This is a genomic window from Streptomyces aureus (genome assembly GCF_000725495.1).
Taxonomy (GTDB): Bacteria; Actinomycetota; Actinomycetes; order Streptomycetales; family Streptomycetaceae; genus Streptomyces; species Streptomyces aureus_B.
In genome coordinates, this window is record NZ_JNZD01000005.1 from 344,777 (window position 1) to 402,447 (window position 57,671).

Here is a 57,671-nt window from a genome sequence, read left to right on the forward strand (position 1 = left end):
AGGCCATGCGGCCCCAGACCGCCCCGCCCTCGGCGGGGGCGGGCCGTCCGCGCCTGAACAGGCGCCGCAGGTCGAGGGAGTTGACCCGCTCGCCCAGGAGCATCAGGGCCGCGGGCAGCAGGATCAGGGCGGCGGCCGCGGCGAGCAGCACGACGGCGATGCCAGCGTAGGCGAAGGAGCGCAGGAAGTACTGCGGGAAGACCAGCATCGCGGCCAGCGACACGGCGACCGTGAGCGAGGAGAAGAGGACGGTCCGGCCCGCGGTGCGCAGGGTGACGCCGATCGCCGCCCGGGGCGTGGCGCCGCCGGCCAGTTCCTCGCGGAACCTGCGGACGATGAACAGGGCGTAGTCGATGGCGAGACCGAGGCCGAGGGCCGTGGTCAGGTTCATCGCGAAGACCGAGACGTCCGTGACCTCGGTGAGCCCCCGCAGGACGGCGTTGGTGCCGAGGATCGCGACGATCCCGACGCCGAGCGGGAGCAGGGCCGCGACGGCGCTCCCGAAGACCATGACGAGCAGCAGGAGCGTCACCGGGAGGGCGATCATCTCGGCCCGGGTGAGGTCTTCCTTGATGGTCGTCTGCATCTCGTGCCGCACGGCGATCGGTCCGCCGACCTCGACCTCGACGGGACCGCTCTTCCCGCGGAAGGAGGGGGCGATGCGGTCCAGGGTGCGGGCCGCGGCAGTCTCGTCGCCGGTGATCCGGGCGGCGATCAGCGCTTCGTGGCCGTCGCTCGCCTTCAGCGCCGGTGCGCCCGTCTGCCAGTAGGAGCCGACGCCGGTGACGCCGTGCTCGGACGCCAGCTTCGCGGCGATCCGCCGGGCCTCGGCGGCGACGGCGGGGTCGTCGACCGAGGCCCTGCCCGCGTCGAGCAGGAGCAGCAGGTTGGGCTGCGAGGCGGGGAACTCCCGCTCCAGCGCCTTCGTGGCGTACGTGGACTGCGCGGTCGGGTCCTCCCAGCCGCCGCTGCCCAGCCGGTCCGCCACCCCGCTGCCCGCGACCACCGCGAGTGCGGTCAGCAGGAGGGCGACGAGCAGGGAGAGCCGCGGCCGCGCGGTCACGAACCGGGTCCATCCCCCGAGGCGGACCCCCTCGTCCGCGCCCCCGCCCGGGTCCGCGGCAACGCCCCGGACCTCGCTCTCGCCCCCGCGGGGCCTCGCCCCGGGCCCGTCGTCCGCGCCGTCGACTTCGGACATGATGCGGTGTCCCCTCACCGTGACCCGATGACCCGCGTCCGTGCAGGCATCATGGATCGCCCATTGCCATAGACTGGCAAACACGAGACGTCGCTCGCGTTTTTCAAGAATGCGAGTGACCGCTCGTGTTTGTCAATCGCGTCCCGAGAAGCTGGGGATCACCGTGCCCGAGAAGCAGCAGACGGAGGAGCCGTCGGAGCGAGCGCCGCAGACCGAGGAGAGACCGCGCCGCCGCCAGGCCCGCGGTGAACGCAGGGTCGCCCAGCTCCTGGAGGCGGCCGCCTCGGTGTTCTGCCGGACCGGCTACACCGCGGCGAGCACCAACGCCATCGCCCGCGAGGCCGGCGTCTCACCCGGCACGCTCTACCAGTTCTTCCCGAACAAGGAGGCCATCGCGGTCGGCCTCAGCGACCAGCTGCTCGACCACTGGGCCCAGTCGCACGGGCAGGCGCTCGCCCGCGAGAACGCGGACCTCCCGCTGGACCGGATGCTCGACGCGGTCCTCGACCCGCTGATCGAGTTCAACGTCGAGAACCCGTCCTTCGCCGTCCTGATGCACGGGGCCGACACCCCGGGCGTGATCGTCGAGGAGATCGGCACGCTGCACGGCACCATGCTCGCCCGCGTCGAGGAGATGATCGAGGCCCGCCTGCCCGGCCTTCCCGCGGACGAGCGCACCCGCACCGCGAACATGGCGGTCCACCTGTTCAAGGCCGGCCTCACCCTGGTCATGTCCCACGAGGGCGCCGAACGGGACGCGTACATCGCGGAGCTGAAGACGGTCATGCACCGCTACCTCGAGCCCCTGCTCGCCGGACGGGCCCACGCCGACCGCTGAGCCCCCGCGAACCCCGGGCCGCGCCACTCCGCTCCCCCGGGCACCAGCGCTCCGCACCCCGACATCGGGGACACATGCCATAAGGTTCGGACAAATCGATCGGCGATCCGCGGTATCGGTCCGTCCGCGCGCCCCGGTGCCGCACACCGGAGGCCGCCCCGGCGCACCCGTGACGCGGGTCCCCCGTCCGAGCCCGCGGGGCCGCCCCGAGGGACAGAGGGATGGCCGTGACGCAGAACCAGCCGCCCGGCCCGCCCCGGGCCCGTATCCCCGGACCGCAGCAGCCCCCGCCGCCGTACCCCCGGATCCCCGCCGGCCTCTGGCGGCGCTGCCTGGTCACGGGCCTCGCCCTCTGGACGACGGCCGCGGTCGCCACCTACGTCACGGGCGGAGTCGCCCCGCTCCCGGCCCTGATCCTGCTCGGCAGCTTCCTCGTCCCCGTCACCTTCCTTCTCTGGGCGTACGAACACCACGGCCGCGCCCTGGGCCCGCTGCCGCTCCTCGGCTGCTTCCTGGCCGGCGGCACCCTGGGCGCGCTCGGCACCTGGGTGACGGAGCACCAGCTGGCGCACCCGTCCCTGTGGACCTACCTCGGCACCGGGCCGGCCGAGGAGGCGGTGAAGCTCGGCGCACTGGTCCACGTACTGCGCCGGCAGCCCCGGATCCGCGGACCCCGGGCCGGTCTGCTGCTCGGCGCGGCGCTCGGCTTCGGCTTCGCGGCCCTGGAGGGCGCGGGCCATGCCTTCGACGCGGCCGTGGCGCTGCGGGAAGTCGACCTGCGCACACTCCTGGAGACGGAGGTCCTGCGCGGCGCGCTCACCCCGTTCGGACACGGGCTGTGGACGGCCGTCATCGGCGCGGCCCTGCTGGCGCGGCGCCGCCCCGACGGACGCTTCCGCCCTTCGGCCCGGCTGGCCGGCGCCTGCCTCGGCGCCTCGGTGCTGCACGCCCTGTGGGACTCCACGCACGGGATCGCGCTGTGGCTGGTGGCCCGGCTCACCCGCGCCGGAATCGACGGGACCCTGTTCACGCCGGGCCGGCTGCCGCGGCCCACCGGCGGCCAGGACCACCTCCTCACCCTGCTCTCGGTGAGCGGACTGGTCCTCGTGATCCTCGTGGGAGCGGTCTGGGCACGCTCGCTGGCCCACCGTGACCCCGCTTGGAGAAATACCCCCTAGGGGTATAACGTGGTGACCATCGGGGGGAACCCTGGACTCACAGGGATCCCTCCCGTACACGCACATCCCAGAACGCCTCGACGAGGAGTAACGCCATGACCGCCCAGACCGGCACCCCGGGTTCCGTGACCACCGTCTACCAGGTGAGCGGCATGAGCTGCGGACACTGCGAAGGCTCCGTCAGCGGCGAGATCTCCGCGATCCCGGGCGTCAGCTCGGTGAAGGCCGTCGCCTCGACCGGCGAGGTCACCGTCGTCTCCGTGTCCGCGCTCGACGAGAGCGCCGTGCGCGCGGCCGTGGACGAGGCGGGCTTCGAGCTCGTCGGCCAGGCCTGATCGGGACCCGGCAGCTCTCCTTCTTCGCCCGGGCCGTTCCGACCGGCTGATACCGGCTCCGCGCGGCCCGGCCCCTTCCTGGAGCCGCACCATGACCACCGCAGCACCCGAGACGCCGATAGGCACCACCTCGGAGATCGAGCTCTCCATCGGCGGGATGACCTGCGCCTCCTGCGCGGCCCGCGTCGAGAAGAAGCTCAACCGCATGGACGGCGTCACCGCCACCGTGAACTTCGCGACGGAGAAGGCGAAGGTCTCGTACCCCGCGGGGGTACAGGTCGCCGATCTGATCGCCACCGTGGTGAAGACGGGCTACACCGCCGAGGAGCCCCCGCCGCCCGCGCCGCCCGAGGAGGAGGCGCCCGCCGCCGAGGACGATCCCGAGACGGCCGCGCTGCGCGAGCGGCTGACCGTCTCCGCAGTGCTCGCCCTGCCCGTGGTCCTCCTGTCGATGATCCCGGCCCTCCAGTTCGACAACTGGCAGTGGCTCTCGCTGACGCTCGCCGCACCCGTCGTGGTCTGGGGCGGACTGCCCTTCCACCGGGCCGCCGCGACGAACGCGCGGCACGGCGCGGCCACCATGGACACCCTGGTCTCGGTCGGCACCCTCGCCGCGTTCGGCTGGTCGCTGTGGGCCCTCTTCTTCGGCGACGCGGGGATGCCGGGCATGCGGCACGGCTTCGAGTTCACCGTCTCCCGCACGGACGGGGCCTCCACGCTCTATCTGGAGGTCGCCGCCGGCGTCGTGGCCCTCATCCTGCTCGGCCGCTTCCTGGAGGCCCGTTCCAAGCGGCGCGCCGGAGCGGCGCTGCGGGCGCTGCTGGAGCTCGGCGCCAAGGACGTCGCCGTCCTGCGGGACGGCCGCGAGGTCCGTCTGCCCGTGGCCCGACTGGCGGTCGGCGACCGCTTCGTCGTCAGGCCCGGCGAGAAGATCGCCACGGACGGGACCGTCGTCGAGGGCACCTCGGCCGTGGACGCCTCCATGCTGACCGGCGAATCGGTGCCGGTGGACGTGACCGTCGGCGACTTCGTGACCGGTGCGACCGTGAACGCCGGGGGCCGGCTCGTCGTCGAGGCCACCCGGATCGGAGCGGACACCCAGCTCGCGCGGATGGGCCGGCTCGTGGAGGACGCACAGAACGGCAAGGCCGAGGTACAGCGGCTCGCCGACCGGATCTCCGGGGTCTTCGTGCCCGTCGTCCTGCTCCTCGCGCTCGGCACCTTCGCGGTGTGGATCACGGTCACCGGGGACACGGCCGCGGCCTTCACCGCCGCCGTCGCGGTACTGATCATCGCCTGCCCCTGCGCGCTCGGCCTCGCCACCCCGACCGCCCTGATGGTCGGCACCGGCCGCGGCGCCCAGCTGGGCATCCTGATCAAGGGGCCCGAGGTCCTGGAGTCCACCCGCCGCGTCGACACCGTCGTCCTGGACAAGACCGGCACGGTGACGACGGGCCGCATGAGCCTGCACGAGGTCTACGTCGCCGAGGGTGCGGCCCGTGAAGACGTCCTGCGGCTCGCAGGAGCCCTGGAACACGCCTCCGAGCATCCCGTTGCCCGAGCGATCGCGGCAGGCGCTCAGGAGCGCGCAGGGGGCCTTCCCGCGGTGGAGCACTTCGAGAACGTGCCCGGGCGGGGCGTCCGCGGGCGGGTGGAGGGCCGCGAGGTCACCGTCGGCCGGTTCCCGGGCGCGCTCCCCGCATCGCTTGCGGACGCGAAGAACGCGGCCGAGGCGGCGGGCCGTACGGCCGTCGTGGTGGCCCTGGACGGCACGGCGGCGGGCGTCCTGGCCGTCGCGGACACGGTCAAGGAGACGAGCGCCGAGGCCGTGCGGGAACTGCGGGCCCTCGGGCTCACCCCGATGCTGCTGACCGGGGACAACCGGGCGGTCGCCGAGGCCGTGGCGCGGGAGGTCGGCATCGGCGCCGAGCACGTGATCGCCGAGGTGCTGCCCGAGGACAAGGTCGCCGTGGTCGAACGGCTGCGGAGCGAGGGGCGGACCGTCGCGATGGTCGGCGACGGGGTGAACGACGCGGCGGCGCTCGCGACCGCCGATCTGGGCCTCGCGATGGGCACGGGAACCGACGCGGCGATCGAGGCGGGCGACCTGACGCTGGTGCGCGGCGATCTGCGGGTGGCCGCGGACGCGATCCGGCTGGCCCGCGCGACCCTGTCGACGATCAAGGGAAACCTGGTCTGGGCCTTCGGCTACAACGTGGCGGCGCTTCCACTGGCCGCCGCCGGGCTCCTGAATCCCATGATCGCGGGAGCCGCGATGGCTTTCTCGTCCGTCTTCGTGGTCACGAACAGCCTTCGACTGAGAGCATTCGCGTGACGACAGACCATGAGTCCCCCTAGAGTCCAACGAGAGCCTCACATAAGCTCTTCACAAGGCTCGCGCATCTTCCTTACGCTTGGTCCTCGATTCCCATATCGGGGCTCTTGCCTATCTTCAGGACATATGCAAGAGATCCAGATCACAGTGATGTGAACGTAACCACCGAAGGGGTTCGTCAGTCTAAGTTGGCGATGTCAGAAGCGTCTTGGGGGGCGCGACTGGCATCTGGGGATGTCTTGGGGGACGTTCCCGGAAATTGCGTCGCCGGGGCACGTACTGCGGGGAGCTTTGAGCGGCCCTCCCGATCCGTACGCGTCCCGGCAGATCGCACCGCACCACCGAGTACCGGGTGAGTCCGCTCGCCCGGTCCGCCGCCGGCCCGTGCCGGCACACAGCGATTCAGGCGCTGTCCACAGTCGCCCGGCCGGATCCCGTGGGGGGAATCCGTACCGGGACAAGGAAAGCGCCCTGACTACCGGCCCGTGGGGGGACCAGTAGCAGGGCGCTTTCCGTTTGTCCGCGTCCACCCGTCCAGGGGTGCACCGGATGCACCGGGCCCCGCGTGCGGAGCCCGGTGGTGGTGTGTGCGTGCCTCAGCGGGCCTCGACCGGCACGAAGTCGCGCTCGACGACACCCGTGTAGATCTGGCGCGGGCGGCCGATGCGGGAGCCGGGCTCCTTGATCATCTCGTGCCACTGGGCGATCCAGCCCGGCAGACGGCCGAGGGCGAACAGGACCGTGAACATCTCGGTCGGGAAGCCCATGGCGCGGTAGATCAGGCCGGTGTAGAAGTCGACGTTCGGGTAGAGGTTGCGCGCGACGAAGTACTCGTCGGAGAGCGCGTGCTCCTCCAGCTTGAGGGCGATGTCCAGCAGCTCGTCGGACTTGCCGAGGGCCGAGAGGACGTCGTGCGCGGCGGCCTTGATGATCTTCGCGCGCGGGTCGAAGGACTTGTACACCCGGTGGCCGAAGCCCATCAGGCGGACGCCGTCCTCCTTGTTCTTCACCTTGCGGATGAAGGAGTCGACGTCGCCGCCGTTGGCCTGGATGCCTTCCAGCATCTCCAGGACGGACTGGTTGGCGCCGCCGTGCAGCGGGCCCCACAGGGCGGAGATGCCGGCGGAGATCGAGGCGAACATGTTCGCCTGCGAGGAGCCGACCAGACGCACGGTGGAGGTCGAACAGTTCTGCTCGTGGTCCGCGTGCAGGATCAGGAGCTTGTCGAGCGCGGAGACGACGACCGGGTCGAGCTCGTAGTCCTGGGCGGGGACCGAGAAGGTCATGCGCAGGAAGTTCTCGACGTAGCTGAGGTCGTTGCGCGGGTAGACGAAGGGGTGGCCGACCGACTTCTTGTACGCGTAGGCCGCGATCGTCGGAAGCTTGGCGAGCAGCCGGATGGTGGAGAGGTTGCGCTGCTTCTCGTCGAACGGGTTGTGGCTGTCCTGGTAGAAGGTCGACAGCGCCGAGACGACCGAGGAGAGCATCGCCATCGGGTGGGCGTCGCGCGGGAAGCCGCGGTAGAAGTTCTTGACGTCCTCGTGCAGCAGGGTGTGCTGCGTGATCTCGTTCTTGAAGGTGGAGAGCTCGTCGACGTTCGGGAGCTCGCCGTTGATCAGCAGGTAGGCCACCTCCAGGAAGGTGGACCGCTCGGCCAGCTGCTCGATCGGGTAGCCGCGGTAGCGGAGGATGCCCTGCTCACCGTCGAGATAGGTGATCGCGGATTTATACGCGGCGGTGTTGCCGTACCCGCTGTCCAGCGTCACCAGACCGGTCTGGGCGCGGAGCTTGCCGATGTCGAAGCCCTTGTCGCCGACGGTGCTGTCGATCACCGGGTAGGTGTACTCGCCATCGCCGAACCGCAGTACTACAGAGTTGTCGCTCACGTCATCCCTCACCGACGTTGTGCCTCTTCTTCGAGGTGCCCTGACTGTCTCTACCATCCCCCATTTGGCCCTGGAGAGTGCACTCGGGGTCGGCCATTGGGCCCATTGGCGGCACTCAGTGCCGTCAATCTGCTCATCCTGCCCCGTTCGTCGCTGAACCGGAAGAGCTCTGTGACCTTCATGACTCGTTTGATCGATCATTTTTTGCGATGACCCTCGCCCGGCGCCCGAAAGGCCCCCTTCGGGCATCGGACGGGCCCCCGCGCCCCGGCGGGAGGCGGTCGTTCACGGGCCGGAGAGCCGGAAGTCCAGGGCCGTGCACCGGCGTCCCGCGGACACCGTACGCACCGCCTGTCCTATCGCCTTGCGCGAACCGACGAGAACCACCAGCTTCTTGGCCCGGGTGACCGCCGTGTAGAGCAGGTTGCGCTGGAGCATCATCCAGGCGCCCGTGGTCACCGGGATCACCACCGCCGGGTACTCGCTGCCCTGGGAACGGTGGATGGTCACGGCGTAGGCGTGGGCCAGCTCGTCCAGCTCGTCGAACTCGTACGGGACCTCCTCGTCCTCGTCGGTGCGCACCGTGAGCCGCTGCTCGACCGCGTCGAGGGAGGTGACGACGCCGACGGTGCCGTTGAAGACGCCGTTCTCGCCCTTGTCGTAGTTGTTGCGGATCTGGGTGACCTTGTCGCCGACCCGGAAGACCCGGCCACCGAACCGCTTCTCGGCGAGGTCCGGGCGGCCGGGGGTGATGGCCTGCTGGAGCAGTCCGTTCAGATGGCCCGCGCCGGCCGGGCCCCGGTGCATGGGCGCGAGGACCTGGATGTCCCGGCGCGGGTCCAGCCCGAATCTGGCCGGAATCCGACGGGCCGCCACGTCCACGGTGAGCCGCCCGGCCTCCTCCGTGTCGTCCTCGACGAAGAGGAAGAAGTCCTTCATGCCGTCGGTGACCGGGTGCTGCCCGGAGTTGATCCGGTGCGCGTTGGTCACCACCCCGGACTGCTGGGCCTGGCGGAAGACCTTGGTGAGGCGGACCGCCGGCACCGGGCCCCGGTCGGCGAGCAGGTCCCGCAGCACCTCGCCCGCGCCAACGCTCGGCAGCTGGTCGACGTCGCCGACGAAGAGCAGATGGGCCCCCGGGGGCACCGCCTTGGCCAGCTTGTTGGCGAGCAGGAGGTCGAGCATGGAGGCCTCGTCCACGACGACCAGGTCGGCGTCCAGCGGCCGGTCCTTGTCGTAGGCCGCGTCGCCGCCGGGCTTGAGCTCCAGGAGCCGGTGCACGGTGGAGGCCTCGGCTCCGGTCAGCTCCGCCAGCCGCTTGGCGGCGCGGCCGGTCGGCGCCGCGAGGACCACCTTGGCCTTCTTGGCGCGGGCCAGCTCCACGATCGAGCGGACCGTGAACGACTTGCCGCAGCCCGGGCCCCCGGTCAGCACGGCGACCTTCTCGGTGAGCGCCAGCCGGACCGCGGCCTCCTGCTCGGGGGCCAGGTCCGCGCCCGTCCGCCCCTTCAGCCAGGCCAGCGCCTTGTCCCAGGCCACGTCACGGAAGCCCGGCATCCGGTCCTTCTCGGTGCGCAGCAGACGCAGCAACTGGGAGGAGAGCGAGAGTTCGGCGCGGTGGAAGGGGACCAGATAGACCGCGGTCACCGGCTCGCCGCCGTCCGGGGCGGGGACCTTCTCCCGGACGACTCCGGGGTCCTCGCCCTCCTCCGCGGGGGCCGCCAGCTCGGACAGGCACTCGATGACCAGGCCGGTGTCCACCTGGAGCAGCTTCACCGCGTCCGCGATCAGCCGCTCCTCGGGCAGATAGCAGTGCCCCTGGTCGGTGGACTGGGACAGCGCGTACTGCAGGCCGGCCTTCACACGCTCCGGGCTGTCGTGCGGGATGCCGACGGACTGGGCGATCTTGTCGGCGGTGAGGAAGCCGATGCCCCAGACGTCGGCCGCCAGGCGGTAGGGCTGGTTCTTCACGACGGAGATCGACGCGTCGCCGTACTTCTTGTAGATGCGGACGGCGATCGAGGTGGAGACCTCGACGGTCTGGAGGAAGAGCATGACCTCTTTGATCGCCTTCTGCTCCTCCCAGGCGTCGGCGATCCTGCCCGTGCGCTTGGGGCCGAGGCCGGGGACCTCGATGAGCCGCTTCGGCTCCTCCTCGATGATCCGCAGGGTGTCCAGGCCGAAGTGCTCGGTGATGCGGTCGGCGAAGACGGGTCCGATGCCCTTGACCAGGCCCGAGCCGAGATAGCGGCGGATGCCCTGGACGGTGGCCGGGAGCACCGTCGTGTAGTTCTCCACGGTGAACTGCTTGCCGTACTGCGGGTGGGAGCCCCAGCGGCCCTCCATGCGCAGGGACTCGCCGACCTGGGCGCCGAGCAGGGAGCCGACCACGGTGAGCAGGTCGCCGGCGCCCCGGCCGGTGTCGACCCGGGCGACCGTGTAGCCGTTCTCCTCGTTGGCGTACGTGATGCGTTCGAGCACGCCTTCCAGCGTGGCCAGTCGCCGCTCGCCCGTCTGGGCGGCCCCCGCCTGATCGCTCATGGGCCGACGGTACCGCCCGCCACCGACAGCGTTCCGGGGCCCGCGGGGGACTCACCCCCGCGGGGACCGCACGCGCGGGTCCGCACATGTTTCGAGGGGCCCGGTCCGTCGACCGGGCCCCTCGGTTTCCCCACCCTCATCAGAACCCCCGCGATCCCCCCGGATCCCCCTCCAAAGGTCCTGATGCCACGTACGACCCGCGAGTGCCCGGAAGGGTTGCACGAACTTCCGAAGATTTTTTCCGGGGGCCGCGCGGGAGCGGATCACCGCTGGTCCGGGCCCTGTCGGGAATGGATCCGGCCTCGTTCCGACGGGTCCCGGGCCGCCTTCGCCGGGGATCCGGAACGCTAACCCGCGTACTTCAGGAACCGTTCCGCGGTCTCCGCCAGCACCTCGCGGCCGTCCCTGGCCCACAGCCCCTCGTTGAAGAGTTCGACCTCGACGGGTCCGGTGTACCCGGCCGCCTCGACCAGGCCGCGCCACAGACGGAGGTCGACCGAGCCGTCCCCGAGCTGGCCGCGGCCGACGAGGACGCCCTCCGGAAGAGGGGTGGTCCAGTCGGCGAGCTGGAAGCTGTGGATACGGCCCCCCGCCCCGGCGCGGGCGATCTGGTCGGGCGCCGTGTCGTCCCACCACAGGTGGTAGGTGTCGACGGTGACGCCGACCTGCTCGGCGGGGAAGCGTTCCGCGAGGTCGAGGGCCTGCGCGAGGGTGGAGACCACGCAGCGGTCGGCCGCGTACATGGGGTGGAGCGGTTCGACGGCGAGTCGCACCCCGCGGGAGGCGGCGTAGGGGCCGAGTTCGCCGAGCGCGTCGGCGACGCGCTCGCGGGCGCCGTGGAGGTCCTTCGAGCCCGGCGGCAGACCGCCGGAGACCAGGACGAGCGTGTCGGTGCCGAGGGCCGCGGCCTCGTCGACGGCGGCCCGGTTGTCGTCGAGCGCGCGCGCCCGCTCCGGCGGGTCCAGTGCGGTGAGGAAACCGCCCCGGCACAGGGTGGTGACCGCGAGACCCGCCTCCCGGACGAGTCGAGCGGTGGCGTCCAGGCCGTACTCCCGTACGGGTTCGCGCCACAGGCCGACTCCCGGGACACCCAGTTCGAGGCAGCCCTCGACCAGTTCGGGGATCGACAGCTGTTTGACCGTCATCTGGTTGACGGAGAGACGGGCGAGGCCGGTCATGAGGACACTCCGTGGAGGGCGAGCAGGGTCTTCATCCGGGTCTCGGCGCGTTCCGGATCGGGGAACAGGCCCAGCCCGTCGGCGAGTTCGTAGGCACGGGCGAGGTGCGGCAGGGAACGGGCCGACTGCAGGCCGCCCACCATCACGAAGTGCTCCTGGTGGCCCGCGAGCCAGGCCAGCAGGACGACCCCCGTCTTGTAGAAGCGCGTCGGCGGCCGGAAGAGGTGGCGGGCCAGTTCGACGGTGGGGTCGAGGAGTTCACGGAAACCCTTCGCGTCGCCGGTGTCCAGAACGCGTACGGCCCCGGCGGCGAGGGGGGCGAGCGGGTCGAAGACGCCGAGCAGTGCGTCGCTGGAGCCGTGCTCGTCGCCGGCGATCAGCTCGGGGTAGTGGAAGTCGTCCCCGGTGTAGCAGCGGACGCCGTCCGGGAGGCGGCGGCGCAGGGCGATCTCCCGCCCGGCGTCCAGCAGGGAGACCTTGACCCCGTCGACCTTGTCCGGGCGGGCGGCGATCACCTCGAGGAAAACCTCCGTCGCCGCGTCCAGATCTTCCGATCCCCAGTAGCCCTCCAGGGCCGGGTCGAACATCGGGCCCAGCCAGTGCAGGATCACCGGGCCGGCGGCCTGGCGCAGCAGATGGCCGTAGACGTCCAGGTAGTCCTCGGGTCCGGTGGCGGTCCGGGCGAGGGCGCGGGAGGCCATGAGGACCGGCCGCGCGCCCGACTCCTCGACGAGGGCGAGCTGTTCCTCGTAGGCGGCCCGCACATCGGCGAGCGCGGCGGGGCCGGTGAGCTGGTCCGTGCCGGCTCCGCAGGCGATCCGGCCGCCGACGGCCCTGGCCTCGGCGGCCGATCTGCGGATCAGTTCTGCGGCCCCGGCCCAGTCCAGGCCCATCCCCCGCTGGGAGGTGTCCATCGCCTCGGCGACCCCGAGGCCGTGCGCCCACAGATGGCGCCGGAAGGCGAGGGTGGCGCCCCAGTCGACGGCGGCGGGATCGTCGGGCGAGACGTCCGCGTACGGATCGGCGACGACATGGGCGGCGGCGAAGACCGTACGGGAGAGAAGAGGCCCGCCCGCAGGGTGCGGGGCGAGGGGTTTGGTACGCGGCTCGTAGGTCCGCAACCGCCCTTCCCCGTCAGGGAGTCGGATGCTCACAGCGCGATCTCCGGGACGTCGAGGCGGCGGCCCTCGGCCGAGGATCTCAGGCCCAGTTCGGCTAGCTGGACGCCGCGGGCGCCGGCGAGGAGGTCCCAGCGGTAGGGGGCGTCGGCGTAGACGTGCCGCAGGAACAGCTCCCACTGGGCCTTGAAGCCGTTGTCGAACTCGGTGTTGTCGGGAACCTCCTGCCACTGGTCGCGGAAGGAGTAGTCGGCCGGGACGTCCGGGTTCCAGACCGGCTTGGGGGTGGAACCGCGGTGCTGGACCCGGCAGTCGCGCAGTCCGGCGACGGCCGACCCCTCCGTGCCGTCAACCTGGAACTCCACGAGCTCGTCACGGTGGACGCGCACGGCCCAGGAGGAGTTGATCTGGGCGACCGCGCCGCCCTCCAGCTCGAAGATCCCGTAGGCGGCGTCGTCGGCCGTGGCGTCGTAGGGCTTGCCGCGCTCGTCCCAGCGCTGCGGGACGTGGGTGGCGGTGAGGGCCTGTACGGAGGTGACCCGGCCGAAGAGTTCGTGCAGGACGTACTCCCAGTGCGGGAACATGTCGACGACGATGCCGCCGCCGTCCTCGGCGCGGTAGTTCCAGGAGGGACGCTGGGCGCTCTGCCAGTCGCCCTCGAAGACCCAGTAGCCGAACTCGCCGCGCACGGACAGGATCCGGCCGAAGAAGCCGCCGTCGACCAGGCGCTTCAGCTTGAGCAGGCCGGGGAGGAAGAGCTTGTCCTGGACGACACCGTGCTTGACGCCGGCGGCGTGCGCGAGACGGGCCAGCGAGAGCGCCCCGTCGAACCCGGTGGCGGTCGGCTTCTCGGTGTAGACGTGCTTTCCCGCCGCGATCGCCTTCCCGAGGGCCTCCTCCCGGGCGGAGGTCACCTGGGCGTCGAAGTAGAGGTCGACGGACGGATCGGCGAGCACCGCGTCCAGGTCGGTCGACCAGTGCGCGAGACCGTGCCGCTCGGCGAGCGCCTTCAGGGCGTCCTCGCGACGGCCCACCAGGACGGGTTCGGGCCACAGCACGGTGCCGTCGCCGAGATCGAGGCCGCCCTGGTCGCGCAGGGCGAGTATCGAGCGGACGAGGTGCTGGCGGTGGCCCATGCGTCCCGTCACGCCGTTCATGGCGATCCGCACCGTCTTGCGTGTCACGTCTGTCCCTCCGTACGCCTCGGGCGCCGCGCACGCTTCCAGGTGAACGTGACAGCAAGCGCTTTCTATGCAAGAAGAAGCTAGCCTCTGTGCAGCGGTATGGACAAGACCACCGCGAAGACGAGTTGTTCGAGGGGGCGAACAACGGGGGCCGATGGCCGTATGGTCTGCACGAACCCTGCCCACAGGAAGCGGCGCACCCGGCCTTCTACTCCGTGTTCGACGCCGTACGACGAGACATCACCAGGCACGACGACGTACGCAGTGGTACGACAAGGCGCGACCGGAGGACGACGAGATGACGGTGACCCTGGCGGATGTGGCGGCCCGCGCGCAGGTCTCTCCCGCGACGGTGTCGCGCGTACTGAACGGGAACTACCCGGTGGCCTCCTCCACCCGCGAGCGGGTACTGCGCGCGGTGGACGAGCTGGACTACGTGCTGAACGGACCGGCGAGTTCGCTGGCCGCGGCCACCTCCGACCTCGTCGGCATCCTGGTCAACGACATCGCCGACCCGTTCTTCGGGATCATGGCGGCGGCCATCCAGTCGGAGATCGGCGGGCCCGGGGGGCGCGCGGGCGGGGAACGGCTCGGGGTCGTCTGCAACACCGGCGGCTCGCCGGAGCGCGAACTCACCTATCTCACACTGCTGCAGCGCCAGCGCGCCGCCGCGGTCGTGCTCACCGGCGGTGCCATCGAGGACACGGCGCACGCGGGCGCCGTCGCCGCCAAGCTGCGCAAGCTCCACGAGGCGGGCACCCGGGTCGTGCTGTGCGGCCGGCCGCCCGCGCCGGAGGCGCCCGACGCGATCGCGCTCACCTTCGACAACCGCGGCGGCGGCCGGCAGCTCACCGAGCATCTGATCGGGCTCGGGCACCGGCGGCTCGGGTACATCGCGGGTCCCGAGGAACGCACGACGACCCGCCACCGCCTGGAGGGCCACCGGGCGGCGCTCGACGCCCACGGCGTCGAGGACGACCCCCGGCGCACCGTGCACGGCCGCTACGACCGCCGGTCCGGTTACGAGGCGACACTCGAACTCCTGCGCCGCGACCCGTCGTTGACGGCCGTCGTGGCCGCGAACGACACCGTCGCGCTCGGCGCGTGTGCCGCTCTGCGGGATTCCGGGCTGCGGATCCCCGGGGACGTGTCCGTGGCCGGCTTCGACGATCTGCCGTTCAGCGTGGACGCGGTGCCGGCGCTGACCACCGTGCGGTTGCCTCTCTCCGAGGCGGGGGCGCGGGCCGGGCGGATCGCGATGGGGCGGGAGGAGCCGCCGCCTGGGGGGATCGCTACGGTGCGGGGGGAGTTGATGGTGCGGGGGTCGACCGGGGTTCCCCGGGGGTGACCTCTCCTTCCCGGCCCGCCGTTCTCCCGTCCCGGGGTGTTCAGGACACCCGGGGTCGGGCCCCTTGCTCGACTCACCCGGCGCCGGGGCCCCAGGTACCCCAACTCCGCGAAAGGACCCGGGGTTCATTACCCACCGCACAAGCTTCTTTCGCCCCCTCCGCCCCTACCCAACCCCTAACCAGGGGCTCCGCCCCCGGACCCCCGCTCCTCAAACGCCGGAGGGGCTGAAGTTCTCCCCTGACCAGGGAGCTGGAACAGGTCCCGCACCCGAAAGGTGAGCCGGGGAGAAGGCACCCCCTGGGGCTCCGCCCCGGACCCCGCTCCTCAAGCGCCGGAGGGGCTGATTTCCTCCCCCGCTCCCGAAAGGCGGGCTGCGTGCAGCTGGGACAGGTCCCGCACGTGAAAGGCGGGGCGAAGGACGATCACGTCTGGGGCCCGCGTCGGACCGCGTTCCTCGGACTCCCCAGCAGCCGGAAAGTGGCCAGTAGGGGTCAGAGTCGCGCGCGTGAGGGACTGAACCCGAGCCGTCACGCGCCCGCTCGCCGGGATTCGGCGGGAGGGGACGGGCCGGTTCATCGATGCCCGTCGCCACTAACGTCCACGTCTCCGTCCGACGGCGACGGGCTGATGTACCGGCGCGGCCCCGACCCACCCACCGGACCCGAACCGTAGGCGTGAGGGCCTCGCGGGTTCTATGCTCGAAGCGGTATCTCTGACTGAGTCAGACAGCCGACCTCAGGGGCCGACCATGACCGTCCAGGACATCCGCTCCTTCAACCGCTTCTACACGAACGTCATCGGCGCCCTCGACTACGGCCGCCACCTCTACGCCCCCTACACCCTCACCGAATCCCGCGTCCTCTACGAACTCGCGCACACCCCCGAAGCCGACGCCGCCGACCTCCGCACCGAACTCTCCCTGGACTCGGGCTACCTGAGCCGCATCCTGAACAAGTTCGAGCAGGACGGCCTGGTGGAGCGCACCACCTCCGACAGGGACCCCCGCCGCCGCCGGATCACCCTCACCACCCCCGGCCGCGAAGCCGCCGCCCTCCTCGACGAGCGGGCACGCCAGACGGTCGGCACGCTCCTCGCGACCGTGCCGCCCGCCGACCGGCCCCGCCTCGCCGAGGCGATGCACACGGTCCGCACCCTCCTGGGCGGCGCCCGCACCGGACCCCGCCCCGAGGACGTCCTCCTCCGCGAGCCGGGCCCCGGCGACCTCGGCTGGATCGTGCAGCGCAACGCGGCCCTGTACGCGGCCGAGTACGGCTGGAACGCCGACTACGAGGGCCTGGTCGCCCGGATCGTCGCCGACTTCGCCGAGGACCACGACCCCCACCTGGAGCGGGTGTGGATCGCCGAACTCGACGGCCGCCCCGCCGGCTGCGTGATGTGCGTACGCGACGACGCCCCCGGCACCGCCCGCCTGCGCCTGCTGCTCGTCGAGCCGGATACCCGCGGCCTGGGCATCGGCGACCGCCTCGTCGGGGCCGTGGTCGAGTTCGCCCGCGGCGTCGGGTACCACGACCTCGTCCTGTGGACGAACGACGTCCTGTCCGCCGCCCGGCGCATCTACCAGCGCCACGGCTTCGTCCTGGTCGCCGAGAAACCGCACCGGTCCTTCGGCGCCGACCTGACGGGCCAGGACTGGCGCCTGGACCTGCGCGCCACCCGTGACTGACACACCCACACCCCACCACGCCCCCACTGCCCTCACCACCCCCAGACCGCCACCCCCACCATCCGCACCACCCGCACCACCCACCCCACCCGCACCACCCACCCCACCCCGACACCGCTCAGAGCCCGAACAGACGTCCGCCTGTCCGGAGTCCGGACAATCCGTCCGCGCGCTGAACGAAGCCGCATCGCAGAGTTAACTCAAATACCAACCGGAGGGAACCGCTCACGCAACCTGAGTGCGGGACGTTACTCATCCAAGTAACCCGTTCCCAGGGGGAGTTGGCATATATGCAAGGCACCGTTGACGGCTTCGCGTACGGGGCGGTGACTCCGGCGGCCTCCTACCTCGCCGCCGGTGTGAGCAGCGCCCTGGGGCTGCGCTGCGTCGTCCGATCTCTGCACAACCGCCAGTCGTGGAAGCCCGGTTGGCTGGCACTGGGCGCGGCGACCATCGGCTGCGGCATCTGGACCATGCACTTCGTCGCGATGGTCGGCTTCCGGATCCAGGGGATCCCGATCGACTACGACCTCCGTCTGACCTCATTGAGCCTCGCGATGGCGATCGTGACGGCGGGCGTCGGCGACTTCGCCGTGGGATACCGCGGAGCCACCCCGGTCACGCTGACCGCGGCGGGCGTCCTCACCGGGCTCGCCGTGGTGGGCACGCACTACACCGGAATGGCCGCGCTGGAGCTGAACGGGACCCTGAAGTACGACTCGCTGATGGTCGTGGCCTCCGTGGTGCTGGCCGTCACCGCCGCGACCGCGGCACTGTGGACGGCCGCCTCCTACCGGGGTTTCCCGGCCGCCCTCGGCGCCAGTCTCCTCATGGGCGTCGCCCTGACCGGAACCCACTACACGGGCATGGCCGCCCTGTCCGTGCATCTGCGCGGAGCGACCGACGCCTCGTACATGAGCGGGTTGTACGGCAACAGCTCACCGGCCTCGATCCTGCTGCCGCTGCTCATCGGACCGGTGGTCTTCCTGATCCTGTCCGGGGTCGTGGTGATGTTCGACCCGCAGCTCGTGCTGGGCGACGGGGACTGGAGCCGGGCCACCCCGCGCCGGCGCCGGAACACGGCGGGTGTGCCGGAGCGGCCCGCGCAGCCCCCGCAGACCGCCTCGCTCTTCGAGCCCCGGGACCAGCCGGTGGGCCGGCACGCGGGTCCGCGCGGACACTGAGCCGCGCCGCGCCGTCCTCACGCCGGCCGAGGACGGCGCGCCCCCACACCCTCACCCCAAAACGGCCCCCACCGCCCCAGCTCCCGCCTCATCCCCAGCTCCAGCTCCAGCTCCAGCTCCAGCTGCCGCCCCCTTCCCAGCTTCGGCCCCCCGGGCCATAGCCCCCGCCACCCGCGCGGCCAGCCGCTCCCTGCACTCGGGCCACTCCCCCGCCGTCACCGAGAAGATCGCGGAGTCGCGCAGCAGGCCCTCCTCGCCCGGGGCCCAGGAGCGCGACCAGTTGCGCAGCACGCCCTCCAGACGGGCACCGGTGGCAGCGATCGCCGCGCGGGAGCGGGCGTTGCGGGCGTCGGTCTTCAGATCCACGCGTGCCACGCCCCACTCCTCGAAGGCGTGCCCGAAGAGCAGGAGCTTGGACTCGGCGTTCAGTCCGGTGCCCTGGGCCGAGGACGCGAGCCAGGTGAAGCCGACCTCGACGGCGTCGAGCCGGTCGTCCGACCGCCAGCTCCGCGGCTCCCAGTACGAGGTGGCGCCGACCGCCCGCCCGGAGGCGAGGGAGATCTGCGCGTAGGGCGCGAGCATGCCCGTCGCGGCACGGGCGAGCTGCGCGTCGACGTAGTCCGCGACCTCGTGCGCCCGGGGCACCCAGGTGAACGCGTACGAGTCCCGGTGCTCCTCCGCCGCCTCGGCCAGGTCGGCCGCGTGCCGGTGGCCGAGCGGCTCCAGCCGTACCAGCGCGCCTTCGAGGACCGGCCCCTCCAACTGGAATCCCAACGCCCCGCGTCCTTTCGCCGATCCGGTCGTGTCCGCTGCGATTCCTACGCGGCCCGGGCGGCGGGTGTCCAGCGGTTATACGTCCTCGACGGTGCCGGCGAGCCGGGCGCGTTCGGCGGCCAGGACGGTGAGATGGCTGGCGAGGGACTCCCGGGGACCGGACTTCACGAGGCCGGCGTTGCCGGTGGCGACGGCGCCGACGAAGGCGTCCATCAGGCCGGCGTCGCCCCCGCCGTGGCCGCCCGCCGCGTCCATGGCGCCCACGGTGTCCAGGTCGACGGCCTCCTCGGTCCGGGTCAGGAAGTCGTAGACGCTCAGGCTCTCTCCGTCGCCGCGCAGTTCGCCGCGGGTCCCGAAGATCCGGGTACGGCGGTCGGCCTGTTCGGTGAAGGCGGTCATGGTGAAGGTGGCGGTGGCCCCGGAGGCGAACTCCATCGACACCACCTGGTGGTCGACCACGTCGTTGTCGCAGGCGTACACGCAGCGCCCGTAGGGGCCTTCGCGCAGGGCGGTCTCCAGGGCCTCGGGGGTGAAGTCGTCGACGACCACGCTCAGCGGCCAGCGGTGGTCGCCGCGGGCGAGCCGGTCGCCGTACTCGCGCCGGGCGGAGTAGGGGCAGGTGTGCTCCACGGCGCAGTCGAGACAGCGGTCGGCGGCGCCCTCGGGCCTGTTCTCGGGCCGGAAGTGCGAAAGGCGTCCGAAACTGGAGACGCGGACGGGGGGTTGGCCGAGGACGTACTGCAACCAGTCGATGTCGTGGCAGGACTTGGCCATCAGCATGGTCGTGGCCCGTTCCGTGCGGCCCCAGTTGCCCCGTACGAAGGAGTGGGCCTGGTGCCAGAAACCAACCGGCTCCAGGTGCTGGACGTTGACGACGTCACCGAGCCGGCCGGAGTCCACGGCCTCCTTCACGGCGCGGGTGTACCGGGTGTAGCGCAGGACATGTCCGACCGAGAGGATCACCCCGGCCTTCTCCACCGCGTCGACGATCCGCCGGCACTCGTCCTCGGTGAGGGCCATCGGCTTCTCGAGCAGGATGTGGTAGCCGAGGGCCGCGAACTCCAGGACGGGTTCCAGGTGGTCGCGGTCGAGGGTGCAGATCAGTACGGCGTCGGCGATCCGGCCACGGGCGGCCAGCACCCGCCAGTCGTCCACCGCGGCGTCCGGTTCCACCCCGTGGGCGGCCGCGAGGCGCTCGCGCCGGGTCCGGCGGGGTTCGGCGACGGCCACCACCCGGGCGCGTCCCGGATGGTCGAGGGCCCAGCGGGCGTGACCGGTGCCCCGGTCCCCGGCACCGACGACGGCGAGTGTGACTACGGGGGCGACGGAGTGCATCGTGGACCGCTTTCCCAGTCGGGTAGCAGGCGCGGTTGGCGCCGTCCGTCCGGAAACTATCCGTCCCCGATCTCCCCGACAAGACCGCGGCGGCGCTCACCCCACAGCCCGGCGGCGGGGACCGGGCGGCTGTCTCCATGCCCGATCGCGGCTGCCTCCGCACCCGCTCAGGCCTGCCTCCGTGCCCGCCGAGGGCTGTCTCCGAGCCCGCTCAGCGGTCCTCTCCGGCCGCGGCCCAGGCCCCGAACACCTCGTGGAAGGCGGGGAACGTCTTGCGGACGCAGCCGGGGTCGTCGAAGCCGATGCCCGGGACGCGCAGCGAGGTCACCGCGAAGGCCATCACGATGCGGTGGTCGCCGTGGGTCCTGATCTCGGCGGCGGCCGGGACGCCCGGGTGGATCTCGATCCAGTCCGGACCGGTCTCCACGCGGACGCCGAGCGCCCTGAGGTTCTGCGCGCAGGCCTCCAGCCGGTCGCACTCCTTGACCCGGGTGTTGGCGACGTCCTCGATGCGGACGGGTCCGGAGGCGAAGGGCGCGATCGCGGCGAGCGTCGGCATGGTGTCGGAGATGTCCCGCATGTTGACGGTCAGACCGCGCAGTTCGCCGTTGCCCCGCACGGTCGTGCGGTCGGGCCCGGTCTCCACGTGCGCGCCCATGCGGCGAAGGACGTCGACGAAGCCGAGGTCGCCCTGGAGCGCCCCCGCGCCGAGGCCGTGGACGGTGACCTCGCGGCCGGTCAGGGCGGCCGCCGCGAAGAAGTAGCTCGCGGTGGAGGCGTCGGGCTCGACGGGGTACGTGGTGGCCCGGTAGCCGCCGGGCGCCACCTCGAAGACATCCCCGTCCACCGTCACCTCCGCCCCGAAGGCGCGCATCATCGCCAGGGTGATGCCGATGTACGGGGCGGAGACCAGGTCGGTGACCTCGATGCGCAGGCCGGTGCGGGTCAGCGGGCCGAGCAGGAGCAGGGCGGTGAGGTACTGGGAGGACTGGCCGGCGTCGAGGGTGACGGTGCCGCCCTCCACCCCGGACGCCGTGATGCTCAGCGGGTGGTGGCCCTCCGCCTCCTCGTGCCGGAGGTCCACGCCCAGGTCGCGCAGTGCCCGTGACAGGGGTCCGAGCGGCCGGCGGCGCATCTGGGCGGAGGCGTCGAAGCGGTAGGTGCCGTGGCCGGCCGCGGCGAGGGTGGGCAGGAAGCGGGCCGTGGTGGCGCCGTCGCGGCAGTACACGTCGGCCCGGTCCGCCGCCGGACCCTCCGGGCGGCCGTCGATGTGCCAGCTGTCCGGGGTCCGGCCGACGCGGTAGCCGAGCCGGGTCAGGCCCTCCGCGAAGCCCTCGGTGTCGTCCGAGCGGAGCGGGCGGACGAGGCGGGTGACGCCGTCCGCGGCCGCGGCGAGGAAGAGCGCGCGGGCGGTGATGGACTTGGAACCGGGGATGTCGACGACGGCCATGGGGTCATGCTGGCGCCCCGGCCCGCTCCGGCGCTGGAACGTCCGCCGACTGGACGACGCGTGGCGTGCGCGAGGTGAGCGCCACCCCGCCGACGAGCAGGGCGGCCGCCGCCCAGCGCAGCGGGGAGACGCCCTCGTGCAGGAACAGCGCCGCCGAGGACATCCCGAAGACCGGGACGAGCAGCGAGAAGGGCGCGACGGTGGACGCGGGGTGCCGGTGCAGCAGCCAGCCCCAGGCTCCGAAGCCGAAGACGGTGGTGATCCAGGCGACATAGACGACGACTCCGGCGCCCTGCCAGTCCAGGTCCCTCAGCGCGGCGAGGTCGCGGGAGGGTCCCTCGGTGAGGAGGGAGAGGCCGAGCAGCGGCAGGACGGGGACGGTGCTCACCCACACCATGAAGTTCAGCGGGTCGGGCGGGGACGCCTTGCGGGTGAACACGTTGGACAGTCCCCAGCAGGCCGCCGCCGTGATGACCAGGGCGAAGGCGCCGAGGGGGCCGGAGGTGCCCTCGTCGACGGCGGCCACACCCACACCGGCGAGGGCCACCGCCATGCCGCAGAGCCGGACGCGGCCGGGGCGCTCGCCGAGGAGGGCGAAGGCGAGGACGGCGGTGAAGACAGCCTGGATCTGCAGGACCAGGGAGGACAGTCCGGCGGGCATTCCCGCGTCCATGCCGATGAACAGCAGCCCGAACTTCGCGACGCCGAGGACGAGCCCGACCGCCACGATCCACTTCCACGCCACCTTGGGACGGCCGACGAAGAACACGGCGGGCACGGCCGCCACCAGGAAGCGCAGGGCCGAGAAGAGGAGGGGCGGGAAGTGGTCGAGTCCGATCTCGATGACGGTGAAGTTCACGCCCCAGACGGCGGCGACGAGGACGGCGAGGCTGATGTGTGCGGGTCGCATGCGTCGAGCATCGGATGCCACCACCATGTAGCACCAGCGCGAATGTCTGCATGGATGGATGAAGCGATGCTTACGTAAACTGGAGTGCGGCCGAGCCGGGGTCCGGGAGGCACCGGTCGGCGGCCCGTCAAGGACCGGGAGGCGTCCATGCTCGATCTCCAACGGCTGCGTGCCCTGCACGCGGTGTCGGTGCACGGCACCGTCGGCGCCGCCGCGGCCGCGCTCGGCTACACGCCGTCCGCGGTGTCCCAGCAGATCGCGAAGCTGGAGCGGGAGACCAGGACCGTGCTGTTGGAGCGGCGCGGACGCGGGGTCCGGCTCACCGAGCAGGCCGAGCAACTCGCCGGCACGGCACAGGAGTTGCTGGCGATCGTGGAGCGGGCCGAGACCGAGCTGGAGGAGCGCCGGGGGATGCCGGCGGGGCGGCTGACGGTGGCCGCGTTCGCCTCGGCGGCCCGTGGCCTGCTGCCCGCGGTCCTGGCCGATCTGGCCACCCGTCACCCGGCCCTGGACACCCGGCTGACGGAGGTCGACCCGCATCTGTCGGTCGACCTGGTCGCCCGGGGTGCGGTGGACCTGGCGGTGGCGCACGACTGGGACATCTCGCCACTGCCCGCCCCGCCGGGGGTGGAGCAGGCGGTGATCGGGGACGACCTGTGCGATCTGCTCGTCCCGGCCGGACATCCCTTCGCCGGGCGGGCGTCGGTACGGCGGGAGGACCTGGGCGGCCAGCGGTGGATCTGCCAGCCGCCGGGGCGGGTCTGCCACGACTGGCTGGTGCGGACGCTGCGGGCGGCGGGGAGCGAGCCGGACATCGTGCACCAGGCCGAGGAGAATCCGACCCTCATCGCCCTCGTGGCCGCCGGTCTCGGGGTCGCCCTGATTCCGCGGCTCGGCCGGGGCGCCCTCCCCGAAGGGGTGGTGGAGGTGCCCCTCGACCCGCTGCCGGTCCGTCGGCTGTACGCGCTGTGGCGTGCGGGTGCGGCCCGGCGCCCGGCGATCGCCGAAACGGTCCGCACCCTCCAGTCCCACTGGCCCACAGTCTCGACCCACCCCTGACCTCAGCCTTCCGGCCCCAACAGCCTTTCCTCGCCCCCTCCGCCCCTACCCAACCCGTACCCAGGGGCTCCGCCCCGGCCCCCCCCGCTCCTCAAACGCCGGAGGGGCTGAACTTTCCCCGGCCGGGACCGGAAGGTCGCCGGGGCGGGGCTGGAGAGTTTCCCTGGCCGGGACTGGAAGGTTTCCCCGGCCGGGACTGGAAGGCTGCCGGGGCCGGGCGCTGGACCTCAGCCACGATTCAGCGGTACCCGGCGACGCACGTGAGGGGACGTGCCGGTACATCGATGCCCGTCGCCACTAACGTCCACATCTCTGTCCGACGGCGACGGGCTGATGCACCGGCTCGGCCCCGACCCACCCACCGGACCGGACCCGCCCGACCCGGCGCGCCCTGTGCACACCCTTGACTGGAAGAAACTTCCCGGATAATCGTGGCTCCTCGGAAGTTTCCTTCACGAGGGAAGGAGCGCTTGTGCGCGACTCCAGCACGGGAAGCACCGCAAGACCGTCCGGGCCGAGCGACCCGGACAGACCGTCAAGCCCCTCCCGGCGTACGGTCCTCGCCGCCACCGCGGGCATCACCGCCGCCCTGGCCGCAGGCCCCCGCGCCCACGCGGCGGAGGCGCCCCCCACCCACCCGGGCTCCGACAAGGCCCTGCGCGCCCTCATCTCCCGTATGACACTGGAGGAGAAGGTCGGCCAGCTGTTCGTCATGCGGGTGTACGGCCATTCGGCCACCGCACCCGACCAGGCCGACATCGACGCCAATCTCAAGGAGATCGGCGTCCGCACGGCCGCCGAGCTGATCGCCAAGTACCGCGTCGGCGGCATCATCTACTTCGCCTGGGCGCACAACACCCGCGACCCGCACCAGATCGCCGCACTGTCGAACGGCATCCAGCGGGCCTCGCTGGACCAGCCGCGCGGTCTGCCGGTGCTGATCTCCACCGACCAGGAACACGGGATAGTGGCCCGGGTGGGCAAGCCCGCGACGCTGTTCCCCGGCGCGATGGCGCTGGGAGCGGGCGGTTCGCGGGCCGACGCCCGGACGGTGGGCCGCATCAGCGGGGCCGAACTGCGCGCGATCGGCATCAACCAGGACTACTCCCCCGACGCCGACGTGAACGTCAACCCGGCCAACCCGGTGATCGGCGTGCGCTCGTTCGGCGCCGACCCGCAGGCGGTGGCGGACCTGGTGGCGGCCGAGGTGAAGGGGTACCAGGGCTCGGGGGTCGCGGCCACGGCCAAGCACTTCCCCGGCCACGGCGACACCGCCGTGGACAGCCACTTCGGCTTCCCCGTCATCACCCACAGCCGCGAGCTCTGGTCGGAGCTGGACGCGGTGCCGTTCAGGGCGGCGATCCGCGCCGGGATCGACTCGATCATGACCGCGCACATCATGGTCCCCGCGCTCGACCCGGCCGGCGACCCGGCGACCCTCTCCCACCCGATCCTCACCGGCATCCTGCGCGGCGAACTCGGCTACGACGGCGTCGTCGTGACGGACGCGCTCGGCATGGAGGGCGTGCGGACGAAGTACGGCGACGACCGCGTGCCGGTCCTCGCCCTGAAGGCCGGTGTCGACCAGCTCCTCAACCCGCCGGACCTGGGCGTCGCGTGGAACGCGGTGCTGAACGCGGTGCGCGGCGGGGAGCTGACCGAGGCCCGGCTGGACGAGTCGATCCTGCGCATCCTGCGGCTCAAGGCGCGACACGGGGTGCTGAGCGACCCGTTCGTCGCCGACGCGGAGGTCGACCTGGTGGTCGGCATCCCGGAACACCTCAGGGCCGCCGACCGGATCGCCGAGCGGACGACGACGCTGCTGGTCAACAAGGAGAAGCAGCTCCCGCTGTCCCGGCGGCGCACCCCGAGGGTGCTGGTGGTGGGCGCGGACCCGGCCTCGCCGTCGCTGTCCGACGGGCCGCCCACGACGGTCGCCGCGGCCGCGCTGGGCGAGCTGGGCTTCACGGCGACGGCCCTGTCGACGGGTACGGCGCCGTCGGCCGCCACGATCGACAGGGCGGTCGCCGCGGCGGCCGGAGCCGACGCGGTGGTCGTCCTGACCTACAACCTGACGGCGGCGGGGTCCCAGAAGACCCTGGTGGAACGGCTGGTGGCCACCGGTGTCCCGGTGACCGCGGTCGCCGTCCGCAACCCGTACGACATCGCCCAGATCCCGGGGGTGGGCGCCTTCCTGGCCTCCTACTCCTGGACCGACGTCGAAGTGCGCGCCGCCGCCCGGGTGATCGCCGGCCGGGTGGACCCGCGCGGCAGGCTGCCGGTGCCGGTCCAGCGGGCGGACGACCCGGCGCAGGTGCTGTATCCGATCGGGTACGGACTGCGGTACTAGGGCGTGTTGCGAAAGCCCCGTCCGCCCGATCGCACCGAACCCGGGGCCGGGCCCAGCCGTGTGAACACGGCAGGCCCGGCCCTCGGCCCGCCCGTGTGAACACGGCAGGCGCGGCCCCCGGTCCGGCGGCTACGGGCGCAGGGTCATGTCCCGTTCGACGTCCCGCCGGTCCAGCTTCGCGTCGAAGCGCGCGAGCGGCCGGGCCTTCGACGGGTTCGCCCGGACGGCCGCGGGGGCGACCCCCGCCCAGTCGAGGATGCGGGCGGTGGCGAGCGCCTTCTCGTCGGCGACGAGCCCGGCGACGTTGGCGCCGTGGTTCAGGCCCGGGGCCGTGAAGACGTAGGAGTCGCGCGCCTTGGGTCCGGGGCGGAATCGCTCGGCGCCCCAGGGGTCGTTCTGGCCGTAGACGAACAGCATGTGGTGGGCGTGCCGGCGGACCCAGCCGTCCACGTCCCGCATCGCCGAGGGCTGGAACTTCATGGGGATGGAGCGCGGCACGAAGTTGCGCGGCGGCTGGTAGCCGTAGCGGAGGTACTTCTTCTCGATGTACGGGAAGTGGATGGTGGGCGCGCCGAGTTGGGTGCCCGCCTGGTAGTAGTACGGCGTGTAGGTCTCCAGGCCCTGGTCGGTGTAGGCGGAGAAGCCGGAGATGGCGTCGACGGAGTTCCAGATGTCGTCGTCGCTCGCGTGGGCGGCGTCCGCGGGGATCGTGTCGCAGTCCTTGAGCAGGCTGTACTGCCAGAAGCCCCACACGTAGTCGAGCACGACCGCCTCGTAGGCCTTGTCGAGCCCGCCGATGGTGGTGAAGGTGTAGCCGTTGTCGGCGGCGTAGGCGGCGTACTTCTGCTCCAGGGGCGCCCGGCGCACCAGGGCCTCGCGCTGCACGGCGTTCAGCCGGTCGCGGCACTCCTTGGTGCCGACCTGCGTGAAGAAGCGGTCGTAGGCGGAGTCCTCGTCGTTGACGACGTCGTTGGGCGCGACGTAGGCGACGACACCGTCCATGTCGCGGGGGTAGAAGCGCTCGTAGTAGGTGGCGGTCATGCCGCCCTTGGAGCCGCCGGTGGAGATCCACCGCTGCCCGTAGACCGGCTTCAGCGCCTGGAAGATGCGGTGCTGGTCACTGGCCGCCTGCCAGATGTCGAGCTTGGACCAGTCGGCCGGGTCGGGCCGGGACGGCGTGAAGAAGCGGTACTCCATCGAGACCTGGTTGCCGTCCACGATCTGGGTCGGCTCGCGCCAGCTGGGCGTGGTCGAGACGTTGTAGCCGCCGGTGTAGAAGACCGTCGGGCGCGCGGTGTCCTTGTGCAGTACGGTGATCCGCTGCTGGAACGTGCCCTTGGACGGGTGCCGGTGGTCCACGGGCTGGGTGTAGTTCAGGACGAAGAAGCGGTAGCCCGTGTACGGCTTCTCCTGGACGAGGCTCATGCCCGGGATCGCGAGCAGCCGGTCCAGGATGTCCTTGCCGTCGTCGGCCGTTGATGCCCGGCCGGCCGTTCCGGTGGTGCCGTGGGCCTCCGGCGGGCCGGCGGTGGCCGTCCCGGCCGTGCTCAGTGTGCCGATGAGCACCGTGAGCACGAGCAGCCCTCTGAGCGCCTTGCGCATGCACCCTCCCCTGGGAATACGCAGTTGTCCGCCGGAACCTAACGGAGCAACTCCCGTGACACCAGGGGTTCTTGGGTCATCCGTGCGTCAGCACAGGATCCAGCCGGAACTCACCGATCCCGAGCCGACGGAGCCCTTGATGCGCACGCAGCGGTGGCCCGCGTAGAGCGTCACCGGGCCCGCGTGGTGCGCGAAGTGCCCGCGGTCCACCACCGGGCGGCCGCCGCGCGCCTGCACGCTGACGGACATCGCCTTGCGCGAGCCCCGCGCTCCGGGGAAGGTCACGGCGCACACATAGCCGCCGCGCTTGTACACCAGCACGGAACCGGTCGTGAAGGGCAGCGTGCGGACCTTGTGTCCGGAGCAGTAGGCGGGGGCGGCCTCGGCGCTGCCCGGGCTCATGAAGGCGAGCAGTCCGGCCGCGGCCATCACCGCCAGGCCGAGCGTCGAGCGTCGGCGTATCGCACCACTGTCCACTGTCGTCCCTCCCGCAGCAATCAGCGTACTGGTGTACGGACGCAGGACGGACGGCGGATGGTTGCGTACCGGTACGACTCCACGGCCGGGTCCGGGTCACCCGTGCGAGGTTTTTTCCTTTTCGGACACAACCGTGCCTGTTTCCGCTTTGTCCAACACAGCAGGAGACGAAAGGCGGTTCCTCATGTCCGGTATCAAGTCCACTCTCACGACCGGCCGCGCGCTCATCGCCGCGGCCCTGCTGATCGCCGCCGGCGCCTCGGTGCCGGCCGTCGCGAGTTCCACCGCGGCGCCGCCCGCCCGCAGCGGGAACAACGGCCCCGCCTACGACCGGGTGGCCGACTTCTACGGCGCCTACATCGACGCCGTGACCGACGGGGACTCCGGCACCCTGAGCACCCGGCTGCGGACCTTCTATCTGACCTCGGCCCTGCGCACCCAGCTGGCCGGCTGGGAGCACCGCCAGCACGCCGACGGGGTGCTGCGCGCCCAGGACGTGCCGAGCGCCTGGCGGGTGACGGCGGGCGACAGCGGCGCCGGGCACACCTGGTCGACGGTCCGGCTGACCTGGGGCTCCCCGCAGCACCCGACGTACACCTATCTGACGGTGCAGTCGGATCTGGCGACGAAGAAGATCTCCGGCATCAAGCCGAGGAGCTGACCGGCTCCTCGGGCTCCGGGGAGCCGACGAAGGTCCGCCACAGCGCCGCGTAGCGGCCGTCCAGGCGGAGCAGTTCCTCGTGGGTGCCGTCCTCGGCGACCCGGCCGTGGTCCATCACCACGACCCGGTCGGCGCGGGCGGCCGTCGTCAGCCGGTGGGCGACCACCAGTGTCGTACGGCGGCCGGCCAGCCGGTCGGTGGCCTGGTTGACCAGGGCCTCGGTCGCCAGGTCCAGCGCGGCCGTCGCCTCGTCGAGCAGGAGCACGTCGGGGTCGACGAGCTCGGCGCGGGCCAGCGCGATCAGCTGGCGCTGTCCGGCGGAGAGGTTCCGGCCGCGTTCGGCGACCTCGTGGAGGTAGCCGCCGTCGAGCGTGGCGATCATGTCGTGGGCCCCGACCGCGCGGGCGGCGGCCTCCACCTCGGCGTCGCCGGCGCCCGGACGGCCGTAGGCGATGGCGTCGCGGACGGTCCCCTGGAAGAGGTAGGCCTCCTGGGGGACGACCCCGAGCCGGTGCCGGTAGGAGGTGATGTCCAGGTCGCGCAGGTCCGTGCCGTCGACCGTCACCCGCCCGGACGTCGGGTCGTAGAACCGGGCGACGAGCTTGACGAGCGTCGACTTGCCCGCGCCGGTCTCGCCGACGAAGGCGACGGTCTGCCCGGCGGGGATGCGCAGCGACACCGAGCTGAGCGCCTCCTCGGCGTCGTCCTCGCGGCCGTAGGCGAAGCCGACGTCCTCGAAGGCGATCTCGCCCCGGAGCGAGGTGACATCGCGCGGTGCGGCGGCCGCCTTCGTCGAGGCCGGTTCGCGCAGCAGTTCCTGGATGCGGCCGAGCGAGACGGTGGCCTGCTGGTAGCCGTCGAACACCTGGGAGAGCTGCTGCACGGGCGCGAAGAACAGGTCGATGTAGAGGAGGTAGGCGACCAGGGCGCCGGTGGTGAGCGAGCCGGCGCCGATCCGGTGGGCGCCCACGATCAGCACGGCGGCCGCGGCCCCCGACGCGAGCAGCTGGACGAACGGGAAGTAGACGGAGATCAGCCACTGGCCGCGGATACGGGCCCGGCGGTAGCTGTCGCTGCCCTCGGCGAACCGCCGCCCGCTCGCGTCCTCGCGCCGGAACGCCTGGAGGATCCGCAGCCCGGACACCGACTCCTGGAGGTCGGCGTTGACCACCGACACCCGCTCGCGGGCCAGTTCGTACGCCTTGACGCTCGCCCGGCGGAAGAAGAACGTGCCGATGACGAGCGGCGGCAGCGTGGTGAAGACGACCAGCGCCAGCTGGAGGTCGATCACCAGCAGTGCCCCCATGATGCCGAAGAAGGTGACGACGGAGACGAACGCGGTGACGAGCCCGGTCTGCAGGAACGTCGACAGGGCGTCGACGTCGGTCGTCATCCGGGTCATGATCCGGCCGGTGAGCTCGCGCTCGTAGTAGTCGAGTCCGAGGCGCTGGAGCTGGGCGAAGATCTTCAGGCGCAGGGCGTACAGGACCCGCTCGCCGGTGCGGCCGGTCATCCGGGTCTCGCCGATCTGCGCGGCCCACTGCACGAGCACGGTGATCAGCGCGAGGGCGGCCGCCGCCCAGACGGCGCCGAGCGCGAGCCGGGTGACGCCCTGGTCGATGCCGTGCCGGATCAGGATCGGCAGCAGCAGCGTCATCACCGCGTCGACGGCGACCAGGGCGAGGCTGACGAGCAGCGGGGCGCCGAAGCCGCGCAGCAGCCGGCGCAGTCCGTAGGAGTCCTCGGACGTGACGGCGCGGACCTCGTCGACGTCGGGCACGTCGGTGGCCGGGGGCAGTGCCTCGACCTGGGCGAGCAGTCCGGGGGTGGCGGGCATCCCGTCGAGCGCGGTGTCGCGGGGCTCGCGGTCCCCGGTCCACAGGTGCGGGGTCACCCCGCGCTCGGCGTCGAACTCCGCGTCCAGCTCCTCGCGTACGGAGGTGTCCTCGCGCGGCGCGGCCGGCAGGGCGTGGCCCGGGGAGACACCGCCCAGCTCGTCCGGGTCGGTGAGCAGCCGCCGGTAGAGCGCCGAGCGCTCCTGGAGCTCCTCGTGGGTGCCGATGTCGGCGAGCCGGCCGGCGTCCAGGACGGCGATGCGGTCGGCGAGGTTGAGGGTGGAGCGGCGGTGGGCTATCAGCAGGGTCGTACGGCCCCGCATGACCTCGCCGAGTGCCTCGTGGATCTCGTGCTCGACCCGGGCGTCCACGGCGGAGGTGGCGTCGTCGAGGACGAGCAGCCGCGGGTCGGTGAGGATGGCGCGGGCGAGCGCGACGCGCTGGCGCTGGCCGCCGGAGAGGGTGAGTCCGTGCTCGCCGACCTTGGTGTCGTAGCCGGCCGGCAGCTCGGCGATGAAGCGGTGCGCCTGTGCCGCGCGGGCGGCGGTCTCTATCTCCTCCTGGGTGGCCTCGGGACGGCCGTAGGCGATGTTGGCGCGCACGGTGTCGGAGAAGAGGAAGGAGTCCTCGGGGACGAGCCCGATCGCGGCGCGCAGGGACTCGGTGGTCAGCTCGCGCACGTCGTGGCCGCCGATGAGCACGGCGCCGTGCGTCACGTCGTAGAAGCGGGGCAGCAGCAGCGAGACGGTCGACTTGCCGGAGCCGGAGGAACCGACGACGGCGAGGGTCTCGCCGGGCCGGATCTCGAAGCTCAGCCCGTCGAGGACGGGCCGGTCGGCCGTGTAGCCGAAGGACACGTCGTCGAACTCGACGGTGGCGGGCGCGTCGGCGGGCAGGGTCTTGGTGCCGTCCTTGATCGACGGCCGGGTGTCGATGAGCTCCAGCACGCGCTCGGCGCCCGCGCGGGCCTGCTGGCCGACGGTCAGCACGACGGCGAGCATCCGCACCGGTCCGACGAGCTGCGCGAGGTAGGTGGAGAAGGCCACGAAGGTGCCCAGCGTGATCTGGCCGCGCACGGCGAGCCAGCCGCCGAGGGCGAGCATGGCGACCTGGCCGAGCGCGGGGACCGCCTGGAGCGCGGGGGTGTACCTGGCGTTGAGCCGGATGGTCCGCAGCCGCCCGGCGAACAGCCGCCGGCCGACCTCGCGCAGCTTGCCGGTCTCCTGCTCCTCCTGGCCGAAGCCCTTCACGACGCGGACGCCGCTGACGGCTCCGTCGACGACACCGGCGACGGCGGCGGCCTGCGCCTGCGCGTACCAGGTGGCGGGGTGCAGCCGGGAGCGGCTGCGCTTGGCGACGAACCACAGCGCCGGGGCCACGGCCAGCGCGACCAGGGTGAGCGGCAGGGACAGCGCGGCCATGATCGCGAGGGAGATCAGGAAGAGCAGGACGTTCCCGATGGTCATCGGGAGCATGAACAGCAGGCCCTGGATCAGCTGGAGGTCGCTGGTCGCGCGGCCCACGACCTGCCCGGTGGACAGCTCGTCCTGGCGCCGCCCGTCGAGCCCGGTGATCGTCTCGTACATGTCGGTCCGCAGGTCGTGCTGGACGTCGAGCGCGAGCCGGCCGCCGTAGTAGCGGCGGACGAAGGTGAGGGCGTAGACGAGCACGGCGGCGCCGAGCAGCGCTCCCGCCCAGGGGGCCATGGACCGGCTGTGGTCACCGATGACGTCGTCGATGATCACCTTGGTGACCAGCGGGACGACCGCCATCAGGGCCATGCCGCCCAGTGAGGAGCCGAGCGCGAGCACCACGTCCTTCGGGTACCGCCAGGCGTACCCGGCGAGCCGTCGCGCCCATCCCCGTTCCGTCGCCACCGCGGCACCTTCCGTAGATCTCACTCCGCCGGAAGGCACCAACACCGAGCGAAGCGGATTTCATCCCTCCGCAACAATCGGCCGTCCGTCCGCCCGGACAGCGGCCCGCGCGAAGAGCCGTCCGCCCGGGAAAAGCCGTCCGCCCGCCGGGCACGGTGGCCGGGCGGGCGGACGACGGAATACGGGTGCGAAGGAGCCGCAGGAGCGCCCCGGTCAGCTCGCCGGGACGGCCGGGAAGGCCTCCGTGGGCTGCGAGGTCGGCGTGTACCGCTGCGGAGCGACGGTGGTCGGCACGAGGTCCTTGTGGATGACCTTGGCGACGGCCTGGATGGTCGCGACACCGTAGTCCATGGTGCTGCTGCCGACGGTGAGCACGGACATCATGTAGTCGCGCCCGCCGCCGTTGAAGGTGCCGAGGCTGTGCACCCGCCAGGCGTTCGAGGAGCGCGAGAGCCAGCCGTTCTTGACGTGCACGGCGACCGTGGACGGCGCCCCGGCCGGGGTGCCCCAGCGCTGCGAGGAGACGACCTGGCCCATGAGCTTGAGGATGTAGGCGCGCGAGTTGTCGCTGAGCACCGTGTTCTTGGCGGTGACGAGCTTGAGCAGCTTCTGCTCGTCGGTGACGTTGATCTGGGTCAGACCCCAGTAGCCGCCGGTGCCCGGCACCGTCTTCGTCATCCCCGCGGCGGTCAGGAAGGCCTTGATCTTCGTCAGACCGAGCTGGTTCCACAGTTTGGTCGTCGAGGCGTTGTCCGACTGGGTGATCATCTTGGTGGCGAGCGAGGTCTCGGTGCTCGTCAGGTAGCGGTTGTGCTTCTTCGCGTCCCACAGCAGCGTGGCGAGGACGGTGACCTTCACCGTGCTCGCCGAGTCGAACGAGGTGGTGGCGCGGAGCGTGCAGGTGGTGTTGGTGGACCGGTCGTACAGACCGACCGCGACGGTGCCCCTGCGGTTGGCGAGCGCCGCGGTGATGTCCGTCTGCAGCTTGGCGGCCAGACCGGCCTTGCTCGACGTGCAGCTGACCGTCGGTGCCGGCGCGGCGCCGGCCGGGGCCGCGGCGATCGCGACCGGCAGGATCACCGCGGCACCGAGGCTCGTCGCGAGCACACGGGCAGCCCGGGATATCCGGTGAGTCATGGAGGCTTCCCATCCCCTTGAAGCGATACGGACGCGCCAAGGGCGCGCCCGCATGAATGACTCACCGGGGGTCCCGATAGTTGTACGGATGTTCTGGGTACGGAAGTTCGGGCGGCGGAGCCCGAACGCACAGCTCACCCCCAGGCGGGCCACAGTCCGCGCCCATCGGCGGGCGTCAGGGTGCGATGGTGACGTCTGCCACCGATCCCTCCCCCGACGCCCCCGCGACTCCCGCCGCCCCGCCGCCGCACACCGCGCCGGCGGAGTCCGCGGAGCGGGCGCAGGCCGCGCCCCGCTGGTCGCTGCCCGCCCTGCTCGCGATCCTCGCGCTGGCCGCGGTCCTCTACTCCTGGAACCTGTCGGCCTCCGGCCTCAACAGCTTCTACAGCGCCGCGGTGCTCAGCGGCACCCAGAGCTGGAAGGCCTGGTTCTTCGGCTCGCTCGACGCGGGCAACTTCATCACCGTCGACAAGCCGCCCTTCGCACTCATGATCATGAGCCTGTCCTGCCGGGTGTTCGGCTTCGGCACCTGGCAGATGATGGCGCCGATGGTCGCCGCCGCGCTCGGCACGATCTGGATCCTGCACGCGAGCGTGAAGCGGTACTTCGGACACGCGGCCGCCGCCGTCGCGGCGCTCGTCCTCGCCCTCACCCCGATCACGGTCGCCATCAACCGGGACAACAACCCGGACACCACCCTCGTCCTGCTGATGGTCGCGGGCGCGGCACTGGGCCTGCGGGCCACCCGTGAGGGCCGGCTGCTGCCGCTGCTCGGCTCGGCGGTGTGCTTCGGGCTCGCGTTCAACACGAAGATGCTCCAGGCGTACATCGCCCTGCCCGCCGTCCTCGCGGTCTACCTGTACGCCTCCCGGCTCCCCTGGACGAGGAAGCTCCGCGACCTGCTGCTCGCCGCCGTGGCCCTGGCCGTCGCGAGCTTCTGGTGGGCCGCGGCCGTCTCGCTCGTACCGGCCGCCGACCGCCCGTACATCGGCGGCTCCACGGACGGCTCCGCCTGGGACCTGATCATGGGCTACAACGGCCTGGGCCGGGTGCTGGGCGGCGAGGGCAACGGCGGGGGCGGCGGCGGGGGCGCGACCTTCGCCGGGTCCGCCGGTCTCGGCCGGATGTTCAACGACATCCTGGGCGGCCAGATCTCCTGGCTGCTCCCCTTCGCCGGCATCGCGCTCGTGGGCGGTCTGGTGCTGTGCGGGCGCGCGCCGCGCACCGACCCGACGCGTGCCGCGCTGCTGCTGTGGGGCGGCTGGACCGTCCTGCACTACCTGACGTTCAGCATGGCCGAGGGCACCATGCACCCCTACTACACGACGGCGCTCGCCCCCGGCATCGCGGCGCTGACCGGCGCGGGCGGTGTCCTGCTGCTGCGCGCCCTGCGCGGCCCCGACGCGCGCTGGGCCTGGGTGCTGCCCGCCGCGCTCGCGGTCACCGCGCTCTGGGCGGTCGTCCTGCTGCGCCGGACCTCCGACTGGAACGGCTGGCTGTGGCCGGCCGTCGCGGTGCTCATGGCGCCGGCCGTCACGGGGCTGGTCGTCTTCCGCTCCGGCCGCCGCGCCCGGCTGTTCACGGTCTCCGTGGCGGCGGCCCTGGTCGCGGCGCTCGCGGGTCCGGCGGCGTACGCCGCGGCCGAGCCCCTGGGGTCCGGCGGCGGACCCGGCGGCGGGGGCATGGGCGGCACCAACCCGACCGCGGGACCGAGCACGGGCGGCGGCTTCGGCGGCGGTCCCGGCGGCGGCCGGGGTGCCTTCGGCGGACCCGGCGGCGCCGGGCAGGGCGGTCCGGGCGGCCAGTCCGGCGAGGGGGCCGCGGGGTTCCCCGGAGGGCAGGCACCCGGCGGGACCGGCGAACAGCCCGGGGGCGGCTTCCCCGGCGGCGGCGAGAACTCCGGACAGGGCGACGGCGCGAACGGACAGTTGCCGGGCGGCGGGAACGGTGAGTTGCCGGGCGGCGGCCAGACACCCGGCGGGGGCCAGGCACCCGGCGGGGGCGGTGGCGGCATGGGCGGCGGTACCAGCGCCGCACTCACCTCCTACCTGGAGAAGCACCAGGACGGCGCCAAGTGGCTGCTGGCGGTGTCCAATTCGCAGAGCGCGGCGTCGCTGATCGTGAGCACGGGCAAGCCCGTCATCTCGATGTTCGGCTTCACCGGGTCCGACAAGGCCATGACCCTCGACAGGCTCAAGGAACTCGTAAGCAAGGGCGAGTTGCACTACATTCAGCTCGGCGGCGGGATGGGCGGCGGGATGGGCGGCAACAACACGCTCAACTCGCAGATCACGGCCTGGGTCGAGAAGAACGGCACGGCGGTGAAGCAGAGCGCGTACGACAAGACCGCGTCCTCCGGCTCCACTTCGGCGTCCGGTTCGATCGACGGCTCCGGCTCCGCGTCCGGTTCGACCGACAGCTCCGGCTCCGCGTCCGGCACCGGCTCCACCGCCCGCGGCGGTGACCGGTCGTCGGCCTCGACGCTCTACCGGCTCGACCCCTCCGACCTGGACTGACCGCACCTCGGGCCCAGCTCGTCCGACGGCCCCCGACCATCGCGGTCGGGGGCCTTGTCCATTCCGTCATCTCCCGCGGAGAACACCCAAGTTGTTGAATCCCGACACAGAACCAACACCTTCCCTTAACCCCAACAACCGCATGTCCATGTCACCCTCCCGATTACCCGCTCCATTCAACCCGCGTAGAACGGACACCCCCACGATGCCCGCCACGCACATACGACGCTGGAAGACCCTGGCGCTGAGCACCTCCGCGGTCCTCGTCGGCCTCACCCTCCCGACGATGGCCGCGACCCCCGCGAGCGCGACCACGACCGCGTACGACAGCACGTACTACAAGAACGCGGTCGGCAAGACCGGTACGAGCCTCAAGTCCTCGCTGCACACCATCATCAGCAGCCAGAGCAAGATCTCGTACTCCGCGGTCTGGAACGCGCTGATGGTCACCGACCAGGACCCGAACAACAGCAACAACGTGATCCTGCTGTACAGCGGGGTCTCCCGCGCCAAGTCCCTCAACGGCGGCGACGTCGGCGACTGGAACCGCGAGCACGTGTGGGCCAAGTCCCACGGCGACTTCGGCGAGGTCACCGGGCCCGGCACCGACCTGCACCACCTGCGTCCGGCCGACGTCCAGGTCAACAGCATCCGCGGCAACCTGGACTTCGACAACGGCGGCAGCGCGGTCACCAACGGCGGCGGCAGCAAGGTCGACTCGGACTCCTTCGAGCCGCGCGACGCCGACAAGGGCGACGTGGCCCGCATGATCCTCTACATGGCGGTCCGCTACGACGGCGGCGACGGCTTCGCCGACCTGGAGCCCGACGAGAAGGTCAACAACGGCAGCAACCCGTACATCGGCAAGCTGTCCGTGCTCAAGGAGTGGAACGACGAGGACCCGCCGAGCGCCTTCGAGGAGAAGCGCAACCAGGTCATCTACGACACCTACCAGCACAACCGCAACCCGTTCATCGACCACCCGGAGTGGGTCGACGCGATCTGGTAGGCGGGCAAGCGTGTGAGCCCCGGGACCTCCTCCGCGCGAACGGGGAGGAGGTCCCGGGGTTCCCCGGGCCCGGCCGAGGCGGCCGCTCAGTCCAGGTGGGTCGGCGCGAACATGCGCAGCAGGGCCGGCAGCACGACCACCGAGGGGCCGGGCGCGGCCAGGGCCTTGGCCAGGTCCTCCTCCAGCGTCCCCGGGGTCGTCAGGACACCCGGGACGCCGAAGGACTCGGCGAGCGCCACGTAGTCCGGACGGGACAGCTCCGTCGCCGTGGCCTGGCCGAAGGCGTCGGTCATGTACTCGCGCAGGATGCCGTAGCCGCCGTCGTCGACGATCAGCCAGGTGACGTTCAGGCCGTACTGCCGGGCCGTGGCGAGCTCGGCGATCGAGTACAGCGCGCCGCCGTCGCCGGACACCGCCAGGACGGGCCGGGACGGGTCGGCCGCCGCCGCGCCGAGGGCCGCGGGGAAGCCGTAGCCGAGGCCGCCGGCCCCCTGCGCGGAGTGCATGGTGTTGCTCCCGCGCGGGTCGAAGGCGGACCACGCCCAGTACGCGAGGATCGTCATGTCCCAGAAGGACGGGGCGCCGGCCGGCAGGGCCCGGCGGACGGCCGCCAGCACGTCCTGTTCCAGGGTGAGTTTCTGGGCGGCGATGCGCTCCGCCACCTTGGCGAGGACCGTGCTCACGCGCTCCGCGGCCGTCGGGTCGGGGCGTTCCTCCACCGTCTCCAGGAGCGCGGACAGCGCGAGGCGCGCGTCCGCGTGGATGCCGATGGCCGGGTGGTTGGACTCCAGCTTGCCGAGGTCGGCCTCGATCTGGATCACCCGGCCGCGGGGCCGGAACGTGTGGTAGTTCGAGGACAGTTCGCCGAGTCCGGAGCCGACGACCAGCAGGACGTCCGCGTCCTCCAGGAAGTCCGTGGTGTGCCGGTCCTCCAGCCAGGACTGGAGCGAGAGCGGGTGGGTCCAGGGGAAGGCACCCTTCCCGCCGAAGGTGGTGACGACCGGAGCGTTCAGCCGCTCCGCGAGCGCCCTCAGCTTGCCGGACGCGTCCGACCGTACGACCCCGCCGCCCGCGATGATCGCGGGGCGGGCCGCCGTGGACAGCAAGTGGGCCGCCAGCGCGGTCAGTTCGGGGCGCGGGACGACGTCCTCCGGGGTCGCGTCCATCGCCGTGACCTGCGGCAGGTGGGTCTTTTCCAGCAGGACGTCCTGCGGGATCTCCACCCACACCGGCCCGTGCGGGGCGGTGAGCGCCGACTCCCAGGCCGCGGCGATCGCGGACGGGATCTGCGACTGCGTACGGACCGTGTGGACGGACTTGACGACGCCCCTGAACGACGCCTGCTGGTCGGGGAGTTCGTGGAGGTAGCCGTGGCGGCCACCGCCGAGTCCCGGGGTCGGGACCTGGCTGCTGATGGCGAGGACGGGCGCCGAGGCGGCCCGCGCCTCCTGGAGCGCGGCGAGCGAGGTCAGCGCCCCGGGGCCGGTGGACAGCAGCAGCGGCGCGGCCTCGCCGGTGATCCGGCCGTAGGCGTCCGCGGCGAAGCCCGCGTTGTTCTCGACGCGCAGTCCGACGTACCGCAGCGAGGAGCGGCGCAGCGCGTCGAACATGCCGAGCGCGTGCTGGCCCGGCAGTCCGAAGACGGTCGTCGCGCCGAGACCGGAGAGGGTCTCCACGACCAGGTCTCCGCCGTTGCGGCCGGGGGGCGGGTTGAGCGCGGCCTCCGTCTGTGCCGCCGACGGGCGGAGGACCAGGTCGTGGTCGTGGGTCACTTGTTCCGGGCCTCCGCGATCTGGCGGGACATGATGGTGGTCAGTTCGTACGCGGTGTGGGACGCCGCCACCGCGGTGATCTCGGCGTGGTCGTAGGCCGGGGCGACCTCGACGACGTCGGCCGAGACGAGGTTGCAGGACGACAGGCCGCGCAGGATCTCCAGGAGCTCGCGGGAGGTCATGCCGCCCGCCTCGGGGGTGCCGGTGCCGGGCGCGTGCGCCGGGTCGAGGCAGTCGATGTCGATGGAGATGTAGAGCGGGCGGTTCCCGATGCGCTGGCGGAGCTGGTCGGCGACCTCGTCGGCGCCGCGGCGGTAGATGTCCGCGGAGGTGACGATGCCGAAGCCCATCTTCTCGTCGTCGGTGAGGTCCTGCTTGCCGTACAGCGGGCCGCGGGTGCCGACGTGCGAGAGCGCCGAGGTGTCGAGGATGCCCTCCTCGACGGCGCGGCGGAACGGGGTGCCGTGGGTGTACTCGGCACCGAAGTAGGTGTCCCAGGTGTCGAGGTGCGCGTCGAAGTGGAGCAGCGCGACCGGGCCGTGCTTCTTGGCGACGGAGCGCAGCAGCGGGAGCGCGATGGTGTGGTCGCCGCCGAGGGTCATCATGCGGGCGCCGGTGCCGAGGAGGTCGTCGGCGGCGGCCTCGATGGTCTCCACGGCCTCGTTGATGTTGAACGGGTTCGCCGCGATGTCACCGGCGTCCGCGACCTGCGCGAGGGCGAACGGAGAGGCGTCCTGCGCCGGGTTGTAGGGACGCAGCAGCCGGGACGCCTCGCGGATGGCGTTGCCGCCGAAGCGGGCGCCCGGCCGGTACGAGACGCCGGAGTCGAACGGCACACCGACCACGGCCACGTCGGCGGTGCCGACCTCGTCGAGGCGGGGCAGCCGGGCGAAGGTCGCGGGACCGGCGTACCGCGGGATGCGGGACGAGTCGACGGGGCCGCGGGGCGTCTCGTTGCTGCTCATGGGGGATTGCCTTCTTTCCTACGCTTCGTCGCGTATGTACAACTAAGTACAAGTACTACGACTCTAATGGTGAACCGGGGCCGGTTCGGACACGGGTTCGGCGTCACGGCCCGCGAGCCGCTCCCGCCAGACGGCCAGCACCGCGGCGTCGGTCGCCGGCGTGGCCAGCGAGACGATCACGTACGCGGCCAGGGAGAGGAGGAGCCCGTAGTACACGGGCTCGTTCGCGAGGATGCCGTACGTGGCCATCAGGCCGATGACGGCGAGGCCGCCGACGGCCACGGAGGCCAGTGCGCCGTGGGCCGTGCCCCGCTTCCACAGCAGGCCGCCGAGGATCGGCACCAGCAGTCCGCCGACCAGCAGGTTGTAGGCGACGGTCAGCGCCTCGACGACGTTGTTCAGCGCGATCGCCGTGCAGATCACGGCGATGCCCATGACCAGGATGAAGGCGCGGTTGCCCTTGACCTCGTCGTGGTCGTCCGCGGCGTCGCGCCGGACGGCGCCGCGCAGCCGCGACCAGATGTCGTTGTTGGCGACGGTGGCGCAGGCGATCAGGGCTCCGGAGGAGGTGGACATCACGGCGGCGAGGGCCGCGGCGAGCACCAGTCCGCGTACACCGACGGGGAGTTCGTCCTTGACGATGGTGGCGAAGGCGGTGTCGGCGCTGGGCAGCTTGGGGTACAGGACCTTGGCGGCGGTGCCGATGACGGCGCCGGCGAGGGCGTAGACCAGGCAGTACGTGCCGGCCACGGTGCCGCCCCAGCGGGCGGTCCTGTCGTTGCGTGCGGTGAACACGCGCTGCCAGATGTCCTGGCCGATCAGCATGCCGAACGTGTAGATGAGCACATAGGTGAAGATCGTCTCGCCGCCGATGCCCAGCGGGTCGAAGTACTCGGTGGGCAGCTTGGCCTTCATCGCCGAGAAGCCGCCCGCCTTGACCACCGCGATGGGCAGGAGCAGGAGCAGCACACCGATCGTCTTGACGACGAACTGCACCATGTCGGTGAGCGTGATCGACCACATGCCGCCGAGCGTGGAGTACGCGACGACGATCGAGCCGCCGAGGATGATCGCGAGCGTCCGGTTCATGTCGAAGAGGACGTCGAAGATCGTGGCGTACGCGATGGTCGAGGTGACCGCGAGCATCAGGGTGTACGCCCACATGACGACACCCGAGATCACTCCGGCCCGGCCGCCGTACCGCAGGTCGAGCATCTCGGAGACGGTGTAGACCTTGAGGCGAGCGATGCGGGCCGAGAAGAACACGGACAGGGCCAGCAGGCCGAGACCGATCGTGAAGACCATCCAGGCGCCGGAGAGGCCGTACTGGTAGCCGAGGCCGACACCGCCGATGGTGGACGCGCCGCCCAGGACGATCGCCGCCATGGTGCCGGAATACATGACGGGTCCGAGCCGCCGCCCCGCGACGAGGAAGTCGCTCTTGGACTTGGCGCGGCGCATGCCCCACCAGCCCATGGCCAGCATGCCGGCCAGATAGACGACGATCACTGTGTAGTCGACGGCCATGGGTCTCCTCCAGGCGTTCGGTGGCGTGTCGTGCGGGGATGTGGGGGAACCGGCGGCAGTGATCGCGGGGACATCCGCCCGTACCCGTGACTGCCGGCCGGGACCGACACTAGGTGGCCGGAAAGCGGCTGCGAAGTGTACGTTTTCTCCATTCGACGCGAACGGAATGGAGGAAACGTCCACCATGCCGGACGCACCGTCACCGCCCGCCCCGTCCGTGTCCGCCCCCGCCGTGCCGCCGACCCCTCCGGTGCCGCTGTCGGCCCTGCTGGCCCGCGAGGACCTGGGGCTGCGGCTGATCGCCGGGCCCGCCGGGTCCGGCACGGTGATCCACTGGGCGCACACCTCGGAGATGGCCGACCCCTACCCCTATCTGCTGGGCGGCGAGCTGCTGCTGACGGCGGGGGTCCACGTGCCCGACGCGTCCGGCGGATCGGGCTCGGGCTCAGGGGACGCCCCCTCTCAGGACGACTACTTCGACGGCTATGTGTCCCGGATCGTCGCGGCGGGCGGCGCGGCCCTGGGGTTCGGGCTGGCCCCGGTCCACGACACCGTCCCGCCGGCCCTCGTCGCGGCGTGCGACGCCCATGGACTCCCGCTGCTGGAGGTCCCGCCCCGGACGACGTTCTCCGGGGTGGCCCGCGCGGTGTGGCAGCTCATGGCCCGGGCCCGGCTGGCCGAGCTGCGCCGGGTGACCGAGGCCCAGCAGAGCCTGGCGGCCGCCGCGGCCCGCCCCGACCCGGTCCCGGCGGTCCTGCGGCAGCTGGCCCGGCGGGTGAACGGCTGGGCGGCCCTGTACGGCCCCGAGGGCACGGAACTGACCCGCGCCGGAACACTCCCCGGACCGACGGACAGGGAGCCCGCCCGCACCGGAGTACTCCCCGGCCCGACGAGCACGGAACCGGCCCGGACCGCAGCACTCCCGGGCCCCGGGGCCACGGAAGCGGCCCGCGTCGGAGGGCTCCCCCGCCCGGCGGGCTCGGAACCGGCCCACGCCGGAACACTCCCCGGACCCGGGGCCACGGAAGCGGCCCGCGCCGCGGGGCTCCCCGGCCCCGACGGGACCGCGTGGCCCGCCGGCGCCCGGTCCCCGGGTGAGGTGCTCGCCGAGCTCGCCGGGGTCGTGCGGCCCCGCGAGGCCCACGGGCCCGCCCCCGCCTCCGCCACCGACACCGTGGGCGGTGTCCACCTCACGGCCTACGCCCTCGGCAGCGGCCGGGGTTTCGTGCTGGGCGTCGCCGCCCCGCGCCGCGACCCCGGCGACCACACGATCGCCTCCGTCGCCTCCGTGCTGCTCTCCCTCCTCACCGGGGAGCACCGGAGCGCGAGCGAGGCCGGACGGTCGGCGGCCCTGGTGCGGCTGCTGCTCGGCGCGGCGCCCGAGGCGGTGGCACCGCTGCTCGGCGGTGACCTGTGGGTGGTCGTGCACGCGCGCCCCGCCGGGGACGGCTCCTCCCCGGACCCCGTCTCCGCGTCGGCGCTGGCGGCAGCGCTGGGCTCCACGCTGGTGGACACGGGCGACGACGTCGTCCGCGTCCTGGTGCCCGGCGACCGCGCGCCCGCCGCGCAGCCGGGCTGGGTCTGCGGGGTCAGCGCCCCCACGGGCCCGCACGGATGGGCGGACGCCGACACCCAGGCCGCCCGCGCGCTGGCCCGCGCCCGCGCCAACCGGACGTCCCTGGTCCGGCACGGCGACCGGTCCGCGCTCGCCGACCTCGTGCCCCCGGCGGACGCCGAGGCGCACGCCCGGGTCCTCCTCGCGCCGGTCGCCGGCACCCCGGCCCTCACCGAGACCCTGCGCACCTGGCTCTCACTGCACGGCAGTTGGGACCGCACCGCGGTGGCCCTGTCCGTCCACCGCAACACCGTCCGCCAACGCATCTCCCGTTGCGCCACGTTGCTGGAGACGGACCTCGACGACCCCGACGTACGCATGGAGTTGTGGTTCGCGCTCCGGGACGGCCGGCCGCGGGACACCGGGACACGGTCCGGCGCCCGCCCCCGCGAGTGACGCGCGTCCCAGCGACGGGGACGGCCGCGCCCCCGGCACGGGCGCACCGGCACAATGGTGGTATGCCGATACCCGGGACGCCCAGCCGCGCCGAACTCGTCGACCATCTCGTGAAGACCCGTATCGCGGGCGATGTCGCCACCCCCCGCGAGAACAACCTGTCCCACTACCGCAAGCTGGCGAACGGCGAGCGCAACTGGTGGCTCGGTCTGGAACTCGGCGACCGCTGGAACGACGAGCAGGACGTGCTCGCGGTGATGGCGGAGCGGGTCGGCGTCAACGACGACCCCGAGCACCGGTACGGCCAGGACACCATCGACCCCGAGCTGACCGTGGAGGCGCTGGACCGTCTCGCGGCGCGGCTGCGCAAGGCGGCCGAGGACCGGCAGCGGGTGCTGTTCGCGACCGGCCACCCCGGCGGGCTGCTGGACGTGCACCGGGCGACGGCCGCCGCCCTGCGCGCCGCGGGCTGCGAGATCGTGGTGATCCCGGACGGGCTGAGAACCGACGAGGGGTACGTCATGCAGTTCGCGGACGTGGCGGTGCTGGAGCACGGCGCCACGCTGTGGCACACCCACTCGGGCGAGCCGATGCGCGCGATCCTGACGGCGCTGGAGCGGGAGGGCCGCCCGTTGCCCGACCTGGTCGTGGCCGACCACGGGTGGGCCGGCTACGCGGGGCAGCACGGGGTGGACTCGGTGGGTTACGCCGACTGCAACGACCCGGCGCTCTTCCTCGCCGAGTCCGAGGGCACCCTCCAGGTCGTGGTCCCGCTCGACGACCACGTCCTCAGCCCGCGCCACTACGACCCGATGACGGCGTACCTGCTCGCGGAGGCGGGCCTGGCCTGAGCCACGCCCCGGCCGCCCGCGGTCGCGGCGACGACGGCGGGGCCCGCCCGGCACGGGCGGGCCCGCGGACGGCGCCGGGCCTCCCGCGCCGCCGGACCGCCACGATCGCCGCGCCCGCCGCATCCGGCCTCCCGCTCACGGCCAGGGGTTCAGTCCCTCCGACCGCCGCTGGACATAGCCCGGTGTCGGGTCCAGGTACACCCGGCTCACCGCGGGGAACACCGACCGGATCCGGTCCTCGGCCCGCTCGCAGGCCCACTCGATCTGGGCGGCGGTCGAGGCGTCCCGGAAGTCGACTTTGGCGGCGACGAGCGCCTCACGCGGCCCCTGGACGAGCGTGATCAGCTCCAGCACGGCCTCGACGTGCTCCAGTCCCAGCAGCTCCGCGCGGATCCGCTCCCGTACCGGCCGGGGCAGCGGCCGGCCGATCAGCAGCTCGGCGTTGGACCGGCCCAGCACCCAGGCGACGTAGAGCAGCAGAAGCCCGATGAGCAGCGAGGCGACGCCGTCGAAGACGCCCGAGCCGGTGAGCTGGCCGCCGAGCAGACCGCCCGCGGCGAGCAGCAGTCCCACCAGCGCGGCCGAGTCCTCCATGACGACGGCCTTGACGGCGGTGTCGGGGGTGCGCCGGAGGTACGTCCTGAAGGGGGCGTCGACCCGGGCGGCCTCACCGCGCGCCTGGCGCAGTCCCGTGCGCAGGGAGAAGCCCTCCAGGCAGAACGCGACGGCCAGCACGATGTACGACACGAGCGGGTCGCCGGGCTCCTCCCCCGCGACCAGGGTGTGGACGCCGTCGTAGATCGAGAAGACCGCGCCGCCGACGAAGGTGGCGACGGCGGCGAGCAGGGCCCAGATGTAGCGCTCGGGGCCGTAGCCGAGGGGGTGCTCCTCGTCGGCCGGCTTCTCGCTGCGTTTGAGCGCGGTGAGCAGCAGCAGTTCGGTGACGGTGTCGGCGACCGAGTGGGCGGCCTCCGACAGCATCGCGCTGGAGCCGCTGATGACGCCGGCGACCGCCTTGGCGAGGGCGATCCCGAGATTGGCGGCTGCGGCGACGATCACCGTGGTGACGCTCTCGCCGCTGCCGGTGTCCTGCGCTGCGTCGCTCATGCCCCAGTCTTACCGGGGAACGCCTACCGGGGGACGCGGACCACGCCCTCCTGGATCACCGAGATGGCCAGCCGGCCGTCCTGGGTGTAGATCCGGGCCTGGCCGAGGCCACGGCCGCCGGAGGCGGACGGCGACTCCTGGTCGTACAGCAGCCACTCGTCGGCGCGGAAGGGGCGGTGGAACCACATCGCGTGGTCCAGCGAGGCACCGACGACGTCGCCGGTCACCCAGCCGCCGCGTCCGTGCGCGAGCAGGATGGAGTCGAGGAGCGTCATGTCCGAGACGTAGGTGGCGAGGACGACGTGCAGCAGGGGGTCGTCCGCGAGTTTGCCGTTGGTGCGGAACCACACCTGGGAGCGCGGCTCGCGGGCCTCGCCGACGGTGGCGTACGGCGGCGGGTCGACATAGCGCAGGTCGACGGACTCCCGGGCCTCCAGGATGCGTTCCACGACGTCGGGGTCGGTGAACACGTCCGCGTACAGCGGCAGCTGCTCGGCGGTCGTGGGCAGCGTCTCCGGGTCGGGCGCGGACGGCATCGGGGCCTGGTGCTCCATGCCCTCCTCGTACACCTGGAAGGACGCGGAGAGGTGGAAGATCGGCTGTCCGTGCTGGACCGCGACCACCCGGCGGGTGGTGAAGGAGCGGCCGTCGCGGATGCGGTCGACCGAGTACACGATGGGCGCGCCGGGGTCGCCGATGCGCAGGAAGTACGCGTGCAGGGAGTGGGCGAGCCGGTCCTCGGGGACCGTGCGCCCGGCGGCCACGAGGGCCTGGGCCGCGACCTGTCCGCCGAAGACCCGTGGGACGACGGCGGACCGGGAACGGCCGCGGAAGATGTTCTCCTCGATCCGCTCGAGGTCGAGCAGATCGAGGAGAGACTGGAGTGCCTCGCTCATAAGGCAGTTGTACCGCGCAGCCTTTTCGCGGACCTTACAGGCCCATGTCCTTGGCGATGATCGTCTTCATGATCTCGCTGGTGCCGCCGTAGATGCGGTTGACCCGGTTGTCCGCGTACAGACGGGCGATCGGGTACTCGTTCATGAAGCCGTAGCCGCCGTGCAGCTGGAGGCAGCGGTCGATGACGCGGTGCGCGACCTCGGTGCAGAACAGCTTGGCGCTGGCGGCCTCGGCCGGGGTCAGCTCACCGGCGTCGAGGGCCTCCAGGGCGCGGTCGGCGACGGCCTCGGCCGCGTCCACCTCGGCCTGGCAGGCGGCCAGCTCGAACTTGGTGTTCTGGAACGAGGCGACCGACTTGCCGAAGACGGTGCGCTCCTGGACGTACTCCTTGGCGAACCGGACGGCGGCCTTGGCCTGCGCGTAGGCGCCGAAGGCGATGCCCCAGCGCTCGGAGGCAAGGTTGTGGCCGAGGTAGTAGAAGCCCTTGTTCTCCTCGCCGAGCAGGTCCTCGACGGGCACCTTCACGTCGACGAACGCCAGCTCGGCGGTGTCGGAGGTCTTCAGGCCGAGCTTGTCGAGCTTGCGGCCGATGGAGTAGCCCTCGGACTTGGTGTCCACGGCGAACAGGGAGATGCCGAAGCGGCGGTCCTCGGCGGTGGGCGCGGAGGTGCGGGCGCAGACGATCACGCGGTCGGCGTGGACGCCACCGGTGATGAAGGTCTTGGAGCCGTTGAGGACGTAGTGGGTGCCGTCCTCGGAGAGCTTGGCGGTGGTCTTCATGCCCGCGAGGTCGGAGCCGGTGCCCGGCTCGGTCATCGCGAGGGCCCACATCTCCTCGGCGCTGACGAACTTCGGCAGGAAGCGCTTCTTCTGCTCGTCGGTGGCGAGCATCTTCAGGTAGGGCAGGCCGAGCAGCACGTGCACACCGGAGCCGCCGAACTGGACACCGGCGCGCGCGGTCTCCTCGTACATCACGGCTTCGAACTTGTACGAGTCGATGCCGGCGCCGCCGAACTCCTCGTCCACGCGGATGCCGAACACGCCGAGCTCGGCGAGCTTGTAGTAGAAGTCGCGCGGCGCCTGGCCGGCGGCGAACCACTCGTCGTAGACCGGGACGACCTCGGCCTCGATGAAGGCGCGCAGGGTCTCCCGGAACGCCTCGTGGTCCTCGTTGAACACAGTACGGCGCACCGCCGCCACCTCCGCCTGGATACCTGGGTCATGTCTAAGCGCTTGCTCATTTATCAGGTTACCCGCCGGTCACGAGCGCCGTCCAGGGGTGGGCCCCCGAGACGCTCGTCACGCCCCGGGAGTCACGGCCGCCGCCCCGAACGCCCCCCGTGCCATCCGGTGCAGCAGTTCCGCCGTGCCCGCGCGCCCGGGGAGCGCCCCGGGCCGTCCCAGGTGCGGGGTCGAGTTCAGCAGCCCGAAGACCGAGTGCACGGCCGACCGGGCCGCGGGCTCGGTCAGTTCCGGATACACCTCGCGGACCACCTCCACCCACAGTTCGACGTACTGGCGCTGAAGCTGGCGCACGAGCTTGCGGTCGCTGTCCCGCAGGCGGTCCAGCTCGCGGTCGTGCAGGGTGATCAGGGGACGGTCGTCGAGCGCGAAGTCGATGTGCCCCTCGATCAGCGAGTCCAGGAGGCCCTCGGCGCCTCCCTCGGCCTCCGCGACCCGGCGCCGACCGCCCGTGAGCAGCTGACCGCTGATCCCCACCAGCAGTTCGGCGAGCATCGCGTCCTTGCCGGCGAAGTGACGGTAGAGACCGGGGCCGCTGATTCCGACCGCGGCTCCTATCTCGTCCACTCCCACGCCGTGGAAACCGCGCTCGGCGAAGAGCCGCGCGGCCTCCCTGAGGATCTGCTCGCGCCGGGTGGGGGCGTCGGTTCTGGTGGCCATGAAAACAATTCTAGACAGGCGGGTTAGCGCTCGTTAACCTGAAGGAAATGCGTTAACGCTCATTAACTTGGTCGATCACCTGGTGAGGAGACCGCAGGATGCAAGAGGCACCGGAGCTGACGAGCGCGGCGGATCCCGCGTCGGAGGCCTGGAGGGCCAACGAGGCGGCGCACCGCGCGCTCGGCGAGGAGCTGCGCGCCAAGCTGGCCGCGGTGCGCCTCGGCGGCGGCGAGAAGGCCCGTGCGCGGCACACCGCGCGCGGCAAGCTGCTGCCCCGCGACCGGGTGGACGCCCTGCTCGACCCCGGCTCCCCGTTCCTGGAGCTGGCCCCCCTCGCCGCCGACGGGATGTACGACGGGGCGGCCCCGGCCGCCGGCGTCATCGCCGGGATCGGCCGGGTGAGCGGGCGCGAGTGCGTGATCGTCGCGAACGACGCCACGGTCAAGGGCGGCACGTACTACCCGATGACGGTCAAGAAGCACCTGCGCGCCCAGGAGGTGGCGCTGGAGAACCGTCTTCCCTGCGTCTACCTGGTGGACTCCGGGGGCGCCTTCCTGCCCATGCAGGACGAGGTGTTCCCCGACCGCGAGCACTTCGGGCGGATCTTCTACAACCAGGCGCGGATGTCCGGCGCCGGCATCCCCCAGATCGCGGCCGTCCTCGGCTCGTGCACGGCCGGCGGCGCCTACGTCCCGGCGATGAGCGACGAGGCCGTGATCGTGCGCAACCAGGGCACGATCTTCCTGGGCGGTCCGCCGCTGGTGAAGGCAGCCACCGGCGAGGTCGTCACGGCCGAGGAGCTGGGCGGCGGCGAGGTCCACTCGCGCGTGTCGGGCGTCACCGACCACCTCGCGGAGGACGACGCCCACGCGCTGCGGATCGTGCGGAACATCGTGGCCACGCTCCCCGCGCGCGGGAAGCTCCCCTGGGAGGTCACCGCGGCCGCCGAGCCCAAGGTCGACCCGTTCGGGCTGTACGGCGCTGTGCCGGTCGACTCCCGCACCCCGTACGACGTGCGCGAGGTCATCGCGCGCGTGGTCGACGGCTCGCGCTTCTCGGAGTTCAAGGCCGAGTTCGGCCAGACCCTGGTCACCGGCTTCGCGCGGATCCACGGACACCCGGTCGGGATCGTCGCGAACAACGGCATCCTCTTCTCGGAGTCGGCCCAGAAGGGCGCCCACTTCATCGAGCTGTGCGACCAGCGCGGCATCCCGCTGGTGTTCCTGCAGAACATCTCCGGCTTCATGGTGGGCCGCCAGTACGAGGCGGGCGGCATCGCCAAGCACGGCGCCAAGATGGTCACGGCCGTCGCCTGCACCCGGGTGCCGAAGCTGACCGTCGTGATCGGCGGTTCGTACGGCGCGGGCAACTACTCGATGTGCGGCCGGGCCTATTCGCCGCGCTTCCTGTGGATGTGGCCCGGCGCCAAGATCTCCGTGATGGGCGGCGAGCAGGCCGCGTCCGTCCTCGCGACCGTCAAGCGCGACCAGATCGAGGGGCGCGGGGACTCCTGGCCGGCGGCGGACGAGGAGGACTTCAAGGACCCGATCCGCCGGCAGTACGAGCAGCAGGGCAACGCCTACTACGCGAGCGCCCGGCTCTGGGACGACGGCGTCATCGACCCGCTGGAGACCCGGCAGGTCCTCGGACTCGCCTTGACCGCCTGCGCCAACGCGCCCCTGGGTGACCCCCAGTTCGGCGTCTTCCGGATGTGAGGGGACCCATGTTTGACACGGTGCTTGTGGCCAACCGGGGCGAGATCGCCGTCCGCGTCATCCGGACGCTGCGCGCGCTCGGTGTGCGCTCGGTGGCCGTCTTCTCGGACGCCGACGCGGACGCCCGGCACGTCCGGGAGGCCGACACCGCGGTACGGATCGGGCCGGCGCCCGCGTCGGAGAGCTATCTGTCCATCGAGGCGCTGCTGGAGGCGGCGGCCCGCACCGGCGCCCAGGCGGTCCACCCGGGGTACGGCTTCCTCGCCGAGAACGCCGCCTTCGCGCGCGCCTGCGCCGAGGCCGGACTGGTCTTCATCGGCCCCCCGGCCGAGGCGATCTCCCTGATGGGCGACAAGATCCGCGCCAAGGAGACGGTGAAGGCGGCCGGTGTCCCGGTCGTCCCCGGTTCCTCGGGCAGCGGTCTGACGGACGCGGAACTGATCGCGGCCGCCCGTGAGATCGGCGTCCCGGTGCTGCTGAAGCCCAGCGCGGGCGGCGGCGGCAAGGGCATGCGGCTGGTCCGCGACGCCGCCGTGCTGGCCGACGAGATCGCCGCCGCCCGGCGCGAGGCGCGGGCCTCCTTCGGCGACGACACGCTGCTCGTCGAGCGCTGGGTCGACCGGCCCCGGCACATCGAGATCCAGGTCCTGGCGGACGGGCACGGCAACGTCGTGCACCTGGGCGAGCGCGAGTGCTCCCTCCAGCGCCGCCACCAGAAGATCATCGAGGAGGCGCCCAGCGTCCTCCTCGACGAGGCCACCCGGGCCGCGATGGGAGAGGCGGCCGTCCAGGCGGCCCGCTCCTGCGGCTACCGGGGCGCGGGCACGGTGGAGTTCATCGTCCCCGGCGGCGACCCGTCGTCGTACTACTTCATGGAGATGAACACCCGGCTCCAGGTGGAGCACCCGGTGACCGAGCTGGTCACCGGGCTCGACCTCGTCGAGTGGCAGCTGCGGGTCGCCGCCGGGGAGAAGCTGCCGTACGGGCAGGAGGACATCACCCTCACCGGGCACGCGGTCGAGGCCCGGATCTGCGCCGAGGACCCGGCGCGCGGCTTCCTGCCCTCCGGCGGCACCGTGCTCGCGCTGCACGAGCCCCAGGGCGACGGGGTGCGCACCGACTCGGGCCTGACGGAGGGCACCGAGGTGGGCAGCCTCTACGACCCGATGCTCTCCAAGGTCATCGCGTACGGCCCCGACCGCCCCACCGCGCTGCGCCGGCTCCGGGCCGCCCTCGCCGAAACCGTCACCCTCGGGGTCCAGACGAACGCGGGCTTCCTGCGCCGGCTGCTGGCCCACCCGGCCGTGGTCGCGGGCGACCTGGACACTGGTCTGGTCGAGCGGGAGGCGGACGGCCTGGTCCCGGACGGCGTGCCGGAGGAGGTCTACGAGGCGGCCGCGGCCGTCCGGCTCGACGCCCTGGCCCCGGCCGGCGAGGGCTGGCGGGACCCGTTCTCGGTGCCGAGCGGCTGGCGGATCGGCGGCACCCCGAAGCCGGTGGGCTTCTGGCTGCGAGTAGTCGACCCGGTGGAGTACACCCCGCGCGGCACCCACACGGTCACCGCCGACCGGGTCGCGGTGACGCTCGACGGGGTGCGGCACACCTTCCACCGCGCCGCCGACTGGATCGGCCGTGACGGAGACGCCTGGCACGTGCGCGACCACGACCCGGTGGCCGCCGCGCTCACCGGATCGGCGCACGCCGGCGCCGACTCGCTGACCGCGCCCATGCCCGGCACGGTGACCGTCGTGAAGGTGGCCGTCGGCGACGAGGTGGCGGCCGGTCAGAGCCTGCTCGTGGTCGAGGCGATGAAGATGGAGCACGTCATCTCCGCGCCGCACGCCGGGACGGTCAGCGAACTGGACGTCACCCCCGGCACGACGGTCGCCATGGACCAGGTCCTGGCGGTCATCACCCCCGCGGAGGAGAAGGAATGAACACCTCCGAACTCGGTCTGCCGATGGCCGTGCCGACCCAGGACCTGCCCGCCCGGGTGCGGATCCACGAGGTCGGCGCCCGCGACGGACTGCAGAACGAGAAGGACGCCGTGCCCACCGAGGTGAAGGCGGAGTTCATCCGCCGCCTCGCGGACGCGGGCCTGACCACGATCGAGGCCACCAGCTTCGTCCACCCCAAGTGGGTTCCCCAGCTGGCGGACGCCGAGCAGCTGTACCCGCAGGTCGCCGACCTGCCGGTGGCGCTTCCGGTGCTGGTGCCCAACGAACGCGGGCTGGAGCGGGCGCTCGCGCTCGGCGCCCGGCACGTGGCCGTGTTCGCCAGCGCCACGGAGTCCTTCGCGAAGGCCAACCTCAACCGCACGGTCGACGAGTCGCTCGCCATGTTCGAGCCGGTGGTGCGCCGCGCCAAGGACGCGGGCAGCGTGGTCCGCGGCTATGTCTCGATGTGCTTCGGCGACCCGTGGGAGGGTCCTGTCCCGGTCCATCAGGTCGTCCGCGTCTGCAAGGCGCTGCGCGACCTCGGCTGTGACGAGCTGAGCCTCGGCGACACGATCGGGGTGGCGACGCCGGGCCATGTGCAGGCCCTGCTCGCCGAGCTGAACGAGGAGGGCGTGCCCACCAGCGCGCTCGGCGTCCACTTCCACGACACCTACGGCCAGGCGCTGTCCAACACCCTGGCCGCCCTCCAGCACGGCGTCACCACGGTCGACGCCTCAGCGGGCGGCCTCGGCGGCTGCCCGTACGCGAAGTCGGCGACGGGCAACCTCGCCACGGAAGACCTCGTGTGGATGCTCCAGGGCCTCGGTATCGACACCGGGGTCGACCTCGGCCAACTCACCGCCACAAGCGTGTGGATGGCCGGACAACTGGGCCGACCCAGCCCGTCCCGCACCGTCAACGCGCTCGGTAAAACGGCGCAGTCCCACCAGGAGTGAACAGCATGTCCCTGGACCACCGCCTCTCCCCCGAGCTCGAGGAACTCCGCCGCACGGTCGAGGCGTTCGCGCACGACGTCGTGGCCCCGAAGATCGGCGACTTCTACGAGCGGCACGAGTTCCCGTACGAGATCGTGCGGGAGATGGGCCGCATGGGCCTGTTCGGGCTGCCGTTCCCCGAGGAGTACGGCGGCATGGGCGGCGACTACCTCGCCCTGGGCATCGCCCTGGAGGAACTGGCCCGCGTCGACTCGTCCGTGGCCATCACCCTGGAGGCGGGCGTCTCGCTGGGCGCCATGCCCATCCACCTGTTCGGCACCGAGGAACAGAAGCGCCAGTGGCTGCCGCGGCTGTGCTCCGGCGAGATCCTCGGCGCCTTCGGCCTGACCGAGCCGGACGGCGGCTCGGACGCGGGCGCGACCCGCACCACGGCCCGGCTCGACCCCGAGACCGACGAATGGGTCATCAACGGGAGCAAGTGCTTCATCACCAACTCCGGCACGGACATCACGGGGCTGGTGACGGTCACCGCGGTCACCGGCCGCAAGCCCGACGGCAAGCCGCTGATCTCCGCGATCATCGTGCCCGCCGGCACCCCCGGCTTCACGGTCGCCGCCCCGTACTCGAAGGTCGGCTGGAACGCCTCCGACACCCGTGAGCTGTCCTTCGCGGACGTGCGCGTCCCGGCGGCCAACCTGCTCGGCGAGGAGGGCCGCGGCTACGCGCAGTTCCTGCGCATCCTGGACGAGGGCCGCATCGCCATCGCGGCCCTGGCCACGGGCCTCGCGCAGGGCTGCGTCGACGAGTCGGTCAAGTACGCCAAGGAGCGGCACGCGTTCGGCCGCCCGATCGGCGCCAACCAGGCGATCCAGTTCAAGATCGCCGACATGGAGATGAAGGCGCACATGGCCCGGGTGGGCTGGCGTGACGCCGCTTCCCGTCTGGTCGCCGGCGAGCCCTTCAAGAAGGAGGCGGCGGTCGCCAAGCTGTACTCCTCCACAGTCGCCGTCGACAACGCCCGTGACGCCACACAGGTCCACGGCGGCTACGGCTTCATGAACGAGTACCCGGTGGCCCGTATGTGGCGCGACTCCAAGATCCTGGAGATCGGCGAGGGCACCAGCGAGGTCCAGCGCATGCTGATCGCGCGGGAGCTGGGGCTCACCGGCTGACCCCCGAGCACGACCCGAAGACCGCGGCCACCGTCCGGGCACCCGCCCGCCGGTGGCCGCGGCGCGTCCGGCACTCCCGCCGAGAAGGCCAACTGGCCAGCCTGGCAGCCGGGTTGGGCACTCGGGACACCCACCCTCTGGACAAGTACTGAGGTTAGGCTAACCTACCTTTGAACTCGTCCGGCGGGCGCTCCCGCCCCGTGCCGAAAGCAGCCACACTCATGCCCAACGCCCGTGCCACCCACCTCACCCGTCGCGGCATCCTCGCCGCCGGAGGCGCCCTCGGCCTCGGGGCCGCCCTCGCCGCCTGCGGAGACGGCAAGGACTCGAAAAGCGGTGGCGCGGAGTCGACGAAGGCGGCCGACAAGTCCGGCCCCTGGACGTTCAAGGACGACCGCGGCACGACCGTGAAGCTGGACAAGGTCCCGGCGAACATCGTCGCCTTCACCGGTGTCGCCGCCGCCCTGTACGACTACGGCATCGAGGTCAAGGGCGTGTTCGGCCCGACGACGACCAAGGACGGCAAGGCCGACGTCCAGGCCGGCGACATGGACGTCAGCAAGGTGACGGTCCTCGGCAACGAGTGGGGCCAGTTCAACATCGAGAAGTACGCGGGCCTGGCTCCCGACGTCCTCGTCTCGACGATGTTCGACACCGCGGGCACCCTCTGGTACGTCCCCGAGGAGTCCAAGGACAAGATCCTCAAGCTGGCCCCGAGCGTCGGCATCTCCGTCTACGACGTCCAGATGCCCCAGCCGCTTCAGCACATGCTCGCGCTGGCCGAGTCCCTCGGCGCCGACGTGAAGTCCGCGAAGATCACCGAGGCGAAGAAGAAGTTCGAGACGGCCGCCGAGCGGCTGCGCAAGGCCGCCAAGGCCCGCCCGGAGATCAAGGTGCTCGCCGGCAGCGCGAGCCAGGACATCTTCTACGTCTCCGGCTCCAACCTCTCCATCGACCTGGAGTACTTCAAGGCGCTCGGCGTGAACATCGTCGAGCCCTCGGCCAAGGCCCTGAAGGCCAGCGGCGGCTGGTTCGAGAACCTGAGCTGGGAGAACGTCGACAAGTACCCGGCCGACATCATCATCATGGACGACCGCTCCTCGACCATCCAGCCGGCCGACATCACCGAGGCCACCTGGAAGAAGCTGCCCGCCGTCAAGGCCGGCCAGGTCATCGCCCGGACGCCCGAGCCGATCCTGTCGTACGACAAGTGCACCCCGATCCTCGACAAGCTCGCCGAGGCCATCGAGAACGCGAAGAAGGTCGCCTGACCCCCTCCGGGTCCGCCTGACGACATCTCAGGAGCACTCATGACGACGGCCGTGGCCGCCCCGTTCCGTTTCTTCGCCCTCAGGGTCGCGCGGACGAGGCGGCTCGGTCCGTCTCTGGTCCGGGTGACCTTCGCGGGGCCCGATCTGCGCGCGTTCCACTCGCACGGGCGCGACCAGTCCCTCTCGCTGTTCCTGCCGCACCCCGGCCAGGACGCACCGGCCGTCCCCGTCGAACTGGGCGACAACTGGTGGCAGGGGTGGCGCGAACTGCCCGACGACGTACGGGCGGTGATGCGCTCGTACACCCTGCGCGCACTGCGCCGCGACCCCGACGAGATCGACATCGACTTCGCGCTGCACGGCACCGGGCCGGGCGCGGCCGTCCCCGCCGGGCCCGCCTCGCGCTGGGCGGCCGGCGCCCGGGCCGGTGACCGGGTGGTGCTGCTCGGGCCCGCCGTCGAGGACAACCGCGCCATCCGCTTCCGTCCGCCCGCGGACACCGACCTCGTCGTCCTGTGGGGCGACGAGACGGCCGTTCCCGCCGCCTCCGCGATCCTCGAGTCGCTGCCGGCCGGACTGCGCGTGCGGGCCTGGCTGGAGGTCCACCACCCGGGCGACATCCAGGACCTGGCGACCGCCGCCGACGCGGAGATCACCTGGCTCGTCCGGGACGAGCGCTCCGGGGCGGGACCCGCGGGAGCCCCCCTGGCGCTCGACGCACTGCGGGCCGCCGAACTGCCGCCCGCCGAGGCGCCGTACGCCTGGATCGCGGGCGAGTCCGGCTGTGTGCGGGAGCTGCGCCGCCATCTCGTGCGCGAACGCGGCCTGGACCGCCGCCGGGTCGCCTTCGTCGGTTATTGGCGGCACGGGCTGAGCGAGGAGCAACTGCGGGAGGCGGGCGAGTAGTTCGCGGACGTCCGGCGCGGACGCCGTAGGTCCGCGGACCGGGGCGCTCGCCGCGGAAGACACAGGTGGGGCGGGGTCGCCGCTCGACTTAGGTTAGGCTAACCTAAGTTGAACGTCGCGACTTCGCCCCTTCTTCTGTCCCGCTCGGACTCTCCCCCGCACGGAGGACCCCCACATGCGCTCGCACCTGCTCAACGACACCACCGCGGACCGGTACCGCCGCTCCGTGACCGAAGGGGTCGAGCGGGTGGCGGCCAGACTCGCCACCACCGACCGCCCGTTCACGGGTGTCGCGGTCGACGACCTCGCTCCCCGCATCGAGCGGATCGACCTCGACAAGCCCCTGCACGACACCACGGCCGTACTCGACGAGCTGGAGGAGGTCTACCTCCAGGACGCGATCTACTTCCACCACCCCCGCTACCTCGCCCACCTCAACTGCCCTGTCGTCATCCCGGCCGTGCTCGGCGAGGCCGTCCTGTCCGCCGTCAACTCCTCGCTGGACACCTGGGACCAGTCGGCCGGCGGCACCCTCATCGAGCGCCGGCTCATCGACTGGACCAACGAGCGGATCGGTCTCGGCCCCGCCGCCGACGGGGTGTTCACCAGCGGCGGCAGCCAGTCCAACCTCCAGGCCCTGCTGCTGGCCCGCGAGGAGGCGAAACTCGGCGCGGACGACGGACGGGAGGGACAGGCCGGGGACGGACTCGGCCGGCTGCGCGTCTTCGCCTCCGAGGTCAGCCACTTCAGCGTCAAGAAGTCGGCCAAACTCCTCGGCCTCGCCGCCGACGCCGTCGTCACGATCCCCGTCGACCACGACAAGCGGATGCAGACGGTCGCCCTGGCCCGCGAACTGGAGCGCTGCCGGGCGGAGGGCCTCGTCCCCATGGCGGTCGTCGCGACCGCCGGCACCACCGACTTCGGCTCCATCGACCCACTGCCGGAGATCGCCGAACTGTGCTCCCAGTTCGGCACCTGGATGCACGTGGACGCCGCCTACGGCTGCGGACTGCTCACCTCGCTGAAGAACCGCGACCGCATCGACGGCATCGAGCGCGCCGACTCCGTCACCGTCGACTACCACAAGTCCTTCTTCCAGCCGGTGAGTTCATCGGCCGTGCTGGTCAAGGACGCCTCGACGCTGCGCCACGCCACCTACCACGCGGAGTACCTCAACCCGCGCCGCATGGTCACCGAACGCATCCCCAACCAGGTCGACAAGTCCCTCCAGACCACCCGCCGCTTCGACGCCCTCAAGCTGTGGATGACGCTGCGCACGATGGGCGCCGACGGCATCGGGGAACTCTTCGACGAGGTCTGCGACCTGGCCGTGCAGGGCTGGCGGATCCTCGCCGCCGACCCGCGCTACGACGTCGTCGTGGAGCCCTCGCTCTCCACCCTCGTCTTCCGGTACATCCCGGCCGCCGTCACCGACCCGGCCGAGATCGACCGCGCCAACCTGTACGCCCGCAAGGCCCTGTTCGCCTCCGGTGACGCCGTCGTCGCGGGCACCAAGGTCGGCGGACGCCACTACCTGAAGTTCACCCTGCTCAACCCCGAGACCACGACGGACGACATCACCGCCGTCCTCGATCTGATCGCCGGCCACGCCGAGCAGTACCTGGGAGAGTCCCTTGACCGCGCTTGCTGAATCCACGGACACCACCTACGACTTCGTGGG

43 protein-coding genes (2 of these 43 running past the window's edge) are annotated in these 57,671 nt (G+C 72.0%); 22 read left to right on the forward strand and 21 right to left on the reverse strand.

What is annotated here, in order from left to right; translation table 11 throughout:
• On the reverse strand, positions 1 to 1,198 hold the beginning of the coding sequence (locus tag IO36_RS11470; RefSeq protein ID WP_078943122.1) for an MMPL family transporter. 1,328 nt of this gene lie to the left of the window's left edge; 1,198 of the gene's 2,526 nt are visible here — the first part of the coding sequence; its start codon is at positions 1,196 to 1,198; its stop codon lies off the left edge, out of view.
• A gap of 163 nt (positions 1,199 to 1,361) precedes the next feature.
• Between IO36_RS11470 and IO36_RS11475 the strand changes: the two genes are divergently transcribed.
• The 4 genes from IO36_RS11475 to IO36_RS11490 all read left to right on the forward strand — a co-directional run bounded on the left by IO36_RS11475 (position 1,362) and on the right by IO36_RS11490 (position 5,884).
• Entirely contained in the window at positions 1,362 to 2,036 is a 675-nt protein-coding gene (locus IO36_RS11475) for a TetR/AcrR family transcriptional regulator (RefSeq protein WP_245173219.1), read from the forward strand.
• A 227-nt stretch (positions 2,037 to 2,263) separates the two neighbouring features.
• Positions 2,264 to 3,214: a PrsW family glutamic-type intramembrane protease gene (locus IO36_RS11480; RefSeq protein ID WP_037619446.1), complete on the forward strand. Its 951-nt coding sequence runs from the start codon at positions 2,264 to 2,266 to the stop codon at positions 3,212 to 3,214.
• Positions 3,215 to 3,309: 95 nt separating this feature from the next.
• A complete protein-coding gene (locus IO36_RS11485; RefSeq protein WP_037618986.1) occupies positions 3,310 to 3,549 on the forward strand; it encodes a heavy-metal-associated domain-containing protein in 240 nt (79 codons plus the stop codon).
• A gap of 91 nt (positions 3,550 to 3,640) precedes the next feature.
• A complete protein-coding gene (locus IO36_RS11490) occupies positions 3,641 to 5,884 on the forward strand; it encodes a heavy metal translocating P-type ATPase (RefSeq protein ID WP_037618988.1) in 2,244 nt (747 codons plus the stop codon).
• 596 nt (positions 5,885 to 6,480) lie between these two features.
• Here the strand turns inward: IO36_RS11490 and IO36_RS11495 are convergent.
• From IO36_RS11495 to IO36_RS11515, 5 genes are all read right to left on the reverse strand, one after another.
• Complete coding sequence (locus IO36_RS11495; RefSeq protein ID WP_037618991.1) at positions 6,481 to 7,770, reverse strand: citrate synthase; 1,290 nt, start codon at positions 7,768 to 7,770, stop codon at positions 6,481 to 6,483.
• A 285-nt stretch (positions 7,771 to 8,055) separates the two neighbouring features.
• Positions 8,056 to 10,311 carry an SF1B family DNA helicase RecD2 gene (gene recD2 / locus IO36_RS11500; protein WP_037619002.1) on the reverse strand — a complete coding sequence of 752 codons (2,256 nt, stop codon included), beginning with the start codon at positions 10,309 to 10,311 and terminating at the stop codon, positions 8,056 to 8,058.
• A gap of 347 nt (positions 10,312 to 10,658) precedes the next feature.
• Positions 10,659 to 11,489, reverse strand: coding sequence for a sugar phosphate isomerase/epimerase family protein (locus tag IO36_RS11505; protein WP_037619005.1), 831 nt, complete (start codon positions 11,487 to 11,489; stop codon positions 10,659 to 10,661).
• Positions 11,486 to 12,643, reverse strand: coding sequence for a dihydrodipicolinate synthase family protein (locus IO36_RS11510; RefSeq protein ID WP_037619009.1), 1,158 nt, complete (start codon positions 12,641 to 12,643; stop codon positions 11,486 to 11,488). Before IO36_RS11510 ends, IO36_RS11505 begins: the two co-directional genes overlap by 4 nt.
• A complete protein-coding gene (locus IO36_RS11515; RefSeq protein WP_037619012.1) occupies positions 12,640 to 13,791 on the reverse strand; it encodes a Gfo/Idh/MocA family protein in 1,152 nt (383 codons plus the stop codon). Before IO36_RS11515 ends, IO36_RS11510 begins: the two co-directional genes overlap by 4 nt.
• 298 nt (positions 13,792 to 14,089) lie before the next feature.
• Between IO36_RS11515 and IO36_RS11520 the strand changes: the two genes are divergently transcribed.
• The 3 genes from IO36_RS11520 (at position 14,090) to IO36_RS11530 (ending at position 18,009) form a co-directional block, all read left to right on the forward strand.
• Positions 14,090 to 15,139, forward strand: coding sequence for a LacI family DNA-binding transcriptional regulator (locus IO36_RS11520; protein WP_037619015.1), 1,050 nt, complete (start codon positions 14,090 to 14,092; stop codon positions 15,137 to 15,139).
• A 750-nt stretch (positions 15,140 to 15,889) separates the two neighbouring features.
• Entirely contained in the window at positions 15,890 to 16,825 is a 936-nt protein-coding gene (locus IO36_RS11525) for a bifunctional helix-turn-helix transcriptional regulator/GNAT family N-acetyltransferase (protein WP_037619018.1), read from the forward strand.
• Positions 16,826 to 17,115: 290 nt separating this feature from the next.
• Entirely contained in the window at positions 17,116 to 18,009 is an 894-nt protein-coding gene (locus IO36_RS11530; RefSeq protein WP_051900317.1) for an MHYT domain-containing protein, read from the forward strand.
• Between the two features lie 51 nt (positions 18,010 to 18,060).
• On the opposite strand, the gene IO36_RS11535 is transcribed toward IO36_RS11530, so the two are convergent.
• The 4 genes from IO36_RS11535 to IO36_RS11550 form a co-directional block, all read right to left on the reverse strand.
• On the reverse strand, positions 18,061 to 18,783 hold the full coding sequence (locus IO36_RS11535) for a GNAT family N-acetyltransferase (protein ID WP_078943124.1): 723 nt from the start codon (positions 18,781 to 18,783) through the stop codon (positions 18,061 to 18,063).
• 75 nt (positions 18,784 to 18,858) lie between these two features.
• Positions 18,859 to 20,118, reverse strand: a complete 1,260-nt coding sequence (locus IO36_RS11540) for a Gfo/Idh/MocA family protein (RefSeq protein ID WP_037619020.1) — start codon at positions 20,116 to 20,118, stop codon at positions 18,859 to 18,861.
• Positions 20,119 to 20,329: 211 nt separating this feature from the next.
• Positions 20,330 to 21,568 (reverse strand): 3-phosphoshikimate 1-carboxyvinyltransferase, encoded by a 1,239-nt coding sequence (gene aroA / locus IO36_RS11545; protein ID WP_037619024.1) that lies wholly within the window; start codon positions 21,566 to 21,568, stop codon positions 20,330 to 20,332.
• Between the two features lie 4 nt (positions 21,569 to 21,572).
• A complete protein-coding gene (locus tag IO36_RS11550; protein ID WP_037619026.1) occupies positions 21,573 to 22,478 on the reverse strand; it encodes an EamA family transporter in 906 nt (301 codons plus the stop codon).
• Positions 22,479 to 22,625: 147 nt separating this feature from the next.
• Between IO36_RS11550 and IO36_RS11555 the strand changes: the two genes are divergently transcribed.
• Positions 22,626 to 23,537: a LysR family transcriptional regulator gene (locus tag IO36_RS11555; protein WP_037619027.1), complete on the forward strand. Its 912-nt coding sequence runs from the start codon at positions 22,626 to 22,628 to the stop codon at positions 23,535 to 23,537.
• A 472-nt stretch (positions 23,538 to 24,009) separates the two neighbouring features.
• Positions 24,010 to 25,887, forward strand: a complete 1,878-nt coding sequence (locus tag IO36_RS11560; RefSeq protein WP_037619028.1) for a glycoside hydrolase family 3 protein — start codon at positions 24,010 to 24,012, stop codon at positions 25,885 to 25,887.
• Between the two features lie 129 nt (positions 25,888 to 26,016).
• On the opposite strand, the gene IO36_RS11565 is transcribed toward IO36_RS11560, so the two are convergent.
• Together IO36_RS11565 and IO36_RS11570 are read right to left on the reverse strand one after the other, a co-directional pair.
• Positions 26,017 to 27,489: a S28 family serine protease gene (locus tag IO36_RS11565; protein WP_037619031.1), complete on the reverse strand. Its 1,473-nt coding sequence runs from the start codon at positions 27,487 to 27,489 to the stop codon at positions 26,017 to 26,019.
• A gap of 87 nt (positions 27,490 to 27,576) precedes the next feature.
• Entirely contained in the window at positions 27,577 to 27,966 is a 390-nt protein-coding gene (locus IO36_RS11570) for a hypothetical protein (RefSeq protein WP_037619033.1), read from the reverse strand.
• 184 nt (positions 27,967 to 28,150) lie between these two features.
• Between IO36_RS11570 and IO36_RS11575 the strand changes: the two genes are divergently transcribed.
• Positions 28,151 to 28,627, forward strand: coding sequence for a hypothetical protein (locus IO36_RS11575; RefSeq protein WP_037619035.1), 477 nt, complete (start codon positions 28,151 to 28,153; stop codon positions 28,625 to 28,627).
• Here IO36_RS11575 and IO36_RS11580 read toward each other — a convergent pair.
• The gene (locus tag IO36_RS11580; protein ID WP_037619039.1) at positions 28,611 to 32,339 is read right to left on the reverse strand and encodes an ABC transporter ATP-binding protein; all 3,729 of its coding nucleotides are present in this window, start codon (positions 32,337 to 32,339) and stop codon (positions 28,611 to 28,613) included. The two genes, IO36_RS11575 and IO36_RS11580, sit on opposite strands and share 17 nt — an antisense overlap.
• Positions 32,340 to 32,552: 213 nt before the next feature.
• Positions 32,553 to 33,476 (reverse strand): serine hydrolase, encoded by a 924-nt coding sequence (locus IO36_RS11585; RefSeq protein WP_037619041.1) that lies wholly within the window; start codon positions 33,474 to 33,476, stop codon positions 32,553 to 32,555.
• Positions 33,477 to 33,664: 188 nt separating this feature from the next.
• Here IO36_RS11585 and IO36_RS11590 point away from each other — a divergent pair, with 188 nt between their 5' ends.
• Both IO36_RS11590 and IO36_RS11595 read left to right on the forward strand, forming a co-directional pair.
• Entirely contained in the window at positions 33,665 to 35,992 is a 2,328-nt protein-coding gene (locus IO36_RS11590; protein ID WP_037619452.1) for a mannosyltransferase YkcB-related protein, read from the forward strand.
• Between the two features lie 205 nt (positions 35,993 to 36,197).
• Complete coding sequence (locus IO36_RS11595) at positions 36,198 to 37,001, forward strand: endonuclease I family protein (RefSeq protein ID WP_037619048.1); 804 nt, start codon at positions 36,198 to 36,200, stop codon at positions 36,999 to 37,001.
• 86 nt (positions 37,002 to 37,087) lie between these two features.
• Here the strand turns inward: IO36_RS11595 and IO36_RS11600 are convergent, their stop codons facing one another.
• The 3 genes from IO36_RS11600 to IO36_RS11610 form a co-directional block, all read right to left on the reverse strand.
• Positions 37,088 to 38,773, reverse strand: coding sequence for a thiamine pyrophosphate-binding protein (locus IO36_RS11600; RefSeq protein WP_037619050.1), 1,686 nt, complete (start codon positions 38,771 to 38,773; stop codon positions 37,088 to 37,090).
• Positions 38,770 to 39,738, reverse strand: a complete 969-nt coding sequence (speB, locus tag IO36_RS11605) for an agmatinase (RefSeq protein WP_037619051.1) — start codon at positions 39,736 to 39,738, stop codon at positions 38,770 to 38,772. Before speB ends, IO36_RS11600 begins: the two co-directional genes overlap by 4 nt.
• Positions 39,739 to 39,801: 63 nt before the next feature.
• Positions 39,802 to 41,265, reverse strand: a complete 1,464-nt coding sequence (locus IO36_RS11610; protein ID WP_037619052.1) for a sodium:solute symporter family protein — start codon at positions 41,263 to 41,265, stop codon at positions 39,802 to 39,804.
• Between the two features lie 184 nt (positions 41,266 to 41,449).
• Between IO36_RS11610 and IO36_RS11615 the strand changes: the two genes are divergently transcribed.
• Entirely contained in the window at positions 41,450 to 43,276 is a 1,827-nt protein-coding gene (locus tag IO36_RS11615) for a PucR family transcriptional regulator ligand-binding domain-containing protein (protein ID WP_245173222.1), read from the forward strand.
• Positions 43,277 to 43,338: 62 nt separating this feature from the next.
• Entirely contained in the window at positions 43,339 to 44,127 is a 789-nt protein-coding gene (locus IO36_RS11620) for a phosphatase (protein WP_037619055.1), read from the forward strand.
• Between the two features lie 135 nt (positions 44,128 to 44,262).
• On the opposite strand, the gene IO36_RS11625 is transcribed toward IO36_RS11620, so the two are convergent.
• From IO36_RS11625 to IO36_RS11640, 4 genes are all read right to left on the reverse strand, one after another.
• A complete protein-coding gene (locus tag IO36_RS11625) occupies positions 44,263 to 45,234 on the reverse strand; it encodes a cation diffusion facilitator family transporter (protein ID WP_037619056.1) in 972 nt (323 codons plus the stop codon).
• A gap of 23 nt (positions 45,235 to 45,257) precedes the next feature.
• On the reverse strand, positions 45,258 to 46,130 hold the full coding sequence (gene tesB, locus IO36_RS11630) for an acyl-CoA thioesterase II (RefSeq protein WP_037619058.1): 873 nt from the start codon (positions 46,128 to 46,130) through the stop codon (positions 45,258 to 45,260).
• A gap of 34 nt (positions 46,131 to 46,164) precedes the next feature.
• Positions 46,165 to 47,322 (reverse strand): acyl-CoA dehydrogenase family protein, encoded by a 1,158-nt coding sequence (locus tag IO36_RS11635; protein ID WP_037619456.1) that lies wholly within the window; start codon positions 47,320 to 47,322, stop codon positions 46,165 to 46,167.
• A 108-nt stretch (positions 47,323 to 47,430) separates the two neighbouring features.
• Entirely contained in the window at positions 47,431 to 48,033 is a 603-nt protein-coding gene (locus IO36_RS11640) for an SACE_7040 family transcriptional regulator (protein ID WP_037619060.1), read from the reverse strand.
• A gap of 98 nt (positions 48,034 to 48,131) precedes the next feature.
• Between IO36_RS11640 and IO36_RS11645 the strand changes: the two genes are divergently transcribed.
• The 8 genes from IO36_RS11645 to IO36_RS11680 all read left to right on the forward strand — a co-directional run.
• The gene (locus IO36_RS11645; RefSeq protein ID WP_037619063.1) at positions 48,132 to 49,748 is read left to right on the forward strand and encodes a carboxyl transferase domain-containing protein; all 1,617 of its coding nucleotides are present in this window, start codon (positions 48,132 to 48,134) and stop codon (positions 49,746 to 49,748) included.
• Positions 49,749 to 49,756: 8 nt separating this feature from the next.
• On the forward strand, positions 49,757 to 51,685 hold the full coding sequence (locus tag IO36_RS11650) for an acetyl/propionyl/methylcrotonyl-CoA carboxylase subunit alpha (protein ID WP_037619066.1): 1,929 nt from the start codon (positions 49,757 to 49,759) through the stop codon (positions 51,683 to 51,685).
• On the forward strand, positions 51,682 to 52,641 hold the full coding sequence (locus IO36_RS11655; protein WP_037619069.1) for a hydroxymethylglutaryl-CoA lyase: 960 nt from the start codon (positions 51,682 to 51,684) through the stop codon (positions 52,639 to 52,641). Before IO36_RS11650 ends, IO36_RS11655 begins: the two co-directional genes overlap by 4 nt.
• 11 nt (positions 52,642 to 52,652) lie before the next feature.
• On the forward strand, positions 52,653 to 53,813 hold the full coding sequence (locus IO36_RS11660; RefSeq protein WP_037619459.1) for an acyl-CoA dehydrogenase family protein: 1,161 nt from the start codon (positions 52,653 to 52,655) through the stop codon (positions 53,811 to 53,813).
• Between the two features lie 221 nt (positions 53,814 to 54,034).
• On the forward strand, positions 54,035 to 55,084 hold the full coding sequence (locus IO36_RS11665; RefSeq protein WP_037619070.1) for an ABC transporter substrate-binding protein: 1,050 nt from the start codon (positions 54,035 to 54,037) through the stop codon (positions 55,082 to 55,084).
• 39 nt (positions 55,085 to 55,123) lie between these two features.
• Positions 55,124 to 55,990, forward strand: a complete 867-nt coding sequence (locus IO36_RS11670) for a siderophore-interacting protein (RefSeq protein ID WP_037619071.1) — start codon at positions 55,124 to 55,126, stop codon at positions 55,988 to 55,990.
• A 175-nt stretch (positions 55,991 to 56,165) separates the two neighbouring features.
• Entirely contained in the window at positions 56,166 to 57,641 is a 1,476-nt protein-coding gene (gene desA / locus IO36_RS11675) for a lysine decarboxylase DesA (protein WP_037619072.1), read from the forward strand.
• Positions 57,625 to 57,671: the beginning of a lysine N(6)-hydroxylase/L-ornithine N(5)-oxygenase family protein gene (locus IO36_RS11680; protein ID WP_037619075.1), read on the forward strand. It continues 1,231 nt past the right edge of the window; only the first 47 of its 1,278 coding nucleotides appear in the window; its start codon is at positions 57,625 to 57,627; its stop codon lies beyond the right edge, outside the window. The genes desA and IO36_RS11680 overlap by 17 nt, the downstream gene beginning before the upstream one ends.

What these genes read in the sequence shown, in the direction of transcription:
- IO36_RS11485 (WP_037618986.1), top strand. Translation starts at nt 3,310, where the DNA reads ATGACCGCCCAGACCGGCACCCCGGGTTCCGTGACCACCGTCTACCAG.
- IO36_RS11490 (WP_037618988.1), top strand. Translation starts at nt 3,641, where the DNA reads ATGACCACCGCAGCACCCGAGACGCCGATAGGCACCACCTCGGAGATC.
- recD2 (WP_037619002.1), bottom strand. Translation starts at nt 10,311, where the DNA reads ATGAGCGATCAGGCGGGGGCCGCCCAGACGGGCGAGCGGCGACTGGCC.
- IO36_RS11505 (WP_037619005.1), bottom strand. Translation starts at nt 11,489, where the DNA reads ATGACCGGCCTCGCCCGTCTCTCCGTCAACCAGATGACGGTCAAACAG.
- IO36_RS11520 (WP_037619015.1), top strand. Translation starts at nt 14,090, where the DNA reads ATGACGGTGACCCTGGCGGATGTGGCGGCCCGCGCGCAGGTCTCTCCC.
- IO36_RS11525 (WP_037619018.1), top strand. Translation starts at nt 15,890, where the DNA reads ATGACCGTCCAGGACATCCGCTCCTTCAACCGCTTCTACACGAACGTC.
- IO36_RS11530 (WP_051900317.1), top strand. Translation starts at nt 17,116, where the DNA reads ATGCAAGGCACCGTTGACGGCTTCGCGTACGGGGCGGTGACTCCGGCG.
- IO36_RS11540 (WP_037619020.1), bottom strand. Translation starts at nt 20,118, where the DNA reads ATGCACTCCGTCGCCCCCGTAGTCACACTCGCCGTCGTCGGTGCCGGG.
- aroA (WP_037619024.1), bottom strand. Translation starts at nt 21,568, where the DNA reads ATGGCCGTCGTCGACATCCCCGGTTCCAAGTCCATCACCGCCCGCGCG.
- IO36_RS11550 (WP_037619026.1), bottom strand. Translation starts at nt 22,478, where the DNA reads ATGCGACCCGCACACATCAGCCTCGCCGTCCTCGTCGCCGCCGTCTGG.
- IO36_RS11555 (WP_037619027.1), top strand. Translation starts at nt 22,626, where the DNA reads ATGCTCGATCTCCAACGGCTGCGTGCCCTGCACGCGGTGTCGGTGCAC.
- IO36_RS11565 (WP_037619031.1), bottom strand. Translation starts at nt 27,489, where the DNA reads ATGCGCAAGGCGCTCAGAGGGCTGCTCGTGCTCACGGTGCTCATCGGC.
- IO36_RS11575 (WP_037619035.1), top strand. Translation starts at nt 28,151, where the DNA reads ATGTCCGGTATCAAGTCCACTCTCACGACCGGCCGCGCGCTCATCGCC.
- IO36_RS11585 (WP_037619041.1), bottom strand. Translation starts at nt 33,476, where the DNA reads ATGACTCACCGGATATCCCGGGCTGCCCGTGTGCTCGCGACGAGCCTC.
- IO36_RS11595 (WP_037619048.1), top strand. Translation starts at nt 36,198, where the DNA reads ATGCCCGCCACGCACATACGACGCTGGAAGACCCTGGCGCTGAGCACC.
- speB (WP_037619051.1), bottom strand. Translation starts at nt 39,738, where the DNA reads ATGAGCAGCAACGAGACGCCCCGCGGCCCCGTCGACTCGTCCCGCATC.
- IO36_RS11610 (WP_037619052.1), bottom strand. Translation starts at nt 41,265, where the DNA reads ATGGCCGTCGACTACACAGTGATCGTCGTCTATCTGGCCGGCATGCTG.
- IO36_RS11615 (WP_245173222.1), top strand. Translation starts at nt 41,450, where the DNA reads ATGCCGGACGCACCGTCACCGCCCGCCCCGTCCGTGTCCGCCCCCGCC.
- IO36_RS11620 (WP_037619055.1), top strand. Translation starts at nt 43,339, where the DNA reads ATGCCGATACCCGGGACGCCCAGCCGCGCCGAACTCGTCGACCATCTC.
- IO36_RS11625 (WP_037619056.1), bottom strand. Translation starts at nt 45,234, where the DNA reads ATGAGCGACGCAGCGCAGGACACCGGCAGCGGCGAGAGCGTCACCACG.
- tesB (WP_037619058.1), bottom strand. Translation starts at nt 46,130, where the DNA reads ATGAGCGAGGCACTCCAGTCTCTCCTCGATCTGCTCGACCTCGAGCGG.
- IO36_RS11640 (WP_037619060.1), bottom strand. Translation starts at nt 48,033, where the DNA reads ATGGCCACCAGAACCGACGCCCCCACCCGGCGCGAGCAGATCCTCAGG.
- IO36_RS11645 (WP_037619063.1), top strand. Translation starts at nt 48,132, where the DNA reads ATGCAAGAGGCACCGGAGCTGACGAGCGCGGCGGATCCCGCGTCGGAG.
- IO36_RS11650 (WP_037619066.1), top strand. Translation starts at nt 49,757, where the DNA reads ATGTTTGACACGGTGCTTGTGGCCAACCGGGGCGAGATCGCCGTCCGC.
- IO36_RS11655 (WP_037619069.1), top strand. Translation starts at nt 51,682, where the DNA reads ATGAACACCTCCGAACTCGGTCTGCCGATGGCCGTGCCGACCCAGGAC.
- IO36_RS11665 (WP_037619070.1), top strand. Translation starts at nt 54,035, where the DNA reads ATGCCCAACGCCCGTGCCACCCACCTCACCCGTCGCGGCATCCTCGCC.
- IO36_RS11670 (WP_037619071.1), top strand. Translation starts at nt 55,124, where the DNA reads ATGACGACGGCCGTGGCCGCCCCGTTCCGTTTCTTCGCCCTCAGGGTC.
- desA (WP_037619072.1), top strand. Translation starts at nt 56,166, where the DNA reads ATGCGCTCGCACCTGCTCAACGACACCACCGCGGACCGGTACCGCCGC.